Here is a 57,671-nt window from a genome sequence, read left to right on the forward strand (position 1 = left end):
AATCTAGCCCCTCGCTCTGGTGCATGCGGATCAGCTCTTGATACAGCTTGAGAGGCGTACCCCCCGTTGCGAGCCCCAGAATAGCACGGGGTTTCTTGCGAACAAGCTGGGCGACGATCGAGGCGGCACGCTGGCTGCCTTGTTCGGCCGAAGATTCGATAATGACACGCACGTCGGCGTTCCTCTATCTTCTTACTGGACAATGAGAGGTGGCAGGGACGAATGTTCTCGATCATAGACCACCACCGGCAGATGGAAAAGACAATGCCCCAGCGTCAAACTGGGGTAATTCAGTGAAAAACCGGTCTGGAATTAACTTGAGCATCCTGTTTACAATCCTCACCACATGCTGGCATTGCTTTCCGAGCCAGTCTGCCGGACGTTTTCGCTTCACAACAAGGAGGTTGTCATGCGGTCGATTGCCATTTTGAATCAAAAAGGGGGCGTTGGAAAAACGACCACCGCCGTCAACCTGGCTTCTGCAATCGCGCGTGAAGGGCACAAAGTCTGTGTGATGGATCTCGATCCACAGGCGCATGCCTCGTTACATCTAGGTATTGGAGTCGCTTCCGGATCGGAATCGATCTACCAGGTTCTCATGGGGGAAGCGACCCTGGAACAAGTTCGTCACGAAGCAGGCGAGAACCTGTGGTGCATTCCAGCACATCTCGATTTGGCGGCAGCCGAAATGGAACTTGCCGGTGAAGTCGGACGAGAAATGATCTTGCGGGATGCCCTGGAGCTTCATGGCGAGCAGTACGATTACCTGATAATCGATTGCCCACCGAGCCTGGGCGTGTTGACGCTGAATGCGTTGGCGTGCGTCGGCGAGGTCTTCCTTCCGCTGCAGCCCCATTTCCTTGCATTGCACGGACTGAGCAAGCTGCTGCGAACGGTCGATATCGTCTCGAAGCGTATCAATCCGACCCTTCGATTGTCAGGCGTCGTGCTCTGCTTGTTCGAGTCGGGAACGCGTCTGGCGGGTGAAGTTGCTGGCGACGTGCACGAATTTTTCGACAATGGTTCGTCGGAAGGCAAAACGTGGGCGACTGCAGAAGTCTTCCAGACTCGAATTCGACGCAATATTCGCCTGGCGGAAGCACCCAGCTTCGGTCAATCGATCTTCGATTACGATCCAAATTCTAACGGAGCCGAGGACTACGCGAACCTGGCTCGCGAGGTGTTAGGGCTGGGGTTGGCGTCGGCCAACAAAGATGAATCGCTTGCCGGTTCGGCCGCGGCCTAACGACCGGGCAAGAGTTGATTCTTCTCGGGTCCCACGGTAAAGATGAAATGGACGGCAATGGCCGTCCGTTTTCGTACCTTGCTGGAGAGCCACGAGAACATGCGAGGCATTCGCTTCAGTCTGAAAAGCCTGCTGGGGTTGATGGTGGTGATTTCGCTCGCCATCGTTCTCACCACACAGTGGCGCTATCGCGAACGGCTCGTGACGCGATTTCTCGACCCTGATTCGGTCGAAGCGAGATCTTTATTGGCCAAACCGATCGTCGAAGCAGATGAAGGCCTATCGACCGCCCAATACCGAGCCAACTACCGCGATGTGCGGTGGCTCTTCTCGATGGCTGAGAACGACATCGCCCTTTCAGGTGGTCTCCAGGCCGAGTTCGATAACGATCGGGTCGTGATTCAGACTGCCGACGGCGAAAATCTCAAGCGATTCATTGCTCATATGGAAGAAGCGGACCGATTACCGGACGATCATGCCGTGATCCGGGGGATCGCGGTCGACGAGAACGATCATCCTGTGGCAAACCTGCCCATCGACGTGCTCGGGCCGACGCAGTGCCTGAACGCCTTTCTAACGCGTCCTGACGGAAGTTTTAGCCTTCCCGTCGAATTCTTGCCCAGTGACGGTTACACGCTACGTTTCCGCCGCTCGTATGCCGAGTCGTACCGGACGATGCCCTTCCAACTCGGAAAATCGAAGCGGGAAGTGGTTATGCGGGTTGTTATCCCACAAAAAGGCTAGACGAACGCAACTTAATGCGCTGAGCGAGGTTGAATAATGATTCCCCCCTAGGGAGAATGAGGGGGCAAATACCAACTGGTAGACCTCTCGCTTGACCAATCAACGTCGTCAATCCGGGCTCAGGATGTCCACATACGCTCAATGTACGCACTGCCAGACGAAGTTCAAAGCTAAGCCTGAACTGAATGGCAAGTCTGTACGTTGTCCGAAGTGTAAGAAGGTTTTTGATGTCCAATTGACGTCCGAAGCCCCTTCAACCCAAGAGCGTGCCCAGCATGGCTCGGCAGCCAATCTGTCCAAGTCGAAGGTGATTCCGTCGTCGAAATCGGGATCAAATGTTCTCGGCAAGAAGCCTGCCAAGACCGCCGCTAAGCCGAAACAAGCGGTCGCCGCGCAGCGTCCGAAATGGTCGGGCGAACCAGAACCGCAGGGGCCGTCCGGTTCTGAATCTAATAAACCTAGTCTCCTGCACGGGATCGCCGCCGGCAAAGAGAGCCCGATCCTTCGCAGCCGCCGAACGATTTCCGCCGTGATTCTTCCAGGGGACCGACACGTGCCCGCTTTGGAAGTCCCCTGGGGTGCTCCGTGTAATCCGCCGAAAGACTTTCTCAAAGAACAAGCGGGGCATGCGCCTCGTCCCGAGACTCCAACTCGATCGGTGAATGACACGCTCTCGCTGATTTCACCCGACGAGAAAGAAATCCGCATCGAGCCGACACGTCCGGCGGCCGATGCGCCGATTGTCGAATCGGAAATTGTCGACATGGGGCTGCGAAGTGACTCCAGTCGTTCCTCCTTAGGTGACGCGGACTCGCTCATCGCAGGTGTGGCGGAAGACGAGAAGACGGTCGACAAATCGAAGCCAGGATTCCATCGTTCGGCGGCAGAAAAAGTCATTGCCGGGAAAATGACCGACGAGGTCGTCACCGAAGACAACGATGGTGGATTCTATCGTCCGACCTTGCCAGGCCAGGGCGAAGACATCACGATGGCCGACGCCAAACTCCTCGAACGCGCGATGGCTGCTGCTCAGCGGTCGCTCGGGCGTGGTCCTTCGTTCGACGAAGTCGAAGCGGTGGAGAACTCGAAGTACGTTTCGCAAGTTCGGATGCTGCTGCGGGAAGAATCGAACTTCGGTGCGAGTGCAAAGAAGAAGGGAGCTGGCATCGACTTCCCGGTGAATCAAGCCGTGCTCATGAGCGCGGTCGGCGTAGTCTCGGGGATCGGTCTGCTGGGCCTGCTGATCTTTGCCATTAGCACCATCAGCAGTACGTTGTCTGCCGCGACTGGCGGAACCGGAAGCCAGTACGAATACGTCACGCCGACGACCAGCCAGTTTCCGGTGGAAGCTCGCGGGCCGGCAGGGCTGGTGACGGTTAAGTTTCCTTCAAATTTTGACGCAATTCCGGTTATCGAACGCCCCTGGCTGGGCACCAAAGTTGAAGGCTATCGCATCATTCGACCGACCGAATCGTTCGTCATGATGTACAGCAATTCGATCCCAGGAACCCCGCCCACTGGCAACCAAATGCCAACCGAAGAACAGCTGGAAGTCTTCGGTTTGCATTCGCTCTCGGCGTCTAATCCTCACCTGACAAAGACCGATCAGTTGTCGCTCGACAACTATCCGCTGATCGAGTATCACTTCTCGGCGGACGTCTTGCGGAGCCGACCAGGCAAAAGCCGGATGGTGTTCCTCTTCACGCAGCAGCGTATGTTCGTCTTCCTGTGGTCTGGCAATCGATCGACCGCCGAAGTCAGCAAGTTCTTCCAGTCGATCAGCGTGAAGGGCATTCCGTTTCCTGGTGCTGGCTAAACGCGACCGGCGTCCATTCCTCCTTCCACAACCACCATCTGGATAGAGGCAGGGCGTGACTACGATCGCGAAATGCACGCATTGCGAAACGACCTTCAAAGTCAAAGACCATCTCGTCGGCAAGGCGGTCCGCTGTCCGCGCTGTCAGCAGGCGTTTCGAATTCGTATGACTCCGGTCGTCACCTCTCGGCACAAGAAGCCTGCGACCGACACATCGGCAACTGTCGCCGAGCCTGAGCCAGCTTCGCCTCCGCCAGACGACGACTTCTTTGGCAGTCCCGAAGATCCAGACACACTCTACGATCAGACCGTCGCCCACGCCCAGCTCCGAAAGCGCAAGCGACACTGGGCAACGGTCATCGCCATCGGGTCGATTGCTTCGCTGGTCTTGATTTGCGGAACCGTCGCCGCGCTGCAATTCGCCTATCAAGAGATCGATCTTTCCAACGAACTGGCAGACCTGGAATCAGTGGATGTCGAGTCGCTGCGTGGAAACTGGCGACCTGTCTCCGACCCGCACTGGGGCTATCTGATAAGGATGCCCGGCGATCCGGACCTTCAAGAGAGTACTTCTGGCGATACCGTGACGCTGGTCCTGCCAGATCGCGAGTTGGGCCGCATGCGACTGGAAGTCCGCAAAGAAGCCAACGACGCGTGGAACAACTACTTTGCCCGCCTTGAACGCGAAGAGATCTTGGCGGGGGTCCCTGGTGCGAACGTGATGGAGATCCGCTCTTCCCAAGTCAACTGGAGCGGCAAAGTAGCCGTCTATCGCTATTTTCTGACACCGAAGGATCGTCGCGTTAGCACAAATGTCACAGTTGTGCAGAAATTCTCGACCGAAGGAAAGACGATCACGGTTCAGTGGTCCGGACCGCGTCAGCAGCTAGGTTCTCCCGAGGTTTTCTACTATTTCAATTCGGTCGAATTCATGGGGAAGAAATACATCGGGCGCTAACCACCCAAGTGGTCCCGGCTCCCCTGCCCTGGGCATGCTACAATGTCGTAACGACTTTACATCGACCTTGTCCCAGGCCAGTGGATTGACCCCATGGATTGGTTCGTTTCCGATCTCCATATGTTCTCGCGCCGTTCGATCTATCACGAACACGCGGATGAAATTCTCGCTCGTGCTTCGGAAGCTCGGGTCTTCGTCCTGGGTGGCGATATCGTCGACTTCTCGTGGACGACTCTACCATCGGTGGAAGCCACCATCGACGCGGCCATGCAGTGGCTTTCCGATCTCGTCGAGGCGAATCCGAATTGCCAGTTCCATTACCTACTGGGAAATCACGATTGCCATAGCGACTTCGTGGAACAACTGGGCAAAGTGACTGAGTCGCACGCGAACCTTTTCTGGGAACCTTACTTCCTGCAGATCGGTTCGGCGGTGATGCTGCATGGTGATGCGGTTCATCTAAAAGAACGTAACAACTTGGCATTGGCTGCGGCTCGTACCAGCAAACATCAGTTCAAACAGCCGGAGTATCGCCACCAGATTTACCAGATGGCGATCCGCTCGCGGCTGCACGCTGTGGTGGGCAAGCTGGCCAATCCCAAGCGTATTGTCGCCGGCCGAATCTGGGACTACCTCAGCAACGAACAAGTCGATCTCGACAGCGCCGTTCGCAACGTTTACTTCGGCCATACGCATGTGCCGATGCAGGACTATGCGTTTCGTGGAGTTCATTTTCACAACGGCGGTGCATCGATCTCGGGCCTGAAGTTCAATATGCTGCCGATGCAACTCGATGGCGAACTTCATCCGCGCCTCCACCCACGGACGTAAGACTCACGATGCCAAAACAACCAGACGACCCTCAATTGATCGCTACACTCGAATCGCACGGCGTGAACGTTCGACTACGCAAAAGCGGCCAGGTACACACGCTCGACTTCTCGAAGTCATCGTTTCCGCTAGATGACCAGGCGCTATTGCAACTCGATTCACTCCAGAGCCTGGAAGTGTTGAATTGCGAGAACACCGCCATCAGCGACGCATCGGTAACGACCCTGCTAAAGCATCAGAACTTAAAACTGATGACGCTGACTGACACCGGCGTATCGGTCGAAGGGATCAAGCGGCTACGCCAGAACATGATTGGTTGCCGGATCATCGCCTAGTCGAACGACAAATTGAACCAACAAAAAAGCCCCTTGTGAAGCGGCATCACAAGGGGCTTTTTCTTTTGGGGAACTGGCGAGTGTGGTCTCTAGAACGTCCACTCGATGCCGCTGTACAGCGAAGCATCGGCCGTGGCGTAGCCGGTAATCTCTTCGTACTGTTCGTTGAAGAGATTATCGACTTTGTAGATCCAACGCATGTTCGGGCGGATCCAGTAGTCCCCGTACAAGTCGATCACGTTGTAGTTCGGCAAAACCACCGAACCGTCGCGTGAATCGATTCGTCGACCAATCATCCGTGCAGCCAGCGTGATCGAACCAGCGCGATTGCCATAGTATCGGGTCACGCCGAAAGTACCTTTATCGCGCGGACGGCGGAGAAGCTGCTTGTCGGTATCAGCATCCCAGGTATCGGTATGCGTATACGAAGCCCAAACCGTCCACTGATCGGTCAGGTACCAATCGGTGGTCAACTCGATCCCGTGCGAACGAGCCCGACCGACATTCAGCAGGGTGAACGTCATCGGATCGTAAATGATCAAGTTGCGGTAATCGTTCCGGAAATAGGTGGCACCGAAAACTACGTTGTTATCGAAGAACGACTGATCGACCCCATATTCCCAACCAGTGCTTTCTTCTGGCTTCAGCGCCGGGTTGCCGTACGGGAAGATGTTTTCCGACAATGCCGGGGCCCGATAACCGGTACCGAGGCTGGCTCGCAGACGAGTATTCGTTTCGCGAAGCTCGTAGGCGGCCGTGGTCCGGTAGGTCGAGTGCGGACCAGCCTCGCTATGGTCGTCCCAACGCACACCACCGGTCAGATGCAATCGATCCCACAGGGTCAACTGATCCTGAAAGAAGATGCCGGTCTGATATTGGCTGGCACTATCGGGTGGCGACGGAAGATACTCGGTCGTAGCCGATTCGTCCCAGTGCTGCACCCCAACCGAGAACTCGTGATCAGGCCACAACAATGCCGTGCTGAGCGCAGTGAACTGACGCGTGGCTCCCTCGATGTTGCTCGGGAAGAAGTCGTCTTTATCGTTTCGTTCGTAGGTTACGTAGTCGTAGGCGAACATGTTGGTAATGTTGCCGTCGAGCATCGTGTTGTTGATCTCGAAACGCTGGACCATGTTCTTCGACAGATAGATCCGGAAAGGATCGTCCGTCGGCGGAATGCCGGTCGAGAACGATGCGTCGTCGATATGTGCCCGAGAATCAGTGTATCGCAATCGATAGACGAACTCGGTGTTATCGGTCAGCTGAACGCCGAAGGCCCCGGCGAGCGCACCGACTTCAAACGGATCGTTTTCAGCACCACCAGCGGCGGCGGAAAACGACTGGGTATCCATCCACGATCCAGAGAACGAATAGTCGATCGCGCCGCTGCTTCCTTGAACGAAGCCTCCTTCGCGATGGGTCTGATACGAACCCCCTTGCACGTTGACCGCACCTGACATCGGACCTTGGCCGCGTCGCGTGATGATGTTCACCACACCACCGATCGCTTCCGAACCATACAGAAGGCTTTGCGGGCCTTGCAGGATTTCGATTCGTTCGACGTTGTCGAGCGTCAGGTTGGCAGCGTCGAAACCGCGCGACGGGCTGCTTGGGTCGTTTACCGGCGAACCGTCGATCATCACCTTGGTATGCTGCGAGTTGGCACCTCGCAGAAAGATCGATCGAACGCCACCAGGGCCGCCAGAGTTCACGACATCGACGCCTGGCTGTCGTGCCAGAATCTCGCCGACAGTGTAGGCGTCAGATTGCTCGATTTGCTCCCGCGAGACAACCCGGACAGTACCACCGAACTTACGCATCTCGGTGGGCGTTTCGTTCGGGGTGATTACCTCCGCATTCGAGAAGGTGGCGTCGTAGTCTCGCTGCGAGTCGCCGCTGTTCGGAGCACTTTGCACAACCACCGGCGGCAACATCTGCTCGTCAGCAATGGGCACGTCCGGAATCGCAGGCACGACCGCGGCTTCTGCCGAGTCGGTTTCCTGCTGCATTACCGAGCGTTCAAGCGATACAGACTCGGCCGGAATCAATTCCTGGGCGGCGGCAGTACCGGTGCAACAGGCAAGCCCTAAAACACAAAGAGAACCCAGCCGAGGCGGGCTCCAACTATAGATCCATTTCACGCGCTGACCTTTCCATCCCTCGTGGAAACGTTTGAAGAAAGCATCATCTCGCTGGTCGAATATCCTGACTTCGATTCATCCTCACGCCACCCTTCCCAAAACAGCCCATGGCCATTTCAGTGGTATGTGACGCTCGTCCTCGTTACAGTCGCGGGGCGGTGGGAGACTTGCACTCCACTTCCTCGGGTCCAGAAGACACGAACACGACGAGCTTCGGCTGCTAGCGATTGCCGATTGCATGCGTCGTACTGAATCCATCGACGCTACAGCCGTGCGTCTCTTCAAAAATCCAAATGACCGGCTCGTCTTGCCTGGGCGTTAAACTCGCCCAGGCTCGCGTCCCCCTTATTACGTTGAAAGTCACTCGCAAGTAGGGATATACTCTGTCTAAATCTCCTTATCTTGACTCCCCTTCTCTCCCCCTCCCTGAATCATGAATCACAAAACTTGGAATAGCAGCAAGGCATTGATCTGCGCGTGGGTGGTTATTGGTCTGCAATCGATCGCACTCGCGGCTGCCCCTCCGAAGTCTCCTGCCGAGCAACAGAAGCTGTTTCATCTTCCGCCAGGATTTGAAATTCAGTTGGTGGCGAGCGAGCCAGAAATCGGGCAGCCAATGAATTTGAATTTCGATGCCCAGGGACGTCTCTGGATTACCAGCAGCATCGAATACCCCTATCCCGCTGACTCGCCCGGCGTGCAGCCTCGCCCGGATCGCTTCACAGCAGGTGCCGACGAAAAACATGCCCCTCGAGACTGGGTTGCCGTGGTCGAAGGTTTCGACGCCAACGGTCGCGCGACCAAAGTCACTCGGTTCGCCAGTGGGTTGAACATTCCGATCGGGCAAATTCCGATCGGCGACGGGAACGAAGCCATCGTTTACAGCATTCCGAATCTCGACAAATGGACCGATGCGGATGGAGATGGCATCGCCGATCAGCGCACCAAACTGTATGGCAGTATCGGCAACGTCGACACGCACGGCATGTCGAATGGTTACACCCCTTGGATCGATGGTTGGATCTACGGTTGTCACGGGTTCACAAACACTTCCGAGATTACCGATGCCCAAGGCAACGTGACTCGGATGCAGTCGGGCAACACCTATCGCTTCAAGGCGGATGGCAGCCAGTTCGAGCAATTCACGTTCGGTCAGGTCAATCCGTTCGGCATGACATTCGATCCGCTGGGCAACCTTTACGACGCCGACTGCCATACGATGCCGGTTTACCAACTGATTCGTGGTGCCCTCTATCCTCACTTCGGCGCGAAGCCGGATGCCTTAGGGTTCGGGCCGACGATGATCAATCATAACCATGGCTCGACCGGCATTTGCGGACCGGCATATTACGCGGACGATCACTTTCCGGCCGACTTCCGCGACAACATCTTCATCTGCAATCCCGTCTCGCAGGTCATCCATCGCGACAAGCTGAAGCAGTTTGGTTCGACCTATCTGATCGATACGCAGCCTGACCTGATCACCTGCGACGACAGCTGGTTTCGACCGGTCGATGTGATGATGGGCCCGGACGGGGCACTTTATATTGCGGACTTCTACAACCCAATCATCGGGCACTACGAAGCGCCGCTAGACCATCCCGACCGCGACCGCACGCACGGCCGTGTCTGGCGAGTGATCTACACCGGCAACGAAGGAGCGTCCTACGAAACGCCTTCCGATCTGACCAAGATGAATATCGAGCAATTGTGGGAGCTGCTGAGCGATCCCAACCTGTTCGTGCGAACACAAGCGACCAATCGCTTGGTCGAGAAGTATGGTGAAGAAGCGGCTGTGTTCGCTAGAAAGAACCTCCCTGCTTCGAGCGCCGTCGAAAAGGCACACGGCCTTTGGATCATGGAGCGAGCCAAAGGTCTGACCGACTTTGAAGCGCGTTCCTTCTCCAACATCGACGATCGCCTGGTCCGGGTTCATCTGATCAAAGCACTGGCGGAACGGCCGCAGTGGACCGACTTCGAGTTTGAAGTGACTCGCCGGGCACTTAACGACCCGGATGCTTTCGTGGTGAGAGCTGCCGTCGACGGACTGGGTCGGCATCCAAACGTGCAGAACTGGCGTCCGTTGCTGGAAACCTGGTCGAAGGCGATGCCACAGGACACGCACCTAATTCACGCGATCCGCTTGGCGCTGCGAGAACATTTCCGCACCCCAGACGCGGTAAAAGGATTGGATTCAGTCGCGTGGAACAAGGAAGAGATGCAGCAGCTCATTGCAATTGCCAAGGTTTCGGAAACGGCCAATGCGTCGCGATGGTTGTTTCAGAACTCGAAGGGAGAAGCGATCGACTGGGACGTCATGCAGCAGGTTGCCCGTCAGGCAGCCCAGTTGAATGACCAAAGCATGTTGGCGTCGATCATCGAACTTACGGCAGACAGCCCTGCGGCTGGCCAGTTGGGTGTGCTACAAGCCTGGTGCAGCGGGGAACGAGAGCGAGGTCGACGTCCGATTGACAATGAAGTTGCCCTTGCTTGGACGAAACGCGTGACGGCGCCTTTGCTGGTCCGAGCGGTGGAAGCCCGAGGCTGGACGGCGCTCGATCTTTCCGGAAAAACACGGCTCGAGCGAAACCCATTCGCACCCCGTTCCCGCGAAACGGAAGATCGTGGCGTGATCGAGTTTCTGGATAGTATCGTCCACGGCGAGAAGCAAACCGGGATCCTACGCAGCCGCGTACTGGAACTGCCTGGCGAAGTTCGCTTCTCGATGTGCGGCCAGGATGGACTACCAGGGCAACCAAGCACCGAAACGAACCTGGTTCGCGTTTGCCTTGAGGATGGCCAGGTGATCGCCCAGCAGTTGGCGCCACGCAGCGATCGGGCGCCACGCTACGTTTTGGATACCAGCAATTACCAAGGTCGGCTCGGGTACGTCGAAGTTGTCGATGGCAACGCGAATGATCTTTACGCGTGGATTGCCGTGGCCGATTTTGCGGCTCCTCTTCCCCCCCTCCCAATGCCAGGTCAATCTGAAACGAAGGATCAGTTATTAAACGTTCTGGTTGAGTTCCGTCTCGACGAAAGCACGAAGAGCCTTCTGGCAGGACTTCAGAAGGAAGACGTTGTATTCGAGGACCGCTTGGACCTCGCGAACACGCTTATTGCTCTGGGCGAAGCTGGCAATGTAGAAGCGGCACTCACGCAGTGGGTACACGATCCGGCGCTGACCACCGAGCAATACAGCAAGGCTATTCGAACGTTGGGATCGATGAATTCGGAAAGCAGTCGGGCAACGCTCGTTGGCCTGCTTCCGACAGTGGCGGCTGCTCAGCAACTCGAAATTGGTTTGGCCCTCTCTCGCAATGAAACAGGCATCCGTTCGCTTGTCGAAACGGTAGCGGCAGGGAAAGCGTCGCCATATCTGTTGCAAGATCCGAAGTGGAAACAGCAGGCCGACGCGGTTTTGAAATCGGACGACCTTCGTCAACAAATCGCGAAGCTGACGTCCAACTTGCCGCCGCGTGAAGCGCAGGAACAACAGCGTTTTGCGAAATTTCTGGCTGGATATCCGTCAAGCAACGGCGACTTGGCCGCTGGCCGGGCAACATTCGAGAAGCGCTGTGCGACGTGTCATCAACTTGGAGGCAAGGGAGCTCTGATTGGGCCGCAGCTCGATGGTGTTGGCAATCGACCGGTCGAACGGATTGTCGAGGACGTTCTGATTCCCAATCGCAACGTCGACGCCGCCTTTCGCACGGTGCTCATCCAGACGGTCGATGGCCAGGTCATCTCTGGTTTACCGCGACGAGAAGAAGGCGAGATCTTAGTGCTGGCCAACGCCGAAGGAATAGAAGTGCGAATCGCCAAGGAAGAAATCGACTTGCGGAAGGACTCGCCACTTTCGTTAATGCCAGGCAACTTCGCCGAGCAGATGTCGCCGGACGAACTGAACGGCCTGATTCGTTTTCTGGAACAGCAGAAGAAACAGTAGAAAACTGAATAGTTTCAATCGGAATCGATACTCAGATCGCGCCACAGAGCCGTCGGGCTGGAAAAGTACCACTCACCGACGTAGTAATAGCAAAACGGTCGTCCGCAATTTCGATCGATCAGGACAATCGATTCCCCGTTTTGTGAATCGCTGTCGCCGAAGTCCGATTCATTCGGAAAGGAAAGGATCAAGCATTGCTGCTGGTAGAACGTTGCCTTGATCGGCCGAGGTGCTGGGTCGGGATAATGGTATTGATACTCGAAGAGTTCGGAAACGAGATGACGTCCCACTTCCGTGTCTAATAGAACCTCTTGGCCATCGACAATAAATCGCCCCGTTTTGACATCTTTGTATTTTAGGCCGTCCGCCGCTTCGAGCGCCAACTGGGCTTCTTCAAGCGTCGGATAAGGACCGGTGTACGCCCCGGCCATCGGTCCTAGAGCTGCGGTCAGCACCTTCAACGTTAGATTGTTGATCGGAACGAGAACCCATTCTCTTCCACTGGGTATACATCCCAGCGAAATGTCTTCGCAACGTGTATGACGATCGAGTGTGCCAAATTCCTGGCGTCTTAAACCTAAGTGATGCAGCCGGGCTGTTCCTTCAAAGTACCTGCTTGTCGTCAACATGGCCTGCAACGTTGGCGGAGAGAGGATAAGGATCGCGACAGCGAGGACGACTTTGCGGCGCCATAAGAGGTAAGTCAATCCGACCAGCGTTATCGGAATCATCAATCCACTGACGATCCCCAGGGCAAATACAGACCAATTGCCAACGATGACCGCCAGGACCTTCGGCCAAACAGGACTCGTCTGGCTAACGTCCTGTGATTGAATGTGTTCGTCGGCATGAGATTCCTCAACAGGCATCTACGAATCCTCTGGCAGGTGGAAAGCGGATACCTCGTTCTACCGTTTGCCACCCAATTCGTACAACGTTCTGACACAAAAAAAGCTTCCCAGCCAAATCGACTGGGAAGCTTTTCTGCTTTCGAGTTCGAGTCCGAGGACTACGAGTATTCGACGTCGCGATTTTGACCTGGTGCTGGGACCGGGTACTTGCCGTCGGCATCCGGCATAACCGGGGCAGGACCATCGGCGGTCAGCTTGTCGACGTTCGGTGCGAATTCCTGCTCGCAGTTGAGCATTTGTTCGTAGGTCACTTCCTGACCGGTATGAGCAGCCATACGTCCCATGCTGGTCACCAGGCTCGCCTGGACGCCGCGATGGACTTCGTTGTAAGGCTGATCGTTGCGGATCGCGTCGATGAAGTCGTTCCATTCCAACTGGTATGGGTTCTGTTCTGGCTGTGGGTAAGCCCAAACCACTTCACGTCGGCTCTGGTTCTGCCCCTTGAAGGTACGAACTTTACCTGGGGTATGTCCCGAGGTGCTGACGATGGCGGAACCCTTGCTACCGTGAACAACACTCGACATGTCGTTGCGGCAGTTCAGCATGGTACGGCCGTCGAAGAACAGTTTCGAACCGTCGTCGTAGGTGTATTCGACGGCGTAGGTATCGAAGTTCTGATCGACGAAGTCACCACGATAGTGGCGACCACCCAAAGCCTGGGCTTTAACAGGCCACGAATTCTTCATCCACGAGGTTTCGTCGATCTGGTGAATGTAGAAGTCGCTGAAGCAACCACCGCTCGCCCACAGGAAGCTGTGGAAGCGTTCGATCTGCCACATGACTTCTGGCTTGTCTTCAGGCTTCTTGGTGCTGAAGGCCGAAGCGACTGGGCCGTGCATACGATAGGCACGCATGCAGATGATGTCGCCGATTTCGCCGTTCTGAATACGATCGAACAGTTCCTGACGACCACGGCAGTGGCGAACCATCAGACCGACAGCCGACTTGATGTTCTTCTGGTCGGCCAGTTCGGCGAGAGCGATCATCTTCTTGGCACTTGGACCATCAGCGATGACCGGCTTTTCCATGAAGACGTTCAAGCCCTTGTCGATGGCGTACTGGTAATGAACCCAGCGGAATGCCAATGGCGTCGCCAGAATGACGACATCGCCAGGCTTCAGGCAATCCATGGCCTTCTGATAGCCATCGAAACCAACGAACTGACGTTCCTTAGGAACATCGACCTTTTCCTTGTTCTCCTGGAAGGTGCGTTCCAAAGCCTTGTGGCTGCCTTCGAGGCGATGATCGAAAACATCGGCCATGGCGACCAGTTTGGTACGACCGTTCGGGACGTTCAGGCTGTCAGCGGCAGCACCGGTACCACGACCACCGCAGCCCACGAGGGCGACCTGGATCGTGTCGATTTCTTTTTCTTCGGCATGCACGTGAGGCACTGCGAAAGCGGTCATAGCCGAGGCCGCACCGGCGATCTTCATGAACTCGCGGCGATTGTTCGTCGATTGGAATCGTTCGCTCATAATCAGTCCTGTGACGAAAGGAAAAGTTTAGGGGATGAATGGGGAGTTGGGGGGGTTAGTAAACGTCTTTCGCGCTGTTCCAGTAGAAGTACATCTCTTCCGGCGTCGGAATCTCGACCGGACGAACAATGCGGAAGCCGAGTTGTTGAGCGTTGGTGTGATACCAGACGCTCTTGGGGAGCTGAGGATCCTGCTGCTTCCAGCTCGCATCGCTACCACGCCGCGCCGCGCTGCGAAGACGATCTGGATCGTCATCCCAACCACCACCACGAACTGAGCGTGGATATAAGGTGGTTGGTTTGATGAACGGGTTCTTCGTCGAATCTTTGATCTTCGCGAAGTAATCTGGCACGTACTGATCGGCACACCATTCCATCACGTTGCCGTGCATGTCGTGCAGGCCCCATGGGTTGGGCTTCTTGAGACCGACCTTCTGGTATTTTTCGTTCGCGTTGTCGTAGAACCAACCGAACTCTTTCAACTTGTCGGGATCGTCGCCGAACGAATAGGCCGTTTCGGTACCGGCACGACAGGCATATTCCCATTCCGCTTCGGTCGGTAAGCGATAGAAGTGACCAGTCTGAGCGCTCAGCCACTGGCAATACTTGTTGGCAGCGTGCTGGGTCATGCTGATCGCTGGATAGCCATGCTGCCCCATGCCGAAGCTCATTTCGGTGTAAGGCGGAGTTGGCTGGCTGACGGCATCGACGATAGTGTGTTTGGTGGTGTCGTAATCGATACGCGAACCATCTTTACGACGATCGACCTGGGTGATCATGAACGGCTCGTATTCGTCCCAGGTCACTTCGCACTTGCCCATCCAGAACGGGCTGACTTCGACGCTGGTCTGCGGGCCTTCTTCAGGGCGACGCAGTTCTTCCCCTTCAGGGCTGCCCATGACGAACTTACCGCCAGGGATGGCGATCATCTCGTAGTCGACTTCGGTGATCGGAATCGTGTTCTTATAGCTATCGGTCGCCTTCTTTTCTTTTTCGGACTGAGCGACGATTTTAGCGTGGATCTTCTTGATCAGTTCCATATCATCAGCCGTGGCAACTTTCGGCATCACCTTCTCGCGTGCCTTCAGTTCCATACCTTCTGGCCAATTGGCACCTTCTTCAATCCACTTCTTGATCAGGTCGGTGCTTTCCTTCGGCAACGGTCCGCCCGAACGCTTAGGTGGCATCAGCATGTCGTCATCCTTTTCCAAGATGGTCAGGCTGTACAACATGCTGTCTTCAGGTGAGCCAGGAATAACTGCTTCGCCACTGCCCGACTCAAAGGTGAGTTCCTTGGTGGTCAGGGTGAAATCGCCGTCCGGTTCGTCACCGGAGTGGCACGAAACGCAGTTCGTCTCGAGGATCGGAGCAATATCTTTGGCGAAGTCCACTTCCGCAGCGGAGATCGCGCAGGCCGATAAAGACAAAAACGTTAGCGAAAGGCAGAGAGTCAGCTTCATACGGTTTGTTTTCGAGAGCCTTGAGACACCTTACGCGGAAGGCATCGGAGAGGTGAATATGGAAAGGGAGGTGGGCAGATTGGGGCAAATCTCGCCGGATTTGCGATCATTGCTTGATTCTAGGCAAAGGATTTCGATGTGCAATACAAGTCGCGATTGAGAATGATTTCAGGCAATTCACGTAACTCTCGGTGATGTCGCGGGAAATCGTCCTGCTGTTGAAAGTCAACGACCCAAAATAGAAAGCAATCGATGACAAAATATGAATTGAAAGGCTTACGTTTGAGGGCCTTTTCTCGCTCTATTGTGAGCCATTCCGATATGCTTTCAGCAAGATTTCGGCGGGATGGTACGCCTTGCGCGATGTCCCGTCGTGGATCTGATGTCGGCAGGATGTTCCCGGCGCGGCAATAAGCGTTTCGGACGATAAATTTCGCACCCGAGGGAACAAGACCAGCTCGCCGATACGCATAGACACTTGGTAGTGCTCTGCTTCGTATCCGAACGAGCCTGCCATACCACAGCAACCACTCGGGATTGTCTTCACCTGATAGTTCCGTGGCAAGCCTAGCGCCGCGATCGATGCCGATTGCCCCGCCAGCGCTTTCTGAAAACAGTGACCATGCAAATGGACTGTCGCGGGTTCCTCGGTGAACGACTCCGCCTTGATCCGGCCCGCTTGAACTTCCTGCTGGATGAACTCTTCGAACATCAAACAGCGCGGCGCGATCTCTTGCGCGAATGGACGCAAGGCAGGCTCGGACAGGTCCAGCGTTTCGTCTCGGAAGGTCAGGATCGTTGACGGTTCGACGCCGATCATCCGGATGTCTTCGGTCATCGATTTCTGCAGGACCGTCAAGTTGTGATCGATGCGATCCTTCGCTTCGCGGAGAAGTCCCTTCGACAGCCACGTTCGACCACTCTCGCCATGCTCTGGAACGATGACCTCGTAGCCAAGCTTCTCGAGTAACTCGATCGCTGCGATCCCGATGTGTGGGTCGTGATAGTTGGTGAACTCGTCATTGAAGAAGAGCACCTTGCCGACCTTGCCAGCATTCACGTGAGGTTTGTGCGCCGCATACCAGGTTGCCAGCGTTTGCTTGGGAAGCAGTGGGATCGTGCGATCGGGATGAAACCCGGTGAATCGATTAAGTAGCTTCCGCAGAAATGGCGTCCCGAACATAAAGTTCCAAAGCCACGGCACCTTCGCCGCCAGCTTCTGTTTGCTGGTGAAGTCGGCGATCAGCTTGGACCGGCCAGGCATCCCGTGCTTGTCGTAATAGTGCTGCTGCGTTTCCGCCTTCAACTTTGCCATGTCAACGCTGGAGGGGCATTCTTTCTTGCAGCCTTTGCACGACAGGCATAAATCGAGAACCTCCTTCAAGCCCTCATGATCGAACGGATTGGCCTGATCCGATTCCGAGATCACTTGCCGAAGCATGTTTGCCCGGGCACGCGTTGTGTGCATCTCGTCCCGCGTTGCCATATAGCTGGGGCACATCGTGCCGCCTGTGATCTCGGTCTTGCGACAGTCACCACTGCCATTGCACATCTCAGCGGCGCCCAGCATGCCGGAGTTCTCGCTGAAGTCGAACAGCGTTTTCACTTCGCGTGGCTTCTGCCCCGGCGTATAGCGGAGCGACGAGTTCATCGGTGGCGTATCGACAATCTTGTTCGGATTAAAGATCCGTTTCGGGTCCCAAACCTCCTTGATCTGGCAGACCAGCCCGTAGTTATGTTCTCCGATCATTTGCTTCAGGAACTCGCCACGAAGTCGTCCGTCGCCATGTTCGCCGCTCAGGGAACCTCGGTATTGTTTGACGAGTTCTGCAATGGTCTGAGCCACCTCGCGAAACTGGCGATTGCCTTCGGGCGTCTTCAGATTGATGACCGGACGCAAGTGAATTTCGCCGCTGCCTGCGTGGGCATAGTGCACGCACTGCAGGCCGAAGCGTTCGTTCAAGCGGCGATTGAACTCCGCGATATATTCGGGCAGGTCAGCGACGTCGACGCACGTATCTTCCACGACCGGTGCCGGTTTGGCGTCGCCAGGAATATTGCCAAGAAGCCCCAAACCTGCCTTGCGAAGGTCCCAGATTCGCTCCGTGTCTTCGCCAAACAGAACCGGGTAGGCGTATCCCAGGCCAGCGGCTTGCATTTCGGCGACAATCTGATCACAGACTGCCTGGACTTCCGCTTCGGTATTACCTCGGATATCGACGACGATAATCGCTCCGGGCTTCCCTTGGACAAAGAAACGGTTCGCACGATGCTCGCGGCTCCGTTCCGTGCATTCCAGAATGAAGTGATCGATCAGCTCGCAGGCATAACAATCATGCTGAACGGCAATCTGCGTCGCGCGAAGCGATTGATCGACCGTTTCAAAGTGGGCACACAGCAGCCCACTCACTGGCGGCGGTAAGGGCAGGCAGTTCAGCTTGATGCGTGTCGCAAAGAACAACGTTCCTTCACTGCCCGCGATCAGTTTGCAGAAGTTAAAGGGCTTGTCGCTGCTAGGGTCAAACACGTCGGCATCCATCAGCAGGTCGATGGCATAGCCTGTGTTACGCCGTGGAATCGAAGGCTTCGGGAACTCCTTCGTGATCTCGGCTCGATTCGCTTCGTCCGACAGAAGATCTCTTGCTTGCTGATAGATTCGCGTTTCCAGCGTATCGGGTCCGTTGCACTTGGCATCGAACTCTTCGGCCGTTAGCTTGCCGAAAGTCACTGGCGAGCCATCTGCCAAAAAGCCCTCAATCTCCAACAAGTGATCGCGGGTGCTGCCATATTTGATCGAGTTCGATCCGCACGAGTTGTTGCCGACCATGCCGCCGATCATCGCTCGGGTTTGGGTCGACGTCTCGGGACCGAATAGCAGACCATGTGGTTTCAGCGCATGGTTCAATTCGTTGCGGATGACGCCTGGTTCAACCCACACGGTTCGCTGCTCGGCGTCGATTTTCAGAATGCGGGTGAAGTGTCGCGACACGTCCACTACGATTCCGCCACCAACAACCTGACCGGCGAGGGAGGTACCGGCCGTTCGCGGAATCAAACCGACTTGCTGCTCGCCAGCGAATTCAATCAGCAGGCGAATGTCTTCTTTTGTTTCCGGAATCGCAACCGCCAGCGGCATCTGCTGATAGGCCGACGCATCGGTCGCGTAGAGACGCCGCCAGGTATCGTCGACGTGCAGCGTTCCTTGCAGTTTCGTTGCCAACTGCTGAAAAGACGCCGCAAAATGATGGTCGGTATTGCCTGCCGGAGAGGAGGTCGCGGAAGCCATGGGGTGTCAGCTCGGGGATGGTGGGTATACGACAACCAGTGGGTGTCGATTCATCATAACGAATTCTGACCGGCGTCTGCATTGCCCCTATTTGTCGGTCGCATCGAGCCCGCACGAACCAAACAACTGCATCGATTAAGCAAACCGAACCGGCCCCGAGGTGCGATTTTAGAAGTTTTTGATTCACGCTTGATCGCTCCCGGCTCGATAGTGTACCATAGACACTAAGAAAGAGAGGAAACGATGTTAACTCAACTTTATCGGCCTCCGTTGGCCCTGCTGACCGACCTTTATCAACTAACCATGGCCTATGGCTATTGGAAGTTAGGGCGTGCCGAACAGCAGGCCGTGTTTCATCTGTTCTTCCGCAAGGCACCATTTCAGGGTGGCTACGCGATCGCTGCTGGCTTAGAGCAAGCCGTTGATTATATGAACGGCTACCATTTTGAACCCTCGGATCTGGAATACCTCGCCCTACTGACCGGCAACGATGGCAAGCGCTTATTCGAGGACGCGTTTCTAGAGTACCTCGGCAATTTGAAGCTATCAGTTGAGGTCGATGCGATGCCGGAAGGAACTGCGGTGTTTGGTCAGGAACCGATCTTGCGAGTTCGCGGACCAATCTTGCAGTGTCAACTCTTGGAAACGCCGCTGCTGAATATCGTCAATTTCCAAACACTGATCGCTACCAAGGCAGCCCGAATCAGTGCCGCCGCTGGGAACGATCCGGTGTTGGAATTCGGCTTGCGAAGAGCCCAAGGAATTGACGGCGGTCTGTCGGCAAGCCGGGCCGCCTACATCGGCGGCTGTGCGGCAACCTCCAACGTGCTGGCAGGCAAGATGTTTGGGATTCCGGTGAAAGGAACGCATGCCCATAGCTGGGTGATGTCGTTCGATACGGAACAAGAGGCCTTCGAGCAGTATGCGGCCGTGCTGCCCAACAACTGTGTTTTTCTGGTCGACACCTACGACACGATCGATGGTGTTCGCCTGGCAGCGGAAGTTGGCAGAAAGCTTCGCCAACAAGGACACGAAATGGTCGGCATTCGCCTCGACTCGGGAGACCTGGCTTACTTGAGCACTGAGGCCCGCAAGATCCTCGACGAAGCGGGCTTCCCGAATGCTGCGATCGTCGCCTCGAATGATCTCGACGAGCGGATTATCGAGAACTTGAAGATCCAGGGGGCCAAGATCGCGGTGTGGGGCGTCGGCACGAAGCTGGCAACCTCGCACGACCAACCAGCACTGGGAGGTGTCTACAAACTGGCGGCAATTCAAGATGAAGCAGGAAACTGGCAACCGAAGGTGAAACTGTCGGAACAAGCGATCAAAACGTCGATTCCGGGCACACTCCAGGTTCGGCGGTATGAAGGTCCAGATGGTTTCATCGGGGACATGATCTACGATGAAACGAAGGGTATCGATGTTCGCGAGATCATCGTCGACGCCAAAGATCCGACTCGCCGCAAGCGACTGTCCAGCAAGGCCCAAGCGGTTGATCTACTGCAAACGGTGATGCAGGACGGGAAGCGGCTTGGGGAAACGGAACCGCTCGACAAGATTCGCGAGCGAGCGATGCAGCAAATAAGCCGAATTCACCCCACGATCCGGCGATTCATGAACCCGCACGAATACCCGGTCGGGCTCGATATTGGCTTGCATGAACTCCGAGATCAGATGATTCACGATATTCGTGACAAACGCCTGGTTGATAGCGTGGGAGATGGCTGATGCGAAGCAAACCTGAGGCCAAGTTTCAGTACGAATATGCCCGCCCTGCCCTGACGGTCGACATTGTCGTGTTCGCGCTCGATGCCGATGACCTGATGGTGATGCTCATCCAACGTGATCTCGAGCCGTTCGAGGGACAATGGGCACTGCCAGGCGGTTTTGTGCACCTCGATGAAACGCTCGACGATGCCGCGCGGCGCGAACTTCAGGAAGAAACCGGTTTGCAGGGGATCTTTCTGGAACAGCTTTACACGTATGGCGACTTGAACCGCGACCCGCGCGAACGTGTCGTCACGGTGGCCTATTATGCCCTGGTTAATCTTGAGGGGCATAACGTTCAAGCCAGTACCGATGCCCGTAACGCGGCCTGGTTCTCTGTGAACGAATTGCCGGACCTGGCGTTCGATCACGCGAACATCCTGGCTGCGGCTCATGAACGCCTACGCGGAAAGGTTCGTTATCAGCCTATCGGCTTTGAACTTCTGCCGGAAAAGTTTACCCTTCGGCAGCTACAGCACTTGTACGAAGTGATTCTTGATCGAGAACTCGACAAGCGGAACTTCCGCAAGAAGGTCCTTAGCATGGAGATCGTGCAAGAGACCGACGAGATTGAAAAGGATGTCGCCCACCGAGCGGCGCGCCTCTACCGCTTCGATCAGAAAGCCTACGAGCGGTTGACCGAGCAAGGCTTCCACTTCGAAATCTAAAACCTCACGCAAGGAACCCAGCGATGAAAGCCCTGATCCTGGTCGATATTCAAAACGACTTTCTGCCCGGCGGAGCATTAGCGGTCAAACATGGTGATCGCGTGGTTCCGGTCGCCAACGAGTGGATGGAGAAATACCGGCTGGTAATCGCGACGCAAGACTGGCATCCTGCCAATCACCAGTCGTTCGCAAGTCAGCACCCCGGGAAGAAACCGGGACAAAGGATCATGCTGGACGATATCGAGCAGGTACTTTGGCCAGATCACTGCGTTCAAGGAACGAAAGGCGCCGAATTCGCGCCGGGCCTGAACTTGGATGGCATTCAGCATGTCATTCAAAAAGGAACCGATCCGCGATTCGATAGCTACAGCGGATTCTTCGATAACGATCGCCAGCATGCCACTGGTCTCGAAGCTTTACTACGAGAGCACAATGTCACCGTGGTACACATCATGGGACTGGCCACCGATTATTGCGTGAAGGCGACAGCGATCGATTCCGCCCAGCTAGGGTTTGAAACGGCCGTTATTCTCGAAGGGATCCGCGGCGTAGAACTGGGACTGGGAGACTGCGCCATGGCGATGGAGCAGATGATGGCGGCAAGAGTTGAAATGATTAGCTAAGGGAGCCGACAGATGCCCATTGAATTTTACTCAACGAAATCTGCCTACGGAGAGTTCTCGAACTTTGCCGCGTTTGGGTTTCACGTCGATGGAGTGTGGTACCCAACCAGCGAGCATTACTTCCAGGCGATGAAGTTCGAGGATGAAGAATACTGCGAAAAGATCCGCACCACCAAAAGCCCGATGATCGCGGCCCGGCTTGGCAGAAGCCGAAAGGTTAAGATTCGCGATGACTGGGAAAGCGTGAAGGTCGATGTCATGCGGAAAGCTGTTCAGGCTAAGTTTGCGGAACATGCCAAGCTCCGTGATCTTCTGCTGGAAACAGGCGACGAACCAATCATCGAAGCCGCTGGACGTGACTATTTCTGGGGTGCCGGAAAAGATGGCAGCGGCCAGAACTGGCTTGGCAAGATCCTGATGGAGATCCGAGCCGAACTACAACAATCCAAAGTACGAATACAATGACAAGCAAAGAGAAACTAAAAAAGATCAGCAAGGCGATGAGCTACGTCTTGCGGCATCGGCCTGACACGGCTGGGCTCACGTTAGCTCCTGGCGGATGGGTAGCGATTACCGATCTGTTGGAGGCATTCCAGCGTGATGGAAAGTCCGTATCGGAAACGCTGCTAATGGAAGTAGTGCAAGACAACGACAAGCAGCGGTTTGAGATCTCAGACGATGGTCTGCTCATTCGCGCGAGGCAAGGCCATTCGGCCGAAGTTGATTTGCAATATGAAGCGGCCGAACCGCCGTCGATCCTTTACCACGGGACCGCGACTCGCTTTCTCGATTCGATCCGACAACAGGGATTGATCAAAGGAAAGCGACATCACGTGCACATGTCGGTAAACCAGCAAACGATGTTGGAAGTTGCTCAGCGTCACGGAAAGCCTGTGTTGCTGTCGATCGCTTCCGGAGAGATGCATGCCGCCGGCCACCAGTTCTTTGTAACCGGGAACGACGTCTGGTTGACCGATCACGTTCCGCCAGGCTTCTTGAAGGTGCAGGAATCATCTTCCTAAAAGCCGAGCAGTCCCGTTAACTCGTCCATTGCGGCATCGACTTCTTCTGCCAGTTTGGGATCGGCCAGATCATCGATATGCAGTCGATCGCGATAATGTCGCTGAACCCATTCTTTCAACTGGCGATATCGAGCATCAGTCAGCCACACCGTTTTCGGGATCGCGGCGATTTCATTTTCGGTGAGTACGACCCGCAATCGTAGGCAAGCAGGACCTCCGCCATTTTGCATACTCTCGCAAAGGTCGACGAACTGGCAGTCGACGATCGGGTTCTCTCCCTTCATGAGAACAGACAACAGCCGATTCGATGCCTGCACTTCGCCACACTCGACTGGGGCAAATACCGTCATCGTTCCCGTCAGTGACGTGAGCAGTTGGCTGTTAAAGAAATAGGTGCTCACCGCCTCTTTCAGTTTCAATTCGTAATCACTGATCACAATCGTTTGCAGGCCGGGGCCGAACTTGTCGGCGAGTTCCGCAAGGACCCGTTCCTGATCGACGTATGCTTTTTCGTGAACGAGATGTAAGGCCATGTTGCCGACGGCGATCACGTCATTATGAAAGACGCCAGCATCGATCGCCTCGGGAGATTGCTGGGCAAAGACGACGCGGGCAGGATCCAGACCATGCTGCCTGGCGATTGCCTCGCACGCTTCTTTTGTCTGGCGGGCGACGAACTTCTCTGTCGGCGCAGACTGACCTGCTTCGCGGCCGTAAACAAACAGCTCGACGCCAGGCTCGCCATAGCGGCGACAAAGCCGCGTGTGGTTGGCGGCGCCTTCGTCGCTCCAATCCGCATCCACAGGATCGTGAATGACGAAGTAGCGGGCATCATGAAAGATGGTTCGCAAGATGTGCGTGGTCTGTCTCGCTTCAATTCGGCGATGAGGCATCGACTGCAAATTGGCTGGCGTGAAATGAACTCGACCGTCGCTCGTATCCGCGCTCGGTGAAACGGTTGCCGCGTTGGCAGTCCACATCGAGGAGGCGCTGAAGGCAATGCTGAGGAGCTCTGGCCGTTTGGCTTTTACATCGGCCAGTACGTTAGCATGCTCCCCTTCAAAGCCTTGCTCGGCCAGAAACCGCCAGTCAGGTCGAGGCTGCGGAGGCAGAAACGCTTGCGGCGTTCCCATGTCGGCTGCTCGTTTCATTTTTGCCAGGCCTTGCAGCGCTGCCTTTCGGGGCGAACTGACCTGATGGCGATGCTGCTGCGAGGCGACATTACCGGGTGAGAGCCCGCCGTAGTGATGCGTAGGGCCGATCAATCCGTCGAAGTTGGCTTCCTGCGCGGTCATTGCGCGTTCCTCCTTCAAGAGATGGATTCCGTTTCCGCGATGGCAACCTGGCAGAAATCAATAGCATGAAATCCGGCAGGCCGATAATTACCACTTTGACCGATGCCACCAAAGGGCATCCTGCCACTGGCGCCGGTGGTTGGCAGGTTCCAGTTGATGAGCCCCGCATGAACTTGCTGTCGAAACTGATCGAAGTCAGCCCGATCGTCGCACAAGATACCAGCCGCCAGACCAAATCGCGTATCGTTCGCTTCGGCGATCGCCCCTTCCAGATCAGCCACGCGGATGACCTGCAAGAGCGGACCGAAGATCTCGTCGTCGGTTCGTTGTGAGCAGTTTGTCACGTCGATGATTCCAGGGCTGACAAAGGCACGACCCAAGGAAAGCTGTTCGGCGGAGAGCAGTGAAAGTGATCCGGCCGCAACCAATCGCGATTGTTCTTCGAGAAGGTGATCGACCGCTTCGGCATGAATCAGTGGCCCCATGAACGGTTCCGGATCGTCGGACGGCCGACCGACCACGACCTTGCGTGTTTCCTGGTCAAGACGTTCCAAAAACGTATCGCTCTCGCCGGTTACGATGAGTCGCCGCACACAGGTACAACGTTGGCCCGAAGTCAGATACGCCGACTTGATTACCTGTTCGATTGCCAGATCCACATTGCTTGGTTGATGAACGACCAACGGATTATTGCCGCCGAGTTCCAAGGCGAGAAGGACTTCCAATCGCGGGGCCAACGCTTCGCGCAGCTTGCCTCCGGTCGGGCGACTTCCCGTGAAGAACAATCCGCGCAGTTCTGGCTGTCGCAAAATCGCTTGCCCGGTCGAGACGCCTCCTTGGACAAGATTCAAAACACCTGGCGGCAGCCCGGCAGACTCCCACAGCTTTACTGTTTCCTCAGCAACCAGCGGTGTCAATTCGCTCGGTTTGAAAACGACGGTGTTGCCTGCGAGTAGTGCAGGCATGATCTGTCCGTTTGCGATATGAGCGGGGAAGTTAAAAGGGCCGAAGACCGAGACAACTCCCAAGGGGCGATAGGCGACTTTGCTACGAAGCACAGTCGTAGACACATCGGACTGGTCACGACGGTGAGCCAAGGCATCGATCGTCAACTCGCACTTTGCGGCGACTGCCTTGGCTTCCGTCAATGCATCCCAGCGAGGTTTGCCGACTTCGTCCGAGATGACTCTGGCCAACGTTTCGCTTTGTTGGGTGACCAGCTTGGCAAATCGTCGGAGATATTCTGCACGCTGTTCGACAGCAAGTGCCGCCCATGCTTGCGAAGCGTTCGCTGCCGATTCAAACGCCGCCCGAACATCTTCTTCGCTTGCCGTTGCCGCTTCCCATAGGTTAGCGCCGGTTGCCGGATTGAAGCTTTTGAGCTTAGGGCCGGTGCCGTCGATCCACTGTCCGTTGATGTACAACACGGAACCGTTCCTCCTATGTTGGTAACGCCGATGCAGACTTCAATGGTGCAAACCGAATATGGGCACCAACTTCGATGTTCAAATCTTCTGCAATCGCTTTGGCAATGCAAATTCCTTCGTCGAGTTCGGCAACCAGTCCGCCGCTGACCTGAAATGGGACGGTCGTGGTGGCGACTAGCATCGGAATTCCACCTGTTGGCGAATCCTCGATGGCGGTAATCGACGACACTTTGCTTTCCCGCACGATGCGGATCTGATCACGCACACAGTGCAGCACTGGGCCTGCCTCGAAGATGTCGACCTGATCTTCGTAGTGAAAGCCTTCGCTTTCCAATAATCGCCGCGCGGGAACTGTGTTGGTATGCACCTCGGCAACGGCGGCCTGGGCTTCCGGGGACAACAAATCGAGATAGACCGGATGGCGTGGAATCAGTTCCTCGATGAAATCTTTGTTGATCAAGCTGAGCATATCGGCATTCGGAAAATCGATGCCAAAGAAATGGGCGCCAAGAGCTTCCCAGAAGGGACTGTTCCCCTCTTGATCAACGACGCCACGCATCTCGGCGATGACTTCATGCTCGAACAGTTTCGGATACTGGGCCAGAAAGAGGAATCGCGACAATGATAAGACGCGCCCATTACCCCCACCGCGAAACTCAGGGTGCAGAAACAAGCTACCAATTTCCGTCGGACCATCGTGATTCTTAAGCAGATGCAGCACACGATGTTCATGACGGCTGCCAAGTGTCTTTGACTCCTGAATCTCGGTAGCTAAACGAAACGCGTAGAACGGTTTGAACCCGCCCACCTTCGAGACGATACCACAGGTCCCGACCACCTTCGCCAGCGAAACATCTTCCATGACGAACAAATAGAGCTGTCCTTGCGGGTCGGCGTCGTTCAGATCCGCGAACGCTTTGCTGCTTTGGCGGACCCGTTTCTCGAGCAACGCACGATCCTTCGGCAGGGTCGTCAGGCCATACAACGTATGCTGAGCCAGGTCGTACAACTGGTCGACATCGCGTTCTTCAACCGGTCGAATGAGCATGGTTTCTCCATCACAAACGCAGGTCGTTAGCTTGTTTCGCTTTCCAAAGGTAGCGAAACCATCACTTCTTCGACAATGTCACAAACCGCATCGATCTCTGCGTCGGTTAACGACAGAAACGGTGGCAGGAATCGGATGCGTGCCGGGCCCGCCCCCGCAACGAAGGCAATCACGCCCGCTTCGTACAGAGCATGTAGGACCCGTTTGGCGGCATCCGCGGAACCGTCCATCGGGGTGAACGCGATCATCCCACCAATCCCGAACGGGCCTGACAGCTTGCCCGGAGCTTTCAGTTCGATCCCTTCAAATCGGGCGACGAAACGCTGGTGAATCTCCGCGATCCGCCCCTCCTCGCCATAGAAGTGTCCGTCGGCCAGTTGTTGGATAACCCAGCGACCAGCAGCGATCGCTGTCGTCGAGGAGGTGAATGTCTGACTCAATAAACCAGGCTTCGGATTGAGCTCTGCCCGAAACAGCGTCGCGCAGATCTGCGACATCTTGCCGATCGTCACCATGTCGGCATAAGCATCGAGCTGTAGCATCTGGAAAGCAAACGGAGCGTAAGTTCGCCCGAACGTTTGGATCTCGTCAAAGAAGATCGGCACGCCTTGAGCCTTCAGCAGATCGCACAGCGCGACAAAGTATTCACGCGGAGCGCTGTAGTATCCCCCTTCTCCCTGGACGAGTTCCATAATGAAACCGCAGTGAGCATTGGGATAGCGCTGAAGATAAGTCTCGACTCGTTTCAACGTAGCCTTGGTGCTATGTTCCGGATGGGCCGCGTCGAAGAACGGCACGTAGTCTACGGCCACCGTGTCAGGCTGTCCGACGCGGTTTTTCGGTCGGTCGGTGACCTGACCGAGCAGATGGGAACGTCCGGCGAAAGCGTTATCAAACGCCAAGATTCGTGTCGAAGCCGTTCGGTGCTGAAATAACACCTTGAACGCATTCTCGTTCGCCATGGCACCGCTGCTCGATAGGAAACAGTGATCGAGTGACGCACCCTGACGATTGGCAAGCGTCACCAGATCGCGTGTTAACTGCAGCGACTCTTCATTCTGCTGCAAGTTACCCTGCATCACGGTGTCGGCGAGCATGGCTGGGACGAGTTGGGCCATCAATCGGGGATGGGCATGCCCCATCGCATGCACGCCGATCCCGGTGATCATATCGTACTTCACGCTGCCATCGGCCAGCTCAACTAGGGCACCACGCCCGGCTCCCGTTGCGAGATAGGGAAAGAAAAGCCCATTACCGCGAAGCGTTGCGAATTCATCCAGCGACTTCTGAAACGAGTCGGCGAATTCCGGCAACGGGCCGCGCGGCGCGAGTTCCGCCGAGTGATCTTCGAGCGCGGCTTGCAGCAAACGGGTTGCTTCCGCGACACGGGGATCCGAGAGAAGCCTTTGCGCTATCAACGGTTGAGAATCCATCGGGGCCTCCTTCGTGCATGATGAGGGTCTACTTCTATTCTACGCCGACTATTGCAGATCGGCTTGACGAAACCTTTCTGCCATGGTGACCAGCGTTAAAAACGTCAACTGCGAACGCTCGACCAGACTGTCTCGCAGCATGTACTCTTGGGGTGAATGAATGTTGCCACCCTGAACCCCCATCGTGTCGACATTGGGCACACCCAGGGCCGCCAGACGGTTGCCATCGCAGACCCCTCCGGTCGACTCCCAGGCCAGGTCCAAGCCAAGTGTCTTGCCACAAGATTGAACAGTCCGCAACAATTCTTCCTGCTCCGTTGTCATTGGTTTGGGTGGGGCGAAGAACCCGCCATGCAATGCCAGCGTGATTCCCTCGTCTGGGAAACGGATCAGCAGGGCGAGCTCCTCGGCAAATTGCCGTTCCACTTCCTCCGTCGGGTAACGAATGTTAAAGCGGACAACCGCCGTGTCCGGGACTACGTTGCTGGGGCCACCTCCGTCGATCTTCGCCACGTTGATCGTCGTTTCAGGCCAATGTCCGTTGAGGTCGTGCAGCGTTTGTGCCAACCTGGCTGCGGCGACAATTGCATTGCGGCCTTTCGAGAACTCGCGGCCTGCGTGGGCAGACTGACCACGCACAACGATCTCGAAATTGCCGGAACCCTTGCGTACTCCCACCAGATGTCCATTCGGCAGCGAAGGTTCGAACAGCAATCCAAAATCAGCGCCAATCGCATACTGCCGGAACAGCTCGGCCGATCCAGGCGAGCCGATTTCCTCGTCACAGTTCAGTACCACGCGCCAGCCCAAAAGATTGTTGCCGCTGGTGGCCACATACCGCTCGAACGCCTTTAACGCGGTCAGTAATACGACGACACCTCCCTTGGCGTCGGCAACGCCTGGGCCATGCATTTGGTCGGCTTCCACCCTTACCCTTTGGAAAAGCGAATCGGCCGGATAGACGGTATCCAGATGAATCGCCAGGATCGCCTGATGTGGCGAAGACGCGCGGCAGATGCCGATCAACCCTGGCGCAATAAGCTGTTCTTGCAGGTCGCCATGGGCATCGACCATGGTCCGTGGCGAAACGTTCTGGGTATGAACCTCTTCACAAATTCCGGCTAATTCTTCAAGAACGAGTTCGATTAACTGATATAGCCCGTTCAGGTTATGGGTGCCAGAATTGATAGCAGCCCATGTGGCGAGATTCGACTCCATGGCTGGCTGCTGATTTTGCAGCCAGGACAAAATGGGCTGAACTTCCGATTCCAGTGCCATGGCGTTCCTGCCGAAAAGACATTGATAGAGATTTGACGCGCCGCAAAACATTGTATGCCATAGAATGCTTTTGGACGTATTTCGATTTCCACCTGTCGCCCGACACCTCATTCATTCGGACAGGAGCCAGCAATGTCGGAAATTCGCGTTCTCGTTGTCGAAGACAATCCGATGCAGGCCAAGCTTATTGAAGAGCTTTTGGCCAGCGCCGGCGAGACCAGATTTCATACCCATACCGTTGATCGGCTCGAGACCGGTCTGAACTTTCTCGATGCCAATAAGGTCGAAGTCGTTCTGCTCGACCTGACGCTTCCTGACAGTGAAGGTTTAGCAACCTTTCTGCGGATGAATCATGCCGCCAATGGTATTCCTGTCGTCGTTCTAACTGGAAACGACGACGTTTCTATGGCGGCAAAAGCCGTGGAAGCAGGCGCCCAGGACTATCTAATCAAAGGCAAGATCGACGGCAATCGGCTGGCCCGCTCGCTACGTCTGGCCGTTAAACGAACCCATGCCGAGCAGCAAGAGTGGAACTCGCCGATGCTGCATCTGGCCCAGCAGCAATTTTTGAAGGCGGCTCAGATTATGAGCCTCGACGAAAATCTACGCGAACGGCTGCTCTTTCCGCAACGAACTCTGGTGGTCACGCTGCCCTTTCGCAAAGATAACTACACCCACGTCGAAACGGTCTTCGGCTACCGGGTGCAGCACCTGTTGACCATGGGACCGACTAAGGGTGGCATTCGCTATCATGAAGATGTCGGACTCGGGGAAGTGTCCGCCCTGGCGATGTGGATGAGCTGGAAATGTGCCCTGATGCGTCTTCCCTTCGGCGGCGCGAAAGGGGGCGTGCGAATCGACCCGACCGATCTAACCGGGCACGAACTGCAACGACTCACGCGTCGCTACACGATGGAAATCATCGAAATGATCGGCCCGGAAAAGGACATTCCGGCTCCCGATATGGGAACCAACGAACAGGTCATGGCCTGGTTGATGGACACCTACAGCCAGCAGATGGGTTATTCCGTTCCGACGATCGTCACCGGAAAGCCAGTTGCTCTGGGCGGATCGCTTGGTCGTCGTGAAGCGACTGGCCGTGGGCTTGTCTATGTCGTCGAAGAAGCCGCCAAGGTGATGGGCCTTTCGATGCAAGGGGCGACTGCGGTCGTCCAGGGGTTTGGTAACGTCGGTAGTAATACAGCCCGTCTGCTAGAAGAGCTGGGCGTGAAGGTGGTGGGTGTCAGCGATGTCTCGACCGGGCTTTATAACCCCAAGGGACTTTCGGTCACGGATCTGTTGAAATACGCGGAAGAGAACCGAGTGCTGAAAGGCTACCCACACGCCGACGAAGTCACCAACCACGAACTTTTAGAGCTGAAGTGCGATATTCTCGCCCCTTGTGCTTTGCAGAATCAGATCACCGAGCACAATGCCGAGAGGCTGCAGTGCAAGATGGTGGCCGAAGGTGCAAACGGCCCAACGACACTCGAAGCGGACGAAATCCTGAAAGAACGTGGCATCTTCGTGGTGCCGGACGTTCTGGGGAACGCCGGTGGTGTGACCGTTTCGTACTTTGAATGGGTCCAAGGAACCCAGAACTACATGTGGACCTTGGACGAGATTAACTCGCGGCTGAAGAAGATTCTGGTCGATGCCTTCCAGCGGACACTTTCCCGCAGTGAAGGCCAGAACGTCGACTTCCGTACCGCGGCATTGATCGAAGGAATCGAACGAGTCGCCGAAGCGAAGCTCAAGCGTGGTCTGTTCCCATAAGCGGAACAGGCCTATTGCTGGAGCTTCTTATCGGTGCTCTCGAAGATCTTGTCGGCACTCTTGGTGACGAATCCTTCAAACAATCCTCCGCTCGGCGTGGGATAACGCCGGGCGAACTCGTAATAGCAGCCTGGCACCTGGTGTGTGCCATCTTGAAACGGTACGTCCACTTTGGACGCCACCGTCGACGACTGCTCGAGGTAAACCTCTGGCGAACCTTTGATCGCGCCACCTGCCGTGTTCAACGCGAAGCCTTCAACGACAAGCAGGTCGTTAAGCTGTTCTAGCGAGTCAATTGTCTTCAGTTTGTTGACAAAGATCGTAAAGTGATTTGCACAGAAACCATGTGCGGCCATCCACGACGCGTACTCGCTCTTATCGCTGAGGGCCTGGTAATCCGCGTAGCTGACTTCCCACAGTCGCCCCGCGGTGCACAGCGGAGTGGGTAGATTAGCGGGGATCTGATCGAGTAGTTTGTCAATCGTTTCGCGAACGTCGGCCGGAAACTCGTCCAGCAGCAATTCACTAATGAAGATCTTCGGCAGGCCAGGGTCGGCGTGCTGATAGTGCTTGGCGAAGAGCTTCTTTTCCTCGAAGTGATACTCGCCACCTTCCTGGTAGCCCGCTTCCAGAAAAGGAACGGCTAGTTGGTCGACGCCAATTCGTGGGTCCTGGAATGTACGAAAGGCGACGTGGTCGTTTTCGATCACCTCGCCACGGGCCGTCAGAAGCTGATGAATTCGATCGGCCTGGGGATTGATTTCGCGATACTGATCCCATAGCTGACCGAGGAGCGATTCAATTTGCATGGACATGGGGAATCTCGACTTACGGTGCCAATAATCTGAATTCTACGGCGAGCCCTACGACAAGCCAACGCACGTCAGGCCAAATCAGATTTCGTCATCCTTGTTGGCGGTGTGTTCAAGATACCACTTCCCAGTGGTTCTATTCGAGCAATTTCCCAAACAGGCCAATCGGTGTCTCTGGCAGACAAAACTGGGAGAAGCAACGGTCGCGTGGCGTAATCCTCCCCAAAACAGCGGGGAAGAATCCTAGCGCATAAAAACAGGCGCCACCCCAGAAGGAGGCACCTGCATGCAAGGTGATTTGAAAACCAGCGAATTAAGAACGGCCTTCTTACTTGTCGGCGGCTTCGTTCTTTGCTTTGATCGCCTTAGGAATCAGACGCTGCGCGATCGCATCGGTCGCAGCCTGCAGGGCCGCTTTGCCTGCGATCTGTTCGTTTAAGTCGATGGCAACCGTCGTCTGACGATCGATCGCCAGCACCTTGCCGGTCTTGGCATCCAGGGCCTTGATTTCGACACGGGCCTTTACTGGGGCCAGATTGCCCACGCGAGATGTGAATTCGCTGAAGCCTTCCCCAACGAATACGATTTCGGCCGTCTTTGCCTCGGACGATTTGGCCTCAACCACTTCGCAGCCAATACCCTTTAGCAGGAACGAAAGCTCCGTTTCGCAGGCGGGATCGACCGAAGGACGACCGACGTGATGTTCGGTAATGGTCACCCTGGCAATAGGTAGCGTGGCTTCGCCCAGTTCCTTCTTGATCGAAGCGATACGATCGGTAGGTTCGACCGGGGGTGGAACCAGGTCTGCGGCGTTCTTTTCGATTTCCTTCACGATACTCGCGGCGAGTTCCTCTGCGATTGCATCAATTTCGCCATCGACGTCACCTTTGGCACTGCAACCAGCAACACGACTCGTTTCACTGCTAATGATCTTCGCCACCAGCACCAGCTTGTTGCCAGCCTGAATGACGCTGCCACTGATGATCAGCTTGGCACCAGTCAGCTGACCGACCTGAACGGCTTCCGCAGGATTGACCACTCCGGAAACAGTCAACTCTTGTTCCTGCAAAATCTTATGCATGTCTTCGCGGTCGACCAGGTACATGGTCGGGTCGGTCACCAGCGAGGCGAAGACCAGATCTGAGACCTGAGTCCCAAGCCCTTCGACATCCGCGCCTCGTTCATGAAACGGGAAGATGGCTGCCGGGTAAACGGCGTCTTCGGCCTGGATAGTGGTCGCCGAAATTGAAAGCCCGAGGACCAAAGTGAGGCCCAATACAAAATTGCGGATCATCAGCTATTACTCCGAGGAATTAGGGAGATGTTCAGGGGAAAGTTTTTCCAGAATGCTTGCGAACAGGAATCGCGCCGTAGGGGCCGACTCCCAGGTAGTTTCTAAATCGAGACAGCAGATCGTGCAGCTTCCGCCACTTTCAAAACTCGCTTGCCACCAGCACCATTCGCTGGTCCCTTCGACAACTTCGAGCTTTAACGCTCCTCGAACCGATGTCAGCTCGAGTCCGCTCGGCTGCTTCTCCTTGGCATCGGCGCGGTCGAACTGAGGGTCGAAGCGTTTATCTAGCTGCGATACCACCCGGCGGTTTTGAAAAGTAATCGTGCTTAATCCAGCCATGTCTTGGGTGGTCGGGTAATCGAGAGTCCCATCGCTGGGCGCCAGCACCACGATTTGCACGCCTCGCGCGGCCAACGTTAGCATGCTGCCGACGAGGGCTCGTTGTTTCTTCAGCGAGACGCCTTGGCCAACGACCAGAATGCCGCTTTCCAGGTTATCGAGGGTATTCGTATTGGTGATTCGGCTGAAAGGAATCTCGGCCGATTCGAATCGCTTGGCCGTCTTTCCTTCGGGATCGAACAGTTGGATGTCGAGCGACTTGAGCCACTCGCGCCGGGCAACGTACGGATCTTTCGGAAACAGGAAAACGGCCTGCTTGGAACGCGTCAGTTCGTTACCTGCAGCATCAACAATCACCGCCGTGAGTTCGGATTCAAGAATGGTGGGATTACGAACCTGAGGCAAACTAACGGTTAACTCGATGGTCGAGTTTTCCCCTGCGTTCAGTTGGAGAGATTCTTCGATTCGAGTCACCGTCCGCGAGCCAATCGCGTACTGCCAAAGAACCCTTCCAGCAAATGCCTTGGTTGCGTGGACTTGAAAACGAAGTGGGGCCGTTGTTTCGGCAAAGTGAGCTTGAACGCCAACCGGTTTGACAGAAACGGGGCCTGGAGCATCGTCCGCCGCGAAGAGAGTCGCTGTGGGAAACGCTGCTAAAACGAGCGCCGCGATCACGTAAGGATGTCCGAGCAATTGGTAACCATTCATGCTCTTTTACTCCCTGGGTTCCGGAGTTGTTCCGGGCCTTTCCAAAACAGACGTCAGTGAAACCAGTTCCATGGATCGCCGTTCGGGCATGATGGCTATTTCCTTTCCATCAGGCCGGAAGAGGAATCGGGTTGAAGAGGTGTAGTTCCCAAGGTCGGCAGCCTTCTTACCATTTGCCAAATCCCAAAGTTCGACCTTGTTGGCCTGCTGAAATTCGCCCCCAACGTGAGAACTCACGATATAGTTCAACGACCAACGACCATCGGGCGAGACCGCTAAGGATCGACCGATGACCGTCTCTTGCAGCACCTTCGTCGGCCCCCATTGGAAGCTCCAGGTGATCAAAGAGTTGGCGTCGTTGGGAACCATTCCGACGAGTTCGCCGCCAGGCAACACTCCAGCAACGGAGTAAAGCGACTCGATACTGCTTTCCTGAGTTCCATTCTCGACCGAGTAAAGCCGTGGCTCGTCGTTCCGTGTGCTGGTTAGTACATACTTTCCGTCGGGTGTGAATTCGACACGATCGAAACCCATATTGGGATTTTGGAACTTTGCTCGCACTGTACCGTCGGCGACATTCCAAATGAGGCCAACTCGATCGCGATTGATCGCCGCTACCCGGTCCCCTTGCCAAGAAAATGCGATTCCGGTGATTTCGTTCGACAGTCCGTCTAGCTCGGCAATCGGCTTCAAGCCATTTGTCTGCCACAAGACGATACGACCATCGCGATTTCCAGCAGCAAAATACTCGCCGTCGCGACTGAACGCTACTTGCACCATTCCCTGTGGGTCGTCAATTACATTGGCCTCAAGCTGCTTGGTCTGAGCATTCCACAGCTGGACGGAATTCGTTCCCCTGTCTCGCGCAGTGAGTATCCATTTACTGTCGGGAGAATAGGACAGCGATCGAATTCCGAATCGATCCTCCGTAAGCTTCTTATGGGAGTCAACGGGAAGCTGGGGGTAGTTCCGCGACTTCGACGGTGCCGAAGCTTCGACGGTGCCATGCAGCGCATTCGTCAACGAGACCCCAGAGCCATCGAAAAGCACTTGAAGCGTCCCTGACGGGCCCTCGATTTCGTTTGCCTGAACAACAGGACCAAACCGGTTGGTCATCAATAGTTTATTCAGTTGTAGCGAGCCCTGAACGAAGCGAACGGTAGGAGACTTGGGTGATATCCCCCAATGGTTCTGATAAAGCCATGGTACTTCGCCGAACGATTCCAGCGATTCATCCTGGAGGTTTCCACGCTGCCACTCCATGCCGATCACATGCACGTCACCGGTGCGGGGTTCTATGAGCACCTCTCCCTCTTTCACGTCGGCGATTACCGTAGTGACGTCGAATTCTGGATAGCCAATTCGTTGAAGTCCGAGTTGCCGGTACGTTGGCGGAAGAGGCCGCACGGCAAAGGTAGCACCCTGGTACATATCTTTGGTGGTTCGATTGCCGCCGACACCGTTGGTGTAGCGTGGTCCTGTGCTGACGGTCAGCTTTTCAGGATCGACCACCAGGGGATACAGGTTCACCTCATAGACCTGGCAATTCCTGGTAATCAGGACAGCCCCTTTGCCATCTTCGGAATGCAGCCAGCGAGAACCAGCGACACCGAAGGCGATATCGGTATCCGTAGGCGAAACATCCATTGTCTTGTTGTTGACGATACGCTTGGCTTCGTGAAAAACATTGACATGATGCTTTCCGTTTGGATCGAAATGAACATCGGCGATCCAGCTTCGGCCCGCGTATCCAGCAACGATGGCTTTGCCAGGGGCATATGGAGCCAGCGTAATCTCGGGCTGGATATAGAGATTGCTTGCTGCGATCTCGTCTCGAGCTATCAGCGGCAGGCCAGTTTCGTCCGTAATCGGAGAAGCCTCTGCCGTAAGTGGATCGATCACCCAGATCTGGCATTTCTGATTGTGCACACTGAAGCCAACCCAGATATAGCGGCCATCGTATCGCATCGACTGCAGGAAAGTATTTGGAGGGCAAGTGATGACTTCCTGCAATGGCTTGCCGGGCACTGCCAACAAGAAACTGCCTCCTGTGAAAAGAATGTCGCCACCTTCGGGAAGGGGACATGCCTCTGAGATGTTTCTTAATTCTCGTTGCGTACCATTCTGCGTGACGTACGTCTCTTCAAGTTTCCGGAATGAGAGCTTCGATTCGGCGTTAGGATCGGTATGCGTCTTGTGCTCTCGCTTATCGCCCGCCCCAGAAATGGCAACCAGCATCGAGTTCGCCTGAAGCTTTAGGTGTGCATTCGCTTTGGGAGCCTCTTTCAACCGCGTGAGAATATTTCTGCCTTCCCAGCTCTTGAGGATATCTTTCGTGTATCCCCGATGGAGAACCGCTTCCATCAGCGCCCGAAGGTCTGGTTCGTCTTGATGTTCCAGGATGAACTTGGCGCGTTCGATGTACTGGTGCGTCGGAGGCATTCCGGCGATGGCGAAATTCAACATCCAGGAACATCCGCGCCACTGTTTCGCGGCCGCATATCTCTGGACAAGTTGGCGTGCCAGCAGACGCCTTCGATTCTCGAACGCGAACTGTTCCTGGACGATTTGTTCTAATTCTGGCGTTCCATCATGCAGGAAGGCATACGCGGAAAAGGGCCTTCTTGACCGAAAGTGATCCCACAGCGGAGCAAGGTCTTGAAGCTCCGCCCGGTTGGCGAAGGTTTCGATGTGATCCCAATGACGCTGCAAAACTGGAGAAGCCGCTTTTTGGGCCGACAGGCTTCTCGGGTCCAAAGCTAACGCCAAGGCGCCTGCAATTTGCGGAAGGATTTCAATCAGTTTCAAGTGTAGGTGTTGCTGGTCGGGATCTATTAGCAAACTCGCCTCGAAGAGACTCGATGCTTCCGGAAGGTTCCCTAGACGAAGAAACTGCTCCGCTCGCTGGTTTAACAGTGCGACCTCTTCCGCGGTGTCGACCTTGATCGCGGCAATCCCTTGTGACTCTGCCAGGCGGGTGGCGATGCCGCGCAGAAACGACGGCACTTCGGATGGTGGCAGCGTTTGCTCAATCGTTTCGAGCTGCTTGGAGCCTTGTTCGACACGGACCAAGACCTGGACGGTGCGGTCGCTCCCCTTCCCTTCGTTCCGAAACGTTCCCAGCAAATAAATCGGCAGGCGTCGGCGAATTGAGTTTTGATCGGCCGATAGCTTCAGCTCGTTAGAGATCGCCTGGGCCTCTTCCAGTTCGACGACCACGGCGTTGGGCGAATCGAGAACGACCTGTTCCAGCAACTTGGCATACGTTGCCTTTAAATGGTCGTGCTCGTAGGTCAGATCATCGCTGACAAACGGTGGGATGGCGAATACGAGTTGTAGATCTTGCCGCGACTTGTCGATTCCCTGGGTAGCCAGCGTGGTGAGTAACTCGGCATCGACCGTTGGGTCGCTACCGATCGGCACCTGGCTTGACACGAGCCGAAGCCCAAATTTGGTTTCTGAAACGACCAGATCAAAGAATTGCTGGTTTCCTTCGGTATGCGTCTTCAGGATGATCAGGACATCAACGTTCAGCGACTGCCCCACCGAGACTCGCTGCTCGGCGGCAGTGGCCGAAAAGATCGATTGCAGTTCACGTTCGGCAACGACTTTTTGAATTTCATTTCGTTCTACCCAGCGACTATCCGGGAGCGAGAGCAAGTTGGCTTCGACAAGACCTCCGGCGGGAGTCTGGCCAACTTCAATCAAGGCGCAACGTGGCGGTTCCGATGGAAGTGTCGGCTCCTGAGCGTCCAGGGACGCTGAGGCCAGGGCGAACCATAGCATTCCAGCAAGTGAGAAGGTGAATCGCAAACGCCGCATAGTGCATCTCCCGGGCTGACACAATCAAGCCCGTTGATTTTTAAGATCACTGCCATCGATCCGAACACGGACAGCAGTCCCATGGCTACCAGGAAGACCCTCTTCGGGGGTGTCCTGCGATGTTACCATACGACGAGGAAAGGGTGTGCGATTTGTTGGTCCAAATCCTCAGAAAATTCACAGGTCGAAGCCAAGAAATAAAAAAGCGAGGTCCATGAATCGTTCACGGACCTCGCTCAGGGCAAAGGTACTTCCTTTTTAGTCAGGCGACTTAGAGTTCGCCGATGACCTGGCCGTCGTCTTTCGAGGCGATTCGATTGACCGACACGCCATCCATGTTTTCGGTGAAGAAGCGAACGCTGGCGTCGCTCAGGACGAACTGGGCACCGCCAGGATGGTGCGAGCCGAAACCGTACTGATTCGTACCATTAATCTTGTATTCGGCGCTCTGCGCTCCGCTGCTTGTGACACCACGCAATGTCTGGTGCGTCGCTACATTGCTGGAAGCACCGCCGGTCGTGACGCCAATCCAGACGGCGCCTAAGTACTTGATCAAATCGTCAGATGAGTTACGGGTACCATTCTTACCGAATGGCACTTCACCGATCATGACGGTGTTGGTCGTGCCGTCGGTGACGTCCCGAAACTTGGTGGCACTATTCGGTGAGAACATCCCGTTGCCGCCGTTGATGCAGCTTCCGGAGTAGTATCCACAGTCATCGTCAGGATAGTTGTACTGCGTGTTCAAGTCACCAAACACACCTTTGTAGGTCGACAGGCCGTGCGATGGTTCCGAGTCGGAATTCTTAAACTCCGGGTTCACGTCGCCGCCAGGCGCGCTGGGGCAACGATAGGTCGAGATCAGTCCCTGCGAGTATTCCAGAATCGCAGGGTCGTCAGACGTGAACTGATTCATCACGTTCAGTGCTTCGTAGCGATTGTTCTGCTCAATCTGTGGCAGAATCATCGCCCCCCACCCCCAGCCCGGCCCCGAGAAAGTCGAGTAACTGTAACTTCGACGGTAGAAGCCCGCCGGAAAACAACCGTAGGTGTCGTGATAGTTGTGCATCGCCAACCCCATCTGCTTGAGGTTGTTCTGGCATTGCGATCGACGTGCTGCTTCGCGTGCCTGCTGCACGGCTGGCAGAAGCAGCGCGATCAAGATGCCGATGATGGCGATCACCACCAGCAGTTCTACTAACGTGAAACCGGCTCGATTCGTCTTCGAGGCGAGTTGTCGTGTACCCATTACGTGTCCCTTATTGGCCGCCGCGATGTCATGGATGAAAACAGGATTTGGGGGCATGATGTGGGGGAGATTCGCGATTCGGCTTCTTAGAAGTTAAGAAAAATAGCGGGGCCCATATAAGGGAAGTTTGCGCAAAGGAATTACCTCTTTTGCGAGCTCCCCTTTACGCCACGTCTTTAAAACAAAATTACGCGACCATGGCCATACGATTGCGAGGGGGGCGCCTCACGATCCAGGCCAAGGTCGCGTAGGGTGGTTCAGCGTCGCAGGAGCGTTCTGCTTAGGGTTCCGCTAGTGAGTTATCGTCGAGGTAGTCGCCGCGTTTTGGTTTGCTCTTCAGATTGAACTCGAAGCTGTTATCGGCTCCTGCGTTCACCGAGACAACGGCGACGCCATTCTCAGCGTACATGGGCGAGAGCTTCACCGCCTTGCCAGACGACGTCTTGGTTTCGCTGGTCGAAACGATCTTCACCAGGAAGTCACCAGTCGCAACACCGGCACCTCGATCTCCAGTATTCAACTCGAACTCGCCATCGGCGTTGGTCGTGCCGAAGGCTCGCGGGCCGGTTTCCGAGTGAAACACAACATTCGCGTTCTCGATCGGATTGCCATCGAGTTGCACGACCCCTTTCGCAGGGAGCATGTCGTAGGAAGGTGTTTCCGAGCAGCCGGTGAGACTACCCACGATCATCATTAAAACAATGCCGGGTACAGTTGCAACTGCGAAGTAGTGCTTTGCCATTGGTCAACCGAAGAAGGTACGAATATCGTGCTGGCGTATGATTGCAAAACCGTCTTGTAAAAGAAGGCACTCACAACCTTAGAAACCATGGCAGATTGCCCCTAGGGACCTTCGCGCAAAATGATTAACGGATTTTGCAACTAAGATCGCGTGATACGGCAAACGCCCGCAAAGCTTGCCAGAAGAAGGCTCTGCGGGATGGTTCGCACACCCTAACTAGCGTTATCCAGCAGGTCTTGCGGGTGATTACGACGGAACTCGCCTGGTGTCATGCCAGTCATCCGTTTGAAGAATCGCAGCATGGCGTTCTCGCAACTGAAACCAGCCTGCTGACTGATCTCGGCCAGGGTTTGGCCCGTCTGACGAAGATGTGCCTTCAAGACATTCAGGCGCGTCATCCGAATCTCTTCCGCTGGCGATCGCTTGAGCACTTTTCGGAAGCGTTCTTCGAGCGAACGACGAGAGACATCGAGATGTCGAGTGAGATCAGAAACGGTGATCGCAATGTCGCTATTACGTTGAATGAACTGAACGGCCTGACGCACAAGGGCATCGCTGGCAAAGACCGTATTGGTCGAGGCCTTTTCCACGATCCCTTCCGGTGCGATCAAAATCGGATCGTCGCTCGGTTCTCCTCCGCCGATGATACGTTGCAGTTCTTTGGCTGCTTCGTAGCCGACCTGTTCCACGCGTTGTTCGATGTACGAGATTGGGATCGGCGACAGCTTTGACACAAGTGGATCATCTTCCACGGCCAGAATTGCAACGTCGTTCGGGACGTTAATTCCTTCCGCACCACAGGTCAAAATGATCTCGCGAGCCTGGATCGTATTCCATGCCACGATGCCAACGGGCTTCGGCAGCGAACGGACCCATTCGACGAGGCGTGTTCGCTGGAAGTCGAAGTCAGGCTGAGGTGCCGCCGGATCGGGCGCGAACTGATAGGTTCGGCAGCCAGCACCTTCCGCCGATTTGACCACTTCCGGCAAGACCTGATCCTGATAACTGTAGCACAGCGGTGGACCGATATAGCCAATGTTTTCAAAGCCACGCTGAACGAAGAACTCGCCCGCGATCTTTCCACCGCCGGATGGATCCGCAATCACTTTTGGAAAGCGCCGACTGTGCACGCCATGCCACGAGACATTGATCGTCGGCAACTGATGCTGAGCGATCGATTGGCGAAGCGATTCGTTCGAGATTCGCGAAATGACTCCGTGACCGCGCCAGTCGTCTGGCAGCGTCGGAGGAGCCCCGATGCCACGGGGATGCATCCAAAAATCCCAGTTTCCATGCTCCAAGGCATAGCGAGCAACGCCATCGAGAATGGATCGGCTCCAATGACTCTCGTTTAGAATCAATAAAGCGATGCGGAGTCGGTCAGGATAAGCTGGAATGCGCTGGATCATCAATGAGCCGCCTTCAAGCTGTGCGGAGGTGGGGTTCGTCTTCTTAGCAAAACTAATTGCTCGTTCTGTCTGAGTCGAACATGAAATGCAATTCGCGGGCCAACTTTATTTCTCGCGGGTATCACGCGATTCCATAAGAGAGTGAATCGGTCAATTCGGTGTGTTTCTTCGGGCAAGCCGCAAAAATCGAATATTGGTATGCGCAGAAGAACATTGTTCCACCTTCGGATCTTGGGCATATTTCCTGATACGAAAGCAGACTGTGCCCATTAATCAGGCACAAGTTGATTCTTTTTTGTCAGAGAACTGAACCATTTACGCGGTTCTACGCCAAAACAAGGAGTGTCAATGAAGCCCCAATTTCTGCGAAAAGCCTACCCCTCGATGTGGCTTCTGTTTGCGGTGGCTTTGCTCGCCGCCGATGCGAAGGCCTGCACCACCGCAGTGATCAGCGGCAAGGTGACTGCCGACGGTCGACCTCTGCTATGGAAGAATCGCGACACGAGCACTGGTCTTCATAACGAAGTCGCAGTGATCACGGGTGGCAAGTACAAGGCCGTTGCCGTGGTGAACGCCGGACAGCGATCGACTGTTTGGATGGGTGTCAACGAAGCAGGCTTCTGCATCGAGAACTCGCTAAGCCGCGACCTCGCCATCAAGGAAGACACCTCTGGCCCAGGCAACGGCTCGCTGATGCGAATGGCCCTGCAAACGTGTGCCACGGTCGATGACTTCCGACGCTTGTTGGAAGAGACCAACGTCTCGGGACGTTCCACGATTGCGAACTTCGGTGTGATCGATGCCCATGGAGGCGCCGTTCTCTTCGAGACCGGTCCGAAGACGTACAAGTTGTTCGACGCGAACGATCCCGTGGTGGCTCCGGATGGCTATGTTGTCCGATCGAATTTCTCGACCACTGCTCAGCAGTTGGAAGCGAATCCGACTCGAAAAGAACTCGACAAGATCTACTCAGCTGAGCGCTACCTGCGGGCTCGCGACATTCTGGACTTGTGTGCATCCGACAAGATCGATCTGCAAGAAGTGGTTCGCCAATGCTGCCGTGATATGAGTGACGATTCAGGCAAAGCGTATGCCGGCACCATCAACGGTCCCGCTGGTGAACTGCCGGAGTCGATCGCGACGACAAGTACCATCAGTCGCACGACCACCGTTTCGGCTGTGGTATTTCATGGAGTAAAGCGAGGCGAAAACCCCAAGTTGACCACCATGTGGACCATGCTGGGTGATCCGAAGTTTTCGATCGCCGTTCCAGTCTTCCCGATTGGCCACGTCGCCGATCCATTGGAAGACGAAAAGGGTGGCGAAATTGGCGAGATCGCTATTTCACTTCGCGACTGGCGCCTGACGCCTGATCGAGATGGTGTCTTCACCAGTGGCCTGGCCGGCATGTGGAAAGATATGTGGAGCACCGAGGACCATCTGATTTCGGTCACGCTCGAAGCGAAAGAACGTTGGGCCAAAGAAGGCATCAAAGTGGGCGATGTAAAAGTGTTGCAAACCAAAGCAGCCGAGCACGCCATGAAGGCGATGCAGCAGGAACTTATCGACGAGAAGAACGCAGCCTTGCAGCTCACCGCGCCTGCTCCTCCAGAATTCGGCACGCCACTGGCAACTTCGGCGGCCAACTAGTCTGCCCGTTGTCAGCCAACCACATCCCCAAATCAAGACCGTAACCTCCGAGAACCGATATGAAGGCCTTCCAACCTCTCCCTCCAACTCGTTTGTTCGTCCAACGCTTTGTCAGCGGTCTCTTCCTGACGCTACTCGCCGCGTTGCCAGCGATGGCAGAAACCAACTCCGGCGGTGCCTCCCCTTCCCTGGTTCGTGTCGCGATCTACGATCACAGTGGCGGATCGGCAGCGGGACCGAAGAACCTGCAAACGTTCCTCGTGCCTAAGAACGGTTTCGAATCGAAGGTCGTGACACCTCAACAAATTCGCGACGGTGTTTTGGACGAATTTGACGTGCTGATTATGCCAGGCGGCTCGGGCAGTGCCCAGGCGAAGAACCTGGAAGACGAGGGCCGCGAGATCATTCGCAAATATGTCGACAACGGTGGCGGCTACGTTGGCATTTGTGCTGGGTCGTATCTCGCCTCGTCACACTACAGTTGGTCGCTCGGCCTGATCAACGCCAAGGTGTGGGACCGTTCGCACTGGGCGCGGGGCACCGGTACCGTCTCGCTCGAGCTTTCGTCGACCGGCAGTGACCTGTTAAAGTCGGACAAAGACTCGGTGCCATGCTATTACGGCCAAGGCCCGTTGCTGGTTCCGAACAACGATCCATCGCTGCCTGGTTACGAAGTACTCGCAACCTACGGAACTGAGATCGCCGAGAAAGGTGCTCCTGAAGGAGCGATGACCGGCACGCACGCGATCGTGCGATCGATGTTTGGTGCTGGCCGAGTCATTTGTTACAGCCCACATCCTGAAAAGACCGGTGGCCCGAACTCGATCATGGCCGAAGGGGTTCGCTGGGCAGGCACCGGTAAAGCGAAATAGTCTTCCACCAAAGATATCTCGCGAACAGCAAACAGACCCAGGACGACAATTCCGGTAGATAGGATTTCGAGCTTGATTTTCCCCCAATCAGAAGCGCTACGTTTGCTCGATCGGATCGCCGACCTGGTCTTGCCATGTCCACCTGCGGAAGCGGTGGAACATCTCTATCCCTGGGATGCCGAGCTGCTGTTTCCAGCCGCTGGTACGCAGATCACCTTGGTTGGCTACGGTAGCTTGATGAACCGGAAGTCCGCCTTGCGAACGTTCTCGACCGAAACGGTTCGCGATGCCCGACCTGCCGTCGTGCTGGGAGCCCGTCGAATCTATGAATACGTGATGAGTCCACAAGGACGTCGTGTTTACGGCCCCAGTAAATGCCAGCACAGCTTCGGCGTTCTCAACGCTCGCCCGAGCAATCATAGCGAAGACTGGTTCAATGGAATGGCCTTTTCACTTCGCATGGAAGACATGCAAAAGTTGGTCAGCCGCGAGTACGCGTACGACCTGGTTCCCGCCTGGTCAATTCCCTGGGATGAACTGGACGCGGCGCCTCGGTTGACCTACTTTCTCTCTTGCCGCCAGCCTAACTTCGACGGCCGAAAGACCATCGACCCAGAACTGTTGCCGCATCCAACATACCACGCCCTCTGCGAAGAAGGCTGCCGAGAAATCTCCCCCGGCTTCCTCGAAGCCTTCCGCTCGAGCACCTGGGTCCGCAATGCCCGCTATAGCGACTCTCGAGAACTGATAGAAAGCGATCAGGACGGCCGCAACTAGGCGACTTTAGCGAGTAATTCCTCGAAGATCTTGCGGGGACGCATTCATTCGGCGGCAGTTGCCTGTCAGGCTCCGGTCACCCAGGAGGCACTCCTTTGGAAAGTGCTTGTTTCTCCATTTTTCTCTTCGAGTTCGGCGATCTGCTTCGGTATGTTGAAAGAAGGCGGCGTGGACCTGCTTGCGGTTCGGACTATCTCCTTCTCGCCTCTGCTCAATCATCCCTCCTGGAGCTGTCGCATGATTTCTTTCGTTCGATCTCGTCTCGCTCTGTGCTTTTCGCTTCTTTTCATTCTATTTCTGACGTTACCTTCGTCCGCCCAGGAAGCTGTGAGTTCGCCTCCAGCCGCTGATGCTGCCGCGGTCGACAGGAACAGGCCCGTTCAGGTTTACATCTTGCTGGGGCAATCGAATATGGTCGGCGCCGGAAAAATTGGTCCCGTCGACAAAGATGGCACTCTGGAGCATGCCGTGAAGCAGAAAGGAAAGTACCCCTACCTTGTCGATGCTCAGGGAAATTGGAGCCAGCGAACCGACGTTCGTAATGTGCGTGTCATGGGAAGTGGCACAGGCCCTGCGAAGCTATTCAACAACGAGTGGATGACCGTCAAAGGACGTTCTATCGGGCCGGAGCTCGGCATCGGTCATGCCCTGGGCGATGCGACCGATGCCCCGGTTTTAATTTTGAAGAGCTGCATTGGCAACCGTTCGCTCGGCTGGGACTTATTACCACCGGGCAGCGAAGGCTACGAGTTCGAGGACAAGGGCAAAACTTGGGTTTATGCAGGCTATAAGCAGTCGCCGATGCGATGGGAGAAAGGCACCCAGCCGCAGCCCATCACCTGGTACGCCGGCATGCAGTACGACGGTGACATCGCGAATGCCAAGCAAGTCCTAAGCGAACTAGAGAAGTATTACCCCGACGCCACGAGCTACGAGATTGCCGGGTTCTTCTTTTGGCAAGGAGACAAAGACCGCTACGACGCAGGACTCGCCAGTCACTACGAAGCGAATCTGGTCCGATTTATTCAGCAACTTCGCCAAGACTTCGACGCCCCTCAAGCCAAGTTCGTCTGTGCGACCCTCGGCCAGACCGAACAGGGAGCCACCGGCAACGAAGGTCCGATCCTTAATGCCCAACTATCGGTCGACGGACGAAGCGGCAAATACCTCCAGTTCCAAGGCAACGTCGCCACCGTCTACACTCACCCCATCAGCCACGGCGGAGCATCGAACGGCCACTACGGAGGCAACGCCGAGACGTACATGGACGTCGGCGAAGCCATGGGCAAAGCGATGGTGGAACTAAATCGCCGGTGAGGTGGGCAATTGGCAGAGTGGATGAAGATCTCCATGAACTTATCATGCGGATTCACTTCTGCCTCACGATGAACAACGCTCTGAGATAAGTTTCGAGGCGATGCGAATTTTTGACCCTGCCCTGAAGAATGGAAGCCTCAGGGACCGAAACCTGCGGACCGATTTCATTCCGCAAATATCTGATGGCTTAAAAACTGCAATGAAAAAAGACTTACGACCTAATTAAACGGCGTAAGTCTCTCCAGCAAAAAAAGTATCCCCGGCGGGGTTCGAACCTGCAACCTTCGGCTTCGGAGGCCGACTGTGTTGTCTGTGAGATGTGGATATTACTGGCTTTGTGTCACAGACCGAAAACTTGCGCACATGCTGCGCATAAATGGGCGTTTTGCTCGCTCAGGTCAACCGTGCGAATAGACCCGATTGTTCAGATTGACACAGCGCAGATCCCAATCAAGAAAGTTCTCCACTGTCAACTCGATGAACATTAGACGCTGCGTTATTATTACAATTCCATTCACACAAATCTGCTTTCTCAACGTACGGACCGCCCATGGATTCCCAGGTTTTTGAGCAGCTGCTCTTCGAAGATGAGAGCGCAACTCTTGATTTCAAGCAAGGGCCGTACCAATACGCAGGAGCTACCGATGAGGTCAAGTCTGAGATCCTCAAAGACATCCTTGGATTTGCGAACGGATGGAGACGGTCGGAAGCCTACATATTGATTGGCGTCAAAGAAGTTCGCGGTGGACGTAGTATTGTTGTGGGCACAGAAGATCACCCCCAAGAAAACGACTTGCAGCAGTTTATCAACAGCAAGACGAACAGGCCTATACAGTTCTCGTATGAGGTCTACCCGTTTGAGGGACAATCCATAGGGATCATTCGGATAGAGCTTCAACCGCGACCGTTCTACTTATTGCAGAACTACGGGAAACTCCAAAAAGAAAAAGTATATGTCCGCCGTGGTAGCTCAACAGACCCTACAAGGCCGGCTTCACTTGACGAAATCTCGCAAATGGGATCTGCCACAAGTGCCCATTCGTTAGAACCGAAGCTAAGCGTTGAATTTGCCCGTAATGACTCTGACATTTCACTCGGCAGAAGGACTTCATTGTCTGCGGAGTGGTGTGACCTGCCAGAATCGAAGGACATTCCTTTGCTAGAATATCGCCCCTCATCTGGTAATAGCCAATATTCATTCGATGTTGACAAGATAAAGGAACTCTTAGGGGATGCTACGCTCAACAAGAACTATTACAGACAGTTGGCCGACTATGAATTCGCACATCGACTGTTTAGGTCGATTCGAATCGTGATTTCAAATACTGGGCCAGTCGCCGCAATGGACGTTCGCGTTGAGATGGAATTACGTATCGGTGATGGAGTGGGAATTTATGAGTCAACAGCGTTGCCTGAACTTCCAAAAAGACACCAATCACGTTACGACGCGGTTTCGATGGTCGCACGTAATATCCGCCCACTCGCTCCGTCATCACCTGGAGATGTCGGCATTGTGACCAATAGCGAGCGGTTTAAGTTTGTTATGCAGTGCGGAAATATCCAGCCTGGTCGTAAGATTTTCTCGGAAGCGTTTCTCGTTGGCGTCCGCGACTCTGGAACCACGCTGCTCCCATGTAAAGTGTTTGCTGAGAACCTGCGTAGTCCAGATGTTTTCAGCATTCTGATCGATGCAGAGATAACTAAGACAACTCTGTCCGTCGACGATCTAACTGCATTGGCTGATAGCATGTGACGCGAGTGAACTCTGAATACTCGACAATTTTGAGTTAGGCCATCTTTCGTCGCTCATCGTCAATGTTGATAACACTCCGCTTCTCCGGCTCAGTAACTGTGGCAAAGGGTAGCGAAGCTACTGCAGCTCGCTTCGACTCACTTCGAGCGCGGTTGTAGACCTTCATCGTCATATCGAGAGTCGAGTGCCCTAGGATCAGGATCTCTTGCACGGCCTTGGGAGTACCGCCGTTTTCAAGTGTCAGCGTGGCGAAAGATACCCGCAAGCCATGAACGTCGACGCCCTCCCCATTTGTGACTCGAACTACTGACAGTTCAGTTAACAGGTGTATTTTTTGCGGGCCAGAAGGAGCACAACAGGCTGGTTCCGGTCGTAGGGTGAAGACGTGAATTCGGCAGATGGGCAATAAAGGAATTGCCAGTGAATTCTTCTACGTCAGTCGTTATGGAATACGCTAAGGCTCTCGAAACTGGGCGACCTGCTTTCTAATTACCGTAATTAAATTTAGATCCGTTTTGATTTCTGACGGGGATCCAGTGAAATAACTTCCCGGCCCTACTACAAGGCTCTTGAAGCATCTGCCTTATTTCACTTTGTGGAAAGCGACATTCGTAGTCGCTGCAGGATGTTAATTCGGTATTTGTGTCTCCGGGGTCTTGGGCACATGGTGCGCGCAAACGGGGACCAAAACAGACTAAAACAGGCCGTTTGAAGAGGTGTAAGGCGCGATCCAACCGCGGAAAGAAAAAGGCGCACCTCTTTGCCTAGTCACGGCTTAACAACAGTATCCCCGGCGGGGTTCGAACCTGCAACCTTCGGCTTCGGAGGCCGACACTCTATCCAATTGAGCTACGGGGACTTGGGTTTTTTCAATATTAGGGGGCAGGTCTAGCGGTTGTCAACGAGCGAGGGGATGGAAGTTAAAAACTGGTAAGGAGTACGGTCAAATCCTCGGGTTCGGTACGAATTCGTGGGAGATCGCTTGTACTTTCGCGGCGAAGCCGAAACAATCGTGCGTGCCAGGGTTTAACGATGGAGTTGGAGTTCGCGATGATTATTCGCAAAGAGTACAAGTTTTACGCCGCTCACCGGAATGAAGAGTTGCAGGATAAATGCCGTAACCTGCACGGGCATCGCTACGGAATTGTCTGCCATTTCGAGGTGCAGCGGACCGGTTCGTACTCGACGCTGTTCTCCGACTTCGACGAAAAAATCGGCCCGTTTCTCAAAGAGCACTACGACCACGGGATGTTGATCAACGTCCACGATCCGCTGTATGCCACCCTGAAGCAGCATATGGAAGTCCACGGCGAGGATTTCAAACTGCGTGAATTTCAGGGGCCAACCTCCGTGGAAAATCTGGCTTACCAGCTGTTCACGGATATCACCGAGATGGGTTTTGAACTGGTCCGGCTGGATGTCCAGGAAACCGATACCTCGGTGATTACCTACGATCGCGAAGATTGGGCCCGGGACCAGAAAGCCCAGATATTTTCGAGCGTTCCGACCGCTGATACCGCCCACTAGGACTGCTGGCACGCGAAAATGTTCGTCGCTTTTTGCTCAAAAAAGAGCTAAGATAGAACTTCGAGAGCGTACTTTTTCGCGCGTGACTTCTCCTGGAAAGAGAGCCGGTGGCGCTTACTTATTTCAAACGATTCCGCATGGAGATCTCACTGGAAGATCTCCCCGAAGAACCGCCGTTACCGGTCGGATATCGGCTGGTGCCATGGTCGGCCGAGATTCTCAAGCGGCACGCAGAGGTGAAGTTCCAGAGCTTTCGGTTCGAGGTCGATGCCAACGTCTTTCCCTGTCTGGGGGATGCGGAGGGCTGCTTCCGCCTGATGCGCGAGATTTCGATGCGGGATGGCTTTCTGCCAGCGGCGACCTGGATGGTAGAGTTTGATGATCCGCAATTGGGTGACTGGCGGCCCATCGCCACCATTCAAGGTGTTCGAGATCGTGAGGGAAACGGCTCGATTCAGAATCTGGGCGTGATCCCCGGCTTTCGTGGGATGGGAATCGGTGCGGTACTGCTAATACGGGCACTCCAGGGTTTCCGCGACCACGAGATGCCCAAGGCTTCGCTTGAAGTCACTTCGCAGAACCTGGGTGCAATTCGGCTCTATCAGCGGCTTGGATTTCGGATCGCCTCTACCGTTTATAAAGCGGTGGAAATGGGCGCCGTCCAAACCACCACCCAGGCCTAACCAGTCAGACTGGGTCTTGTAGGGAAATGTTCCGGCCGTTTTAATCGGGGATTGGCCCTTCGAGGTAACTCCTTCCGAACACCCTTGCAACAGCGGGAAGCGACGGCAAAAACGTGCGTTCGACCATCTACTCCGAGAGCTTCGACAACGGATTGACCCTCCTCGCGGAGTCCATGCCTTGGCTGCAATCGGCGGCATTTTCGATTGCCATTCCAGCAGGCGTACAGCGAGAAGAAGAGTCAAATCGAGGCGTTGCCAATCTGCTGTGCGACTGGATGCAGCGCGGCTGCGGCCAATTTGATAGCCGGCAGTTCGTGGAAGCGCTTGATAACCTGGGTGTTGCCCGCGGCGGCGGCGTTTCCAGCAGTCATTTAAACTTCAGTGGGGCTCTTCTGGCTGGCAATTTGAGGCCGACGCTGGGTCTCTATGCCGACTTAATCTTGCGGCCTCATTTTCTGCCAGACGAATTTGAAGACGCCAAACAGGTGTGCTTTCAAGAGCTGCGAGCCTTGGAAGATGATCTGCATCAGCAAGCGATGCTCAGCTTGCGTCGCCAGATGTATGCCGACCCTTGGGGCTGGCACCCGACCGGAACGTTGGCCTCGGTCGAGTCGCTGACAGAAACAGGTGCGAAGTCCTACTTCGATACGTGGATCCGCCCTGACGAAACCATCATTTCTGTCGCCGGTAACTTCGATTGGAACCAGCTTCGCGACGAGATCGCCGCCCTGTTTGGCAACTGGAAGTCGAGCCCTGGCCAGAAGAACTTCCTGGGATCGAAACTGCCTGAATATGTCCATATTCCGTTTGAATCGAGTCAGACGCATGTCGGCCTCGGCTTCGAGGGGATTCCCGTTTCGAGCCCAGACTTTTACCAGGCACGTGCTGCGATTGGCATCATGAGCGACGGGATGAGCTCGCGGCTGTTCAGCGAAGTTCGCGAGAAGCGTGGGCTTTGCTATACGGTTTATGCCTCGTGCAATTCACTCAAAACGCAAGGTGCCGTTCTGGCGTACGCCGGGACCAGCACTGAACGAGCCCAAGAGACGCTTGACGTGATGATCGAGCAATTCAACGATCTGCCGAAGGGCGTTCGTCAGGACGAACTGACGCGACTGAAGGCACGATTCAAGAGCGGGATCATCATGCAGCAGGAATCGAGTTCCTCGCGGGCATCCTCGCTGGCGGCCGATTGGTACCATCTCGGACGAATCCGTAAGATGGACGAATTGGAAGCGATCGTCGACGGCATTACGGTCGATACGATCAATGCCTATGTCGCAGCAAATCCGCCGAAGAATTATCGGGTAACGACCATCGGTGCAAAGAGATTGGAGGTTCCGAGTGGAATTTCGTCAAGCGACGCTTGATAACGGCTTGGAGATTGTCGCCGAAGTCAATTCGAATGCCTATTCGCTGGCCACGGCGTTTTTCGTGAAGACCGGTTCGCGCGACGAATCGGACGAAGTCGCTGGCGTGAGCCACTTCCTCGAGCACATGGTGTTCAAAGGAACCGCGCGTCGATCGGCGGAAGATGTCAACCGCGAACTCGATGAGTTGGGCGCCCAATCGAACGCGTTCACTAGCGAAGAGCAAACGGTCTATTACGCCGTCGTCCTTCCGGAACTACAGAATCAGATCGTTGATTTGCTGGCCGACATCATGCGGCCGACGTTGCGGCAAGAGGATTTCGACACCGAAAAGAAGGTGATCCTCGAAGAGATCATGAAGTACGACGATCAGCCGCCGTATGGTGGTCATGAAAAAAGCATGGCTGCCTGGTTTGGCTCGCATCCGCTCGGCAACAGCGTGCTCGGCACGCAAGAGTCGGTCGGCGCGCTCAGCCAGCAGCAGATGATGTCGTACTTCGAACAGCGTTACAGCCCAACCAACATGACGCTGGTCGCTACCGGAAACGTCGACTTCGATGCCCTGATCGAACAAGCCAATCAGCTTTGCGGCGACTGGAAGAGGTACGATGTCAGCCGGAACACGACCCGACCTGTCGGTCAGTCGAACTTCCAGTTCGTGACCAAAGAGACTTCAATCCAGCAGTACATCATTCAATTGGCCGAATCGCCCGGTTCGGAAGATCCTAATCGCTACGCCGCTCGCCTGCTGGCGACGATCATGGGAGATGACGTGGGCAGCCGATTCTTCTGGGAATTGGTCGACCCAGGCCTGGCAGAATTTGCCGCGATGGAATCGTACGAGTTCCAGGGCTGTGGCGTGATGATGAACTACGTCTGCTGTGCTCCCCAGGATGCACAGCGAGTTCTCGACGTCGTGCAGCACGAAGTTGATAAACTGATGACCGGTGGCGTCACGCAGAAAGAACTCGATCAGGCCAAGAACAAGGTCTGTTCGCACGTGGTTCTCCGGAGCGAACGGCCATCGAGCCGGTTGTTTTCCGTTGGTTCCAGCTGGACCCAGCGGAAGAGCCTCAAAACGGTCAAAGAGACCGTCGAGGCTTACCAGAACGTGCAGCTGGACGATATCGGTCAGTTGCTCGAGATGTACGACCTGCGAAAGACATCGACCACCGCGGTCGGTCCACTTTCGTCGCTACAGCTTCCCTAGCCGCACCAGCCGATCGTACGGATCGGCTGAAATCGGTTCCTGAACCTGATTTGCGTGCTGGCATTGCCAGCAGTCGGTCGAAAAAGACCGTTAGTACGAAGCAAATCTCGGAACGGAGTACGGTATCGTGTCGCGTGCAATCAACTTGACAGTCGCCTTTCTGCTGGTGGGATCAATCCTGGCCCCTGCCCCAGCCCAGGCTGGTTGGAATGGCGTGATGCGATTCTTCGGTGAGTTTTGGAGCGACGGCTACCACTCGAAGGGTGATGCTTGGAATCGCCCGACCCACCACGAACAGCGACTCTCGACCTACCAGCCTTACTATCCGGTTCAGGTCGTGCCCAACGAAGTGATCGAGATCCCAACGCCAACCCCGGCACTGCCCAAACAGGCATTCTACGGCGTTGGCTCGCCGACCCTGGCTCGGCCAATCTCTGGTGAAGTTCCCCGGTAGTTGCGGCACTCCTGGTTGAGGACGTTGCGCGAATTCGCTAGAATCCGCCTTCTCACTACTGTCCCTGGAGTTTGAAGCAATGCAACGTACGCTGGTTCTGTTGAAGCCTGACTGTGTCGAACGACGTCTGATTGGTCGCATCATCGGCCGTTTCGAGGACAAGGGCCTCAACATTGTGGCGATGAAGCTGATCCGCATTACCCCGGATCTCGCCAAGCAGCACTACGCCGAACACGTCAGCAAGCCATTCTATCCTGGCCTGGAAGCCTTCATCACCGCCGCCCCCGTGGTTGCCATGGTGCTGGAAGGTCTGGAAGCCATTCAGGTTGTTCGCGACATGCTGGGTGCCACCAGTGGTTTGAAGGCTGCCGCCGGTACGATCCGTGGCGACTTCAGCAGCAGCCGCCAAATGAACCTGGTCCACGCTTCGGACGGCCCCGACGCCGCGTCGCGTGAAATCGATCTCTACTTCCAAGCGGAAGAAGTTCTGGACTACGCTCCCGTGCTGACCCCTTGGATGCGAGCCGACGACGAGTAGTCGCGAACGCCAGCAGATCCGCTTTCAGGGCTGCTCGAAGCCAATATCAAAGGAACCGCTCAACCAGCGGTTCCTTTTTCATGCGCCGATACAATCGTTATAGATGGCGAAATCGGTGCGGTATTGGAGCAATATTGACTTCGCCGGAATGCTCTTGCCAGCGACGCCTGCCGTCTCGTTGAACGTTTTCTAAAGAGGCAGCCGAAATTGAATTTCGGTAGAAGCCCTGGTCCAGGGCAAAGGCTGCCGTAAAGGGTTCAGAAGATGAGAGACAACCGACACCTAGCCCCCACCGAATCGAAGCGATACTACGCACCTGTATTGTCGATGCTGCTTTTCATCCCGATGCTGCTGCTGACCATGGTCGTGAATCCATTCGCGTCGAGCAACAAAGCGTACGAAGGCATCTTCTTCGTTGCTGTCCTTGCCGTCTACTTCTTGACCTTTGGCGTGGCTTATTTGCTCGAAGTCTGGGTCGGCAATCGTACCAACGTCTAAAGACTAGACGCCAGGCTAAGTCAGAATCGATTTCACGACATGACCATGAACATCGGTCAGCCGGAAGGCGCGGCCTTGGTGCCGGAACGTGAGCCTCTCGTGATCGATTCCCATTACATGCATGATCGTCGCTTGAAGGTCGTGGATGTGAACCGGATTCTCGGTGATGTTGAAACCATACTCGTCGGTAGCGCCTAGCGTCATACCTCCCTTGATCCCGCCGCCAGCCATCCAAACCGTGAAACAGCGTCCATGGTGGTCGCGGCCGAAGTTGTTCGCTCCGAGCTTGCCTTGGCAATAGTTTGTGCGGCCGAACTCGCCCCCCCAGATCACGAGCGTCTCATCGAGCATGCCCCGCTGTTTCAAGTCTTGAATGAGCGCCGCGGCAGGCTGGTCGGTCTCTTTACACTGTTTGCGAATCGCCCCTGGTAAGCCGCCATGGTGATCCCACTCTTGGTGATACAGCTGGATGAACCGCACGTTCTGCTCGGCCAGGCGTCGAGCCAGAAGGCAGTTCGCCGCGAAGGTGCCCGGGTTATTCGCATCGGGACCGTACATGTCTAAAACATGCTGCGGTTCCGACGCCAGGTTGGTGACCTCTGGAATCGAGGCCTGCATCCGGAAGGCCAGTTCGTACTGACGGATTCGTGTGTCCACGATCGAATCGGAAGGCTGCAGCCGATGCAACTGGTCGAGACTCGCCAGTGCCTTCTCACGACTCGTTCGGTCGATTCCGTTGGGGCTGTTCAAATAGAGAACCGGATCGCCGCCGCTCCGAAACTGAACTCCCTGATGGTGAGACGGCAGGAAGCCATTGCCCCAGAGCCGCGCTGCGAGTGGCTGTCCCCCCTTCTCTTTCGTCACCAGCACGACGAAGCCTGGCAGGTTTTCGTTCTCGCTCCCCAGTCCGTAGCTGAGCCACGAGCCAATACAGGGCCGGCCAGGGATCTGCGAGCCGGTTTGAATGTAAGTAACGCCGGGTCCGTGATTGATCGCTTCGGTATGGACCGAGCGAATAATACTAATGTCGTCGACCACCTTCGCCGTATGCGGCATCAATTCACTGATACTCGCGCCTGATTGGCCATGCTGAGCGAACTTGAACGGTGACCCAGCCAACGGAATGCTCGACTGGTTGCCGCTCATCCCGGTCAAGCGTTGTTCGCCGCGAATCGAATCAGGCAACTGCTCGCCATGCTTCTGGTTCAGCAGCGGCTTGTGATCGAACAGATCGAGCTGCGATGGCCCACCGGCTTGAAACAGAAAGATGACCCGTTTCGCCTTGGGCGTGTGGTGGAGCTGCGACAGAATACCTTCCGAGGCAGCCGCGTCCTGAGACATCATTTGGCCCAGAGCGAGGCCACCGAAGCCCCACGCACTCGATTGCAGCAGTTGTCGACGTGTAATCATTGCGATTCGAGATCCTTCCTAGCGCCGCGTCACGCAGCCATCGAAGTTCATCACCATGTTAGCCACCACCGTGAGGGCCGCTAACGTCGTTGGATCGAGCTTCTCAGGAACCTTGGCTTCTCCCGCCCCCAATAGCTGACCGATCTGATCGGGATGGGCGGCGAAGTGTTCTTGTTGTTCTTGGAACAATTGCGTCAAGATCGCCATCTCTTCGGTAGTCGCGTTCCGGCTGGTCAACAGACGAAAGACCTTTTGAATCTGAACTTCGCTCGCTTCCGATTCACTCGTTTGCAGTACCGAAGCCGCCAACATCTTGGCTGCCTCGACATATTGCGGTCCATTGAGCAGTACCAAGGCTTGCAGCGGCGACGAAGTTCGCTCTCGCTTCAATTGACAGACGTCTCGTTTGGAGGCGTCGAAGGTCATCATCGCTGGCGCCGGGCTGGTCCGCTGCCAGAAAGTATAAAGCGAACGACGATAGAGCCCGTTGCCATGATCGTGCCCGACCGGCTTGAACGAGCTTGATACTTCGTACGGTTTGGCAGGGGCTCCCCCAATCTGTTCGACTAGCAGTCCACTCGTCGCTAGCGCGTTGTCCCGAACCATTTCAGCCGACATGCGGAACTTGCTTCCTCGAGCCAGCAAGCGATTTTCGGGATCTCGCTGGAGCTTCTCAGCCGAAGCCGTCGACGCCTGTTGATAGGTTGCACTCGTCACTATCTGCCGCAGCAGTCTTTTGACATCCCAGCCATGCTCGATGAAATCAGCCGCCAGCCAATCGAGCAGTTGTGGATGTGTCGGCGGGCTACCTTGGCTGCCGAAGTCTTCCGGCGTACGCACCAGACCATCCCCCATCAGCAGTTGCCAGTAGCGATTCACCGCGACTCGCGCCGTGAGGGGGTTCTCTCGATCCACAATCCATTGAGCCAGGCCCAAGCGGTTCGTTGGCCATTGCTCGTCGAAGGGTGGCAACGCGTCTGGCGTCATCGGACTCACCGGATCGGCCGGGGCATCGTACGATCCGCGAGCCAATAAGAATGTCGGCCGAGGCTCGTCGAGCTCGCGCATGACCATGATTTCTTTGGCTTGATCGTATGCTTTGTTCCGGGCCTGACGAGCATCGGACAGTTGCTGCTGCAGGCCGAGCGAGTCGTCGTCTAGCTTCCAGGCAACATACTCCGAAACGGCTTCCGGACTGGGGCGATCGCCGTGAAGCACGGCCACTTCCGCGGGAGTTAAGCATTGGTCAAACAGGGCAAACTCATCGACCTCTCCCTGTTTGAAGCCTCGGTCGCGGAACCGTTCGCCGATCGCGATGTGATCGTGTCCGCCGCCGGTGATCTGCTTGGTCAATTGATCGCGGACGACATCGACTTCAACGGGAACACCTTCGACGTAAATCTTCAAGCCGCTCGCCTTGCTCGAGCCATCGTACGTGACGACCACTTGTTGCCAGGTATTCAGCGGAAACTCTTGCTTGGCCTGGATACTGATGGCGTTGCCAGGCCAGAAGTGAATGAGCGACCATTTCAGCTTGCCATCTTCCAGCAGCAGTTCGTACCCGCGACTGGCGGCATCGGTCCATGCCCGCGAACGATGAAAGATCACGGACCGGTCTTTCCGATCCGGCGTCTTCATCCAGAGTGAAACCGAGAACGGCTGGTGGCGTTGAAAATTGCCCTGCGACAGATTCACCGCGTCGTCACCGGTCAGACGAATCCCTTGGCCTTGCTTGCCGATGAT

The 57,671-nt window shown here is 55.4% G+C and carries 45 protein-coding genes, 1 tRNA gene and 1 riboswitch (2 of these 47 running past the window's edge); of the genes, 25 read left to right on the forward strand and 21 right to left on the reverse strand.

What is annotated here, in order from left to right; translation table 11 throughout:
• Nucleotides 1-172, reverse strand: partial view of a glucosamine-6-phosphate deaminase gene (gene nagB / locus ABD890_RS01830; protein WP_345085101.1) — the 5' end (the start) only. It extends 620 nt beyond the left edge of the window; only the first 172 of its 792 coding nucleotides appear in the window; its start codon is at nt 170-172; its stop codon lies off the left edge, out of view.
• Between the two features lie 237 nt (nt 173-409).
• Here nagB and ABD890_RS01835 point away from each other — a divergent pair, with 237 nt between their 5' ends.
• The 6 genes from ABD890_RS01835 to ABD890_RS01860 all read left to right on the forward strand — a co-directional run bounded on the left by ABD890_RS01835 (nt 410) and on the right by ABD890_RS01860 (nt 5,930).
• Entirely contained in the window at nt 410-1,246 is an 837-nt protein-coding gene (locus tag ABD890_RS01835; RefSeq protein WP_345085104.1) for a ParA family protein, read from the forward strand.
• Between the two features lie 57 nt (nt 1,247-1,303).
• Nucleotides 1,304-1,990, forward strand: coding sequence for a hypothetical protein (locus ABD890_RS01840; protein ID WP_345085107.1), 687 nt, complete (start codon nt 1,304-1,306; stop codon nt 1,988-1,990).
• A gap of 124 nt (nt 1,991-2,114) precedes the next feature.
• Nucleotides 2,115-3,806 carry an MJ0042-type zinc finger domain-containing protein gene (locus tag ABD890_RS01845; protein ID WP_345085111.1) on the forward strand — a complete coding sequence of 564 codons (1,692 nt, stop codon included), beginning with the start codon at nt 2,115-2,117 and terminating at the stop codon, nt 3,804-3,806.
• 55 nt (nt 3,807-3,861) lie between these two features.
• Nucleotides 3,862-4,764 (forward strand): MJ0042-type zinc finger domain-containing protein, encoded by a 903-nt coding sequence (locus ABD890_RS01850; protein WP_345085114.1) that lies wholly within the window; start codon nt 3,862-3,864, stop codon nt 4,762-4,764.
• Nucleotides 4,765-4,857: 93 nt separating this feature from the next.
• Nucleotides 4,858-5,595: a metallophosphoesterase gene (locus ABD890_RS01855; RefSeq protein ID WP_345085117.1), complete on the forward strand. Its 738-nt coding sequence runs from the start codon at nt 4,858-4,860 to the stop codon at nt 5,593-5,595.
• Nucleotides 5,596-5,603: 8 nt separating this feature from the next.
• Nucleotides 5,604-5,930 (forward strand): hypothetical protein, encoded by a 327-nt coding sequence (locus tag ABD890_RS01860; protein ID WP_345085120.1) that lies wholly within the window; start codon nt 5,604-5,606, stop codon nt 5,928-5,930.
• Between the two features lie 89 nt (nt 5,931-6,019).
• Here ABD890_RS01860 and ABD890_RS01865 read toward each other — a convergent pair whose 3' ends face one another.
• Nucleotides 6,020-8,071: a TonB-dependent receptor plug domain-containing protein gene (locus ABD890_RS01865; RefSeq protein ID WP_345085123.1), complete on the reverse strand. Its 2,052-nt coding sequence runs from the start codon at nt 8,069-8,071 to the stop codon at nt 6,020-6,022.
• 37 nt (nt 8,072-8,108) lie between these two features.
• A riboswitch (cobalamin riboswitch) is annotated at nt 8,109-8,288 on the reverse strand.
• 216 nt (nt 8,289-8,504) lie between these two features.
• Here ABD890_RS01865 and ABD890_RS01870 point away from each other — a divergent pair.
• Entirely contained in the window at nt 8,505-12,020 is a 3,516-nt protein-coding gene (locus tag ABD890_RS01870) for a DUF7133 domain-containing protein (protein ID WP_345085126.1), read from the forward strand.
• 14 nt (nt 12,021-12,034) lie between these two features.
• On the opposite strand, the gene ABD890_RS01875 is transcribed toward ABD890_RS01870, so the two are convergent.
• The 4 genes from ABD890_RS01875 to ABD890_RS01890 form a co-directional block, all read right to left on the reverse strand.
• The gene (locus ABD890_RS01875; protein ID WP_345085130.1) at nt 12,035-12,889 is read right to left on the reverse strand and encodes a hypothetical protein; all 855 of its coding nucleotides are present in this window, start codon (nt 12,887-12,889) and stop codon (nt 12,035-12,037) included.
• A 140-nt stretch (nt 12,890-13,029) separates the two neighbouring features.
• A complete protein-coding gene (locus ABD890_RS01880) occupies nt 13,030-14,409 on the reverse strand; it encodes a Gfo/Idh/MocA family oxidoreductase (protein WP_345085133.1) in 1,380 nt (459 codons plus the stop codon).
• 55 nt (nt 14,410-14,464) lie between these two features.
• Complete coding sequence (locus tag ABD890_RS01885; protein ID WP_345085136.1) at nt 14,465-15,868, reverse strand: SUMF1/EgtB/PvdO family nonheme iron enzyme; 1,404 nt, start codon at nt 15,866-15,868, stop codon at nt 14,465-14,467.
• 301 nt (nt 15,869-16,169) lie between these two features.
• The gene (locus ABD890_RS01890) at nt 16,170-19,154 is read right to left on the reverse strand and encodes an FAD-binding and (Fe-S)-binding domain-containing protein (RefSeq protein WP_345085139.1); all 2,985 of its coding nucleotides are present in this window, start codon (nt 19,152-19,154) and stop codon (nt 16,170-16,172) included.
• 243 nt (nt 19,155-19,397) lie between these two features.
• Here ABD890_RS01890 and ABD890_RS01895 point away from each other — a divergent pair, with 243 nt between their 5' ends.
• From ABD890_RS01895 to ABD890_RS01915, 5 genes are read left to right on the forward strand one after another with little or no spacing between them, the layout of a single operon-like run.
• On the forward strand, nt 19,398-20,885 hold the full coding sequence (locus ABD890_RS01895) for a nicotinate phosphoribosyltransferase (protein ID WP_345085142.1): 1,488 nt from the start codon (nt 19,398-19,400) through the stop codon (nt 20,883-20,885).
• Entirely contained in the window at nt 20,885-21,592 is a 708-nt protein-coding gene (locus ABD890_RS01900; RefSeq protein WP_345085145.1) for an NUDIX hydrolase, read from the forward strand. The genes ABD890_RS01895 and ABD890_RS01900 overlap by 1 nt, the downstream gene beginning before the upstream one ends.
• A 23-nt stretch (nt 21,593-21,615) precedes the next feature.
• Entirely contained in the window at nt 21,616-22,215 is a 600-nt protein-coding gene (gene pncA, locus ABD890_RS01905) for a bifunctional nicotinamidase/pyrazinamidase (protein WP_345085148.1), read from the forward strand.
• 12 nt (nt 22,216-22,227) lie between these two features.
• On the forward strand, nt 22,228-22,680 hold the full coding sequence (gene ybiA / locus ABD890_RS01910) for a riboflavin biosynthesis intermediates N-glycosidase (protein ID WP_345085150.1): 453 nt from the start codon (nt 22,228-22,230) through the stop codon (nt 22,678-22,680).
• Nucleotides 22,677-23,237, forward strand: coding sequence for an RNA 2'-phosphotransferase (locus ABD890_RS01915; RefSeq protein ID WP_345085153.1), 561 nt, complete (start codon nt 22,677-22,679; stop codon nt 23,235-23,237). The genes ybiA and ABD890_RS01915 overlap by 4 nt, the downstream gene beginning before the upstream one ends.
• On the opposite strand, the gene astB is transcribed toward ABD890_RS01915, so the two are convergent.
• From astB to ABD890_RS01940, 5 genes are read right to left on the reverse strand one after another with little or no spacing between them, the layout of a single operon-like run.
• Nucleotides 23,234-24,532, reverse strand: a complete 1,299-nt coding sequence (gene astB, locus ABD890_RS01920) for an N-succinylarginine dihydrolase (RefSeq protein WP_345085156.1) — start codon at nt 24,530-24,532, stop codon at nt 23,234-23,236. The two genes, ABD890_RS01915 and astB, sit on opposite strands and share 4 nt — an antisense overlap.
• A gap of 14 nt (nt 24,533-24,546) precedes the next feature.
• The gene (gene astD / locus ABD890_RS01925) at nt 24,547-25,959 is read right to left on the reverse strand and encodes a succinylglutamate-semialdehyde dehydrogenase (protein ID WP_345085159.1); all 1,413 of its coding nucleotides are present in this window, start codon (nt 25,957-25,959) and stop codon (nt 24,547-24,549) included.
• A gap of 13 nt (nt 25,960-25,972) precedes the next feature.
• Entirely contained in the window at nt 25,973-27,007 is a 1,035-nt protein-coding gene (locus ABD890_RS01930; protein WP_345085162.1) for an arginine N-succinyltransferase, read from the reverse strand.
• Between the two features lie 26 nt (nt 27,008-27,033).
• Nucleotides 27,034-28,440 carry an aminotransferase class III-fold pyridoxal phosphate-dependent enzyme gene (locus ABD890_RS01935; RefSeq protein WP_345085165.1) on the reverse strand — a complete coding sequence of 469 codons (1,407 nt, stop codon included), beginning with the start codon at nt 28,438-28,440 and terminating at the stop codon, nt 27,034-27,036.
• A 48-nt stretch (nt 28,441-28,488) separates the two neighbouring features.
• Nucleotides 28,489-29,718, reverse strand: coding sequence for a hydrolase (locus ABD890_RS01940; RefSeq protein ID WP_345085168.1), 1,230 nt, complete (start codon nt 29,716-29,718; stop codon nt 28,489-28,491).
• A 132-nt stretch (nt 29,719-29,850) separates the two neighbouring features.
• On the opposite strand from ABD890_RS01940, the gene ABD890_RS01945 reads away from it, so the two are divergent.
• Nucleotides 29,851-31,494 carry a Glu/Leu/Phe/Val dehydrogenase dimerization domain-containing protein gene (locus tag ABD890_RS01945; RefSeq protein ID WP_345085171.1) on the forward strand — a complete coding sequence of 548 codons (1,644 nt, stop codon included), beginning with the start codon at nt 29,851-29,853 and terminating at the stop codon, nt 31,492-31,494.
• A gap of 11 nt (nt 31,495-31,505) precedes the next feature.
• On the opposite strand, the gene ABD890_RS01950 is transcribed toward ABD890_RS01945, so the two are convergent.
• The 7 genes from ABD890_RS01950 to ABD890_RS01980 form a co-directional block, all read right to left on the reverse strand.
• On the reverse strand, nt 31,506-32,309 hold the full coding sequence (locus ABD890_RS01950) for a DUF1338 domain-containing protein (protein WP_345085173.1): 804 nt from the start codon (nt 32,307-32,309) through the stop codon (nt 31,506-31,508).
• A gap of 325 nt (nt 32,310-32,634) precedes the next feature.
• Entirely contained in the window at nt 32,635-33,600 is a 966-nt protein-coding gene (locus ABD890_RS01955) for a CsgG/HfaB family protein (protein WP_345085175.1), read from the reverse strand.
• A 6-nt stretch (nt 33,601-33,606) separates the two neighbouring features.
• The gene (locus ABD890_RS01960; RefSeq protein ID WP_345085177.1) at nt 33,607-34,647 is read right to left on the reverse strand and encodes a hypothetical protein; all 1,041 of its coding nucleotides are present in this window, start codon (nt 34,645-34,647) and stop codon (nt 33,607-33,609) included.
• Nucleotides 34,648-34,653: 6 nt separating this feature from the next.
• Nucleotides 34,654-38,469 carry a WD40 repeat domain-containing protein gene (locus tag ABD890_RS01965; RefSeq protein ID WP_345085179.1) on the reverse strand — a complete coding sequence of 1,272 codons (3,816 nt, stop codon included), beginning with the start codon at nt 38,467-38,469 and terminating at the stop codon, nt 34,654-34,656.
• Between the two features lie 271 nt (nt 38,470-38,740).
• On the reverse strand, nt 38,741-39,718 hold the full coding sequence (locus tag ABD890_RS01970) for a DUF1559 domain-containing protein (protein ID WP_345085181.1): 978 nt from the start codon (nt 39,716-39,718) through the stop codon (nt 38,741-38,743).
• A gap of 280 nt (nt 39,719-39,998) precedes the next feature.
• On the reverse strand, nt 39,999-40,412 hold the full coding sequence (locus ABD890_RS01975; RefSeq protein ID WP_345085183.1) for a carboxypeptidase-like regulatory domain-containing protein: 414 nt from the start codon (nt 40,410-40,412) through the stop codon (nt 39,999-40,001).
• 260 nt (nt 40,413-40,672) lie between these two features.
• On the reverse strand, nt 40,673-41,869 hold the full coding sequence (locus tag ABD890_RS01980) for a XylR family transcriptional regulator (RefSeq protein WP_345085185.1): 1,197 nt from the start codon (nt 41,867-41,869) through the stop codon (nt 40,673-40,675).
• A gap of 348 nt (nt 41,870-42,217) precedes the next feature.
• Between ABD890_RS01980 and ABD890_RS01985 the strand changes: the two genes are divergently transcribed.
• The 5 genes from ABD890_RS01985 to ABD890_RS02005 all read left to right on the forward strand — a co-directional run bounded on the left by ABD890_RS01985 (nt 42,218) and on the right by ABD890_RS02005 (nt 48,238).
• Nucleotides 42,218-43,519 carry a carcinine hydrolase/isopenicillin-N N-acyltransferase family protein gene (locus tag ABD890_RS01985; protein ID WP_345085187.1) on the forward strand — a complete coding sequence of 434 codons (1,302 nt, stop codon included), beginning with the start codon at nt 42,218-42,220 and terminating at the stop codon, nt 43,517-43,519.
• Between the two features lie 59 nt (nt 43,520-43,578).
• Nucleotides 43,579-44,391 (forward strand): BPL-N domain-containing protein, encoded by an 813-nt coding sequence (locus tag ABD890_RS01990; protein WP_345085189.1) that lies wholly within the window; start codon nt 43,579-43,581, stop codon nt 44,389-44,391.
• Between the two features lie 72 nt (nt 44,392-44,463).
• Complete coding sequence (locus ABD890_RS01995) at nt 44,464-45,168, forward strand: hypothetical protein (protein ID WP_345085191.1); 705 nt, start codon at nt 44,464-44,466, stop codon at nt 45,166-45,168.
• Between the two features lie 327 nt (nt 45,169-45,495).
• Nucleotides 45,496-46,485, forward strand: coding sequence for a sialate O-acetylesterase (locus tag ABD890_RS02000; RefSeq protein WP_345085193.1), 990 nt, complete (start codon nt 45,496-45,498; stop codon nt 46,483-46,485).
• A 550-nt stretch (nt 46,486-47,035) separates the two neighbouring features.
• On the forward strand, nt 47,036-48,238 hold the full coding sequence (locus ABD890_RS02005) for an AlbA family DNA-binding domain-containing protein (protein ID WP_345085195.1): 1,203 nt from the start codon (nt 47,036-47,038) through the stop codon (nt 48,236-48,238).
• A 785-nt stretch (nt 48,239-49,023) separates the two neighbouring features.
• Here the strand turns inward: ABD890_RS02005 and ABD890_RS02010 are convergent.
• Nucleotides 49,024-49,097: transfer RNA gene (locus tag ABD890_RS02010), tRNA-Arg, on the reverse strand.
• A 191-nt stretch (nt 49,098-49,288) separates the two neighbouring features.
• Between ABD890_RS02010 and ABD890_RS02015 the strand changes: the two genes are divergently transcribed.
• From ABD890_RS02015 to ABD890_RS02045, 7 genes are all read left to right on the forward strand, one after another.
• On the forward strand, nt 49,289-49,765 hold the full coding sequence (locus tag ABD890_RS02015) for a 6-pyruvoyl trahydropterin synthase family protein (RefSeq protein ID WP_345085197.1): 477 nt from the start codon (nt 49,289-49,291) through the stop codon (nt 49,763-49,765).
• A 137-nt stretch (nt 49,766-49,902) separates the two neighbouring features.
• Nucleotides 49,903-50,448, forward strand: a complete 546-nt coding sequence (locus ABD890_RS02020; RefSeq protein ID WP_345085199.1) for a GNAT family N-acetyltransferase — start codon at nt 49,903-49,905, stop codon at nt 50,446-50,448.
• A gap of 173 nt (nt 50,449-50,621) precedes the next feature.
• Nucleotides 50,622-51,818 carry a M16 family metallopeptidase gene (locus ABD890_RS02025; protein WP_345085201.1) on the forward strand — a complete coding sequence of 399 codons (1,197 nt, stop codon included), beginning with the start codon at nt 50,622-50,624 and terminating at the stop codon, nt 51,816-51,818.
• Nucleotides 51,793-53,028, forward strand: a complete 1,236-nt coding sequence (locus ABD890_RS02030; RefSeq protein WP_345085203.1) for a M16 family metallopeptidase — start codon at nt 51,793-51,795, stop codon at nt 53,026-53,028. Before ABD890_RS02025 ends, ABD890_RS02030 begins: the two co-directional genes overlap by 26 nt.
• Before the next feature lie 127 nt (nt 53,029-53,155).
• Nucleotides 53,156-53,482, forward strand: coding sequence for a hypothetical protein (locus ABD890_RS02035; RefSeq protein WP_345085206.1), 327 nt, complete (start codon nt 53,156-53,158; stop codon nt 53,480-53,482).
• Between the two features lie 79 nt (nt 53,483-53,561).
• Nucleotides 53,562-54,020 (forward strand): nucleoside-diphosphate kinase, encoded by a 459-nt coding sequence (gene ndk, locus ABD890_RS02040; RefSeq protein WP_345085209.1) that lies wholly within the window; start codon nt 53,562-53,564, stop codon nt 54,018-54,020.
• A 264-nt stretch (nt 54,021-54,284) separates the two neighbouring features.
• Complete coding sequence (locus ABD890_RS02045) at nt 54,285-54,518, forward strand: hypothetical protein (protein WP_345085212.1); 234 nt, start codon at nt 54,285-54,287, stop codon at nt 54,516-54,518.
• Nucleotides 54,519-54,533: 15 nt separating this feature from the next.
• On the opposite strand, the gene ABD890_RS02050 is transcribed toward ABD890_RS02045, so the two are convergent.
• Nucleotides 54,534-55,928, reverse strand: a complete 1,395-nt coding sequence (locus ABD890_RS02050) for a DUF1501 domain-containing protein (RefSeq protein ID WP_345085215.1) — start codon at nt 55,926-55,928, stop codon at nt 54,534-54,536.
• Between the two features lie 18 nt (nt 55,929-55,946).
• Nucleotides 55,947-57,671, reverse strand: partial view of a DUF1553 domain-containing protein gene (locus ABD890_RS02055; RefSeq protein ID WP_345085218.1) — the 3' portion only. The gene runs 1,272 nt beyond the window's last position; the window shows 1,725 of its 2,997 coding nt (coding positions 1,273-2,997); its start codon lies off the right edge, out of view — the gene reads right to left on this strand; it ends in the stop codon at nt 55,947-55,949.

Source organism: Bremerella cremea (genome assembly GCF_039541315.1).
GTDB lineage: Bacteria > Planctomycetota > Planctomycetia > Pirellulales > Pirellulaceae > Bremerella > Bremerella cremea.

What these genes read in the sequence shown, in the direction of transcription:
- ABD890_RS01860 (WP_345085120.1), top strand. Translation starts at nt 5,604, where the DNA reads ATGCCAAAACAACCAGACGACCCTCAATTGATCGCTACACTCGAATCG.
- ABD890_RS01985 (WP_345085187.1), top strand. Translation starts at nt 42,218, where the DNA reads ATGAAGCCCCAATTTCTGCGAAAAGCCTACCCCTCGATGTGGCTTCTG.
- pncA (WP_345085148.1), top strand. Translation starts at nt 21,616, where the DNA reads ATGAAAGCCCTGATCCTGGTCGATATTCAAAACGACTTTCTGCCCGGC.
- ABD890_RS02050 (WP_345085215.1), bottom strand. Translation starts at nt 55,928, where the DNA reads ATGATTACACGTCGACAACTGCTGCAATCGAGTGCGTGGGGCTTCGGT.
- ABD890_RS01940 (WP_345085168.1), bottom strand. Translation starts at nt 29,718, where the DNA reads ATGGCACTGGAATCGGAAGTTCAGCCCATTTTGTCCTGGCTGCAAAAT.
- ABD890_RS02005 (WP_345085195.1), top strand. Translation starts at nt 47,036, where the DNA reads ATGGATTCCCAGGTTTTTGAGCAGCTGCTCTTCGAAGATGAGAGCGCA.
- ABD890_RS01880 (WP_345085133.1), bottom strand. Translation starts at nt 14,409, where the DNA reads ATGAGCGAACGATTCCAATCGACGAACAATCGCCGCGAGTTCATGAAG.
- ABD890_RS01845 (WP_345085111.1), top strand. Translation starts at nt 2,115, where the DNA reads ATGTCCACATACGCTCAATGTACGCACTGCCAGACGAAGTTCAAAGCT.
- ABD890_RS01945 (WP_345085171.1), top strand. Translation starts at nt 29,851, where the DNA reads ATGTCGGAAATTCGCGTTCTCGTTGTCGAAGACAATCCGATGCAGGCC.
- ABD890_RS01885 (WP_345085136.1), bottom strand. Translation starts at nt 15,868, where the DNA reads ATGAAGCTGACTCTCTGCCTTTCGCTAACGTTTTTGTCTTTATCGGCC.
- ABD890_RS01840 (WP_345085107.1), top strand. Translation starts at nt 1,304, where the DNA reads ATGGCCGTCCGTTTTCGTACCTTGCTGGAGAGCCACGAGAACATGCGA.
- ABD890_RS01960 (WP_345085177.1), bottom strand. Translation starts at nt 34,647, where the DNA reads ATGAATGGTTACCAATTGCTCGGACATCCTTACGTGATCGCGGCGCTC.
- ABD890_RS01875 (WP_345085130.1), bottom strand. Translation starts at nt 12,889, where the DNA reads ATGCCTGTTGAGGAATCTCATGCCGACGAACACATTCAATCACAGGAC.
- ABD890_RS01900 (WP_345085145.1), top strand. Translation starts at nt 20,885, where the DNA reads ATGCGAAGCAAACCTGAGGCCAAGTTTCAGTACGAATATGCCCGCCCT.
- ABD890_RS02025 (WP_345085201.1), top strand. Translation starts at nt 50,622, where the DNA reads ATGCCTTGGCTGCAATCGGCGGCATTTTCGATTGCCATTCCAGCAGGC.
- ndk (WP_345085209.1), top strand. Translation starts at nt 53,562, where the DNA reads ATGCAACGTACGCTGGTTCTGTTGAAGCCTGACTGTGTCGAACGACGT.
- ABD890_RS01970 (WP_345085181.1), bottom strand. Translation starts at nt 39,718, where the DNA reads ATGGGTACACGACAACTCGCCTCGAAGACGAATCGAGCCGGTTTCACG.
- ABD890_RS01965 (WP_345085179.1), bottom strand. Translation starts at nt 38,469, where the DNA reads ATGCGGCGTTTGCGATTCACCTTCTCACTTGCTGGAATGCTATGGTTC.
- ABD890_RS01915 (WP_345085153.1), top strand. Translation starts at nt 22,677, where the DNA reads ATGACAAGCAAAGAGAAACTAAAAAAGATCAGCAAGGCGATGAGCTAC.
- ABD890_RS01835 (WP_345085104.1), top strand. Translation starts at nt 410, where the DNA reads ATGCGGTCGATTGCCATTTTGAATCAAAAAGGGGGCGTTGGAAAAACG.
- ABD890_RS01870 (WP_345085126.1), top strand. Translation starts at nt 8,505, where the DNA reads ATGAATCACAAAACTTGGAATAGCAGCAAGGCATTGATCTGCGCGTGG.
- ABD890_RS01990 (WP_345085189.1), top strand. Translation starts at nt 43,579, where the DNA reads ATGAAGGCCTTCCAACCTCTCCCTCCAACTCGTTTGTTCGTCCAACGC.
- ABD890_RS01955 (WP_345085175.1), bottom strand. Translation starts at nt 33,600, where the DNA reads ATGATCCGCAATTTTGTATTGGGCCTCACTTTGGTCCTCGGGCTTTCA.
- astB (WP_345085156.1), bottom strand. Translation starts at nt 24,532, where the DNA reads ATGACCGCGCAGGAAGCCAACTTCGACGGATTGATCGGCCCTACGCAT.
- ABD890_RS02015 (WP_345085197.1), top strand. Translation starts at nt 49,289, where the DNA reads ATGATTATTCGCAAAGAGTACAAGTTTTACGCCGCTCACCGGAATGAA.
- ABD890_RS01950 (WP_345085173.1), bottom strand. Translation starts at nt 32,309, where the DNA reads ATGTCCATGCAAATTGAATCGCTCCTCGGTCAGCTATGGGATCAGTAT.
- ABD890_RS01855 (WP_345085117.1), top strand. Translation starts at nt 4,858, where the DNA reads ATGGATTGGTTCGTTTCCGATCTCCATATGTTCTCGCGCCGTTCGATC.
- ABD890_RS02045 (WP_345085212.1), top strand. Translation starts at nt 54,285, where the DNA reads ATGAGAGACAACCGACACCTAGCCCCCACCGAATCGAAGCGATACTAC.
- ABD890_RS01935 (WP_345085165.1), bottom strand. Translation starts at nt 28,440, where the DNA reads ATGGATTCTCAACCGTTGATAGCGCAAAGGCTTCTCTCGGATCCCCGT.
- ABD890_RS01930 (WP_345085162.1), bottom strand. Translation starts at nt 27,007, where the DNA reads ATGCTCATTCGACCGGTTGAAGAACGCGATGTCGACCAGTTGTACGAC.
- ABD890_RS01890 (WP_345085139.1), bottom strand. Translation starts at nt 19,154, where the DNA reads ATGGCTTCCGCGACCTCCTCTCCGGCAGGCAATACCGACCATCATTTT.
- ybiA (WP_345085150.1), top strand. Translation starts at nt 22,228, where the DNA reads ATGCCCATTGAATTTTACTCAACGAAATCTGCCTACGGAGAGTTCTCG.
- ABD890_RS01975 (WP_345085183.1), bottom strand. Translation starts at nt 40,412, where the DNA reads ATGATGATCGTGGGTAGTCTCACCGGCTGCTCGGAAACACCTTCCTAC.
- ABD890_RS01980 (WP_345085185.1), bottom strand. Translation starts at nt 41,869, where the DNA reads ATGATCCAGCGCATTCCAGCTTATCCTGACCGACTCCGCATCGCTTTA.
- ABD890_RS02020 (WP_345085199.1), top strand. Translation starts at nt 49,903, where the DNA reads ATGGAGATCTCACTGGAAGATCTCCCCGAAGAACCGCCGTTACCGGTC.
- ABD890_RS01895 (WP_345085142.1), top strand. Translation starts at nt 19,398, where the DNA reads ATGTTAACTCAACTTTATCGGCCTCCGTTGGCCCTGCTGACCGACCTT.